The sequence below is a fragment of the Pseudoselenomonas ruminantium genome (assembly GCF_900142515.1).
Classification (GTDB): Bacteria; Bacillota; Negativicutes; order Selenomonadales; family Selenomonadaceae; genus Selenomonas_A; species Selenomonas_A ruminantium_D.
In genome coordinates, this window is sequence record NZ_FRBC01000009.1 from 57,672 (window position 1) to 98,295 (window position 40,624).

A 40,624-nucleotide genomic window follows, 5' to 3' on the forward strand; every position below is an offset into this window, starting at 1 on the left:
GTCTGGTGATGGCCACAGGTTACACGGCCTTTGGCGCGGTGCTCTATGACAGCCTGACGGCCGGACTGGCCTCGGCACCGGGACTGCTGGCAGAAGGGGCTGTGAATATCCTGGCTTTCTACGCCGCTGTCAAGCCGCTGCAGAAGTTCGTCAGATAAGCTGTTCAAGGAATGCCCGGCAGCCCTTGCTCACATCCTGATAGGTCACTTCGAAATTGCCTGTATACCAGGGATCGGCGACTTCCCGATCCTCGCCGGCAAAGCTTAACAGCAAATGGCATTTGTGCTGGGGATCATGGCCGGTCAGGCGCATCAGGTCGCGCATATTTTCCTCGTCCATGGCGACGAGATAGTCATAGGCATCATAATCAGCCCGCTGGATCTGGCGGGCTTTTCGCTTGGTGAAGGGGATGTTATGGGCGGTGAGGGCGGCTTTAGTGCCCGGATGGGTGTCGCTGCCGATCTCATCAGTGCGGCAGGCTTTGGAATCCACAAGGATTTCCGCCTCCTTGCCCGCCTGGCGTACCAGTTCCTTCATCACAAACTCAGCCATTGTCGAACGGCAGATATTGCCGTGGCACAGGAAAAGAATCTTTTTCATCAGGATTCTCCTTTCAGATGGAAATGTTCTGACCTTATCATAACATGGAAAGCGTCATGGGGAAAAGCTTTCATTGATTCTGTTGAAATTTGCAGGTGAAAAGTTCTCACTTGTGGTATCATATACATAAGAGTATGTGTGCAAAGGGGGATTTTTTATGGAGCCGCAACAGTTGGGCTTTCAAGTGGATCTGTCGCGGTGTGTGGGCTGCCGGGCTTGTGAGAGGGCTTGCCGGCACAAGCATCCGGATATGCCGCGAGCCTTCCGTCACGTGGACAGGTGGTCGGGAGACCGGCGGGAACAGGGGTTCTTGACCATGTCCTGCAATCACTGTGCTTCGCCGGAGTGCATGCGGGTGTGTCCGGCTGGCTGTTATGAAAAGCGCCGCGATGGCATTGTCATGCACAACAGTGCCAGATGCATCGGCTGCGGACGTTGTGTGGGAGCCTGTCCTTTCCATGCACCGCGCATTCTCCCGCATACGGGGAAGGCGGCCAAATGTGATATGTGTCAGGAACGTCTGGCGGAGGGCAGGCAGCCTCAGTGCGTAGAGGCCTGTCCTGTGGAGGCGTTGCGTATCTGCAATCTGGAAGAGGCGGAGATCGGCTGGAAGGATTATCCGCTGGTGCGTTATACGCAGCCGTCACTGAAATTTATCCGGGCGCGGCAGCCCCTTTGTTTTTGGCGGGAGGATAGAGATGGAGAAAGATAAGGAAGATCTGTGGCAAGCAGAGGACATCACGGGCAAGCTTATGGTCGTGCACCGTTACACAGGCATGGAAATGGTATTGCTTGACCGCCTGGGGGATTTGCGCGGGACAACGCCTGATTTCCGTGAAGAAAGCCTTTCTCTGCTGCGCCGCAAGCGGCAGGCGTTGCAGCAGGAGGATTGGACGCCTTTTGCCGGCCTGACCGTCATACCTTTGGTGCAGAACAAGCAGCTTTGGGGATGGCTGGCAGCAGACTGTCCGCAGGCGGAAATGGCGGAAAATGTGTACTGCCTGTTTTTGGAACTGAGCTTGCAGCTTACCTTCCTGCTTTGGCATGAAGGCGAGATGAACGCCATGGTGCGCAGGCATCGGGAGCAGTTCCTGTATGATATTCTCTATCATAATTTTGCGTCCTCGGATGAGGTCATCGAGATGGGGAAAAACTGGAATATGCGGCTGGACCGGCCGCATCATGTGGTGGTCGTGGAGTTTGACCGGCCGTTGCAGGGGGACAGACAGGAAATCCTGCTGGCAGAGCTGGACAAGGAATGGATGAGCGTGCTCTCTGCCCGCTTCGTGCAACCCATCCTGATGCTCCTGCGGATGCAGCTGGTCATCCTCTTTGAAGATTCGCATAAACCGCCCCGCAGCCAGGGAGATCTGGCCCAGATCATGGCGGATGCCATGGCGAAGGTCAGACAGGACTTTCCCACGATCCCGCCGTTTTCTGTGGGCATCGGCAGGTTGCATTACTCGGTGGCGGAAATCTGCCGCAGTTTTCAGGAGGCGCGGCAGGCCTTGAGCCTGGGACGTTTCCGCCAGCCGGAAAACGGTATTACCTGCTACGAGGACCTGGGGGTATTGAAACTCCTTTCGCATATCCGGACGGAGGAACTGGACGATTTTGCCCAGGAGATATTAGGCCCGCTTATGGAATATGACAGCCAGAATGATACGGAACTGCTGCATACCTTGGAAATTTATTTTCAGGAAAATGAGTCCTTGCCGCAGGCGGCGGAAAAACTTTTTATCCATGCCAATACCCTGCGCAACCGGCTGAAGAAAATCGAGAAGGTACTAGGCGTGAAAATGAGCCGGGCCGATGTATTGTGCCGGGTCAGCATAGCCTGCCAGGCGTTGCGGATCGTCCGGCATACGCTCTGAGAGAACGGGGCATGTCCACGGCTGATGGGATATACTCACATAAATAAAAAAAGTCGCGCAACTCGCAAAATAATGCTTGATTTTTCCCTGCGCTTAGCCGATAATGTAAATAGGAACCTTGTCTGTATTTTTGGTTCATAGATAAAGGAGGAAGATGAACATGGATGTCAACATGATTTCTTCTTTGTCGCAACAGACCGCAGCGGTGAAGGCTAACTATACGAAGACCACCACCACCACGACAAATGATGCGACAAAGGAAACCACAACCACGACCAGCGAGGCTTTTTCGGTGGATATTTCCGCTGAAGCAAAGAAAGCTTCAACGGCTATGGACAAGCTTACCAGTGAGCAGGTTGACGCTTTGCAGGATGGCATCAACAAGAGCTATCAGCTGATGATCAAGACACTCACGGAGCAGAACGCCAAATTGCAAGGTTATCTCGATGAAGGCATCGGCAAGCTGAATTTTGACGGTATCCTGTTCGGCACGGATAAGTTTGCCCTGCCGCCTGTAGGCACGACTCCGGAAGAGGCCGCAGAGGCCATTGGCGAGGGCGGTGCGTATTCGGTTGATAGTGTGGCCAGCCGCATCATGGACATGGCGACAGCTATTGCCGGCAATGATCCGGAGAAACTGAAGATGATGCAGGACGCTGTGGAAGAAGGGTTCAAGCAGGCTGGTATCACTTGGAAGGACGCGATGGGGCAGGACGAGATGCCACAGATCACCAAGGATACGCATGCTGAGATCACCAATCGCTTTGATAAGCTCTATGAGCAGATGGGCGTGAAGCAGTCGGCGAAAATGGAAGAATGATTACAGGCTTAGCGGTCGCTATGTGGAAATGGCGGCCGCTTTTTTAGTTTTTGGACAGGATGTATCAGCGTGGGTTGCTTGATGTGAGACAGAGGCATTTAAGCGATTCTTTGCTGGCACATCTGGATTCCCTGATTTCAAGAAAAAAGCGCGTCATGATGTTAAACTGTATTTTCCTCGTAACAATAAGGGTGATTGGAAAATATGGCGGTAACCGTCAGCGATGGCAGAGTTTTCAAGAATATCAATAAGGGGTTGAAGGTCAAACGATTGGAGAAGCGACTTCGGAGAGAGCAGAGGCACCTTAGTCGTAAATATGAGTTCAGGAAAAAGAAAGGTGGTAAAACTGCTACTGCCTCTGCAAACATAGATAAGCAAAAGTTAAAGGTGCATCGGGAAGTTGAAAGATTCTATCCAAGCGCTAAAACTTGCTAGGTTTGCGGGCATATACACTTTTGTTTATGTTTTTAGTAGCAGAATGGAAACGAATGCCCCAGACAAATCCCCGCAAGGGTGTGTTGAAACGACTGGCTGAATTGGAGAAGCTTTGTGAAGGGTTGACGGTTCAGGTGGAGGAACTGACGGCAGAACGTAATCGGTATCGGGAAAACTACGAAGATACGCTGGTGGAAAATATCCGTTTGCAAGAAAAGCTGACGGAAATCCGGGAACGGCTGCGGCAATATGAGCCTTTGGAGGTGAAGGAGACCGTGCCGATGGAGGTGGCTTCAGCTGACACGCTGGTGGCCGTGGAGGAGAGCCTGGCCGTTGACTGTTTCGCTGACCTGCCGCTGAAGGTGGCGGTGATTGGCGGCACGGATGCCTGGCAGGCGAAGGTCATGGAGCGCCATCCGGGGTTCAAGGTCATTGGCAGCAGCAAGAATTTTGACCGGGATAAGCTCAGCGGCACGGATATCCTGGTCATCAACACCAATGCTGTATCCCATGCCTGCACGCAAAAGGCGAAAGGCGAAGTGGACAGAGGAACCGAGGTGCTCACCATCTCGACCAACAATCTGGATATCCTGGACAAGAAGATCATGGCGATACTGGCGTGATGGCCGCCATACAGCCAAGCCCCTTTCGCACTGCGCAGGCGAAGGGGGCTTTGTATCTGCCTTTATGGATTTTGCCTGCTGAATATGATAAGATTAAGTGACACAGAGGAGGGAAAATCCATGAAAAGAATCCTGATGTTCCTGAAATTGTTCCGTTATGACCTGCTGGTGATGCTGGTGGCCTTGAAGCACCGGGATACGCCGAAGAATGTGAAGGGGCTGTTGCTGGCGGCAATCTTATATCTGGTAAGTCCTATCGATCTGCTTCCGGATGCCATTCCTTTGGCTGGCATCATTGATGATGCGGTGATCGTACCCACGGCCATCATGGGGCTGACGAATATGCTGCCTGGTCATGTGCGTCATTATGCTGAGGACCAGGCGGGGAAGATGCTGCGCTATATGCCGGCCATTCTGGCGGCGACTACCCTGTTTGTCGTCTGCTGGCTGGGACTTATCGTGTACGGACTTTATAAGTTGATTTTTTGAGGTGTAAGTGAAATTGCGTTTATATATTGCCGAGAAGCCCAGCATGGGCAGGGAAATTGCCAAGTGCCTGAAGGGGCCGGTGCGCCGCTGTGATGGGTATCTGGAAACCGGGGAAGGCGTGGTGACCTGGCTCTTTGGCCATATCCTGCGGCAGGCGGAGCCGGATGAGTATGATCCGAAGTACAAAAGATGGCGGGCGGAGGATCTGCCGATCATCCCGCAGCAGTGGAAGCTTTTCGTGGATAAATCCTGCGAAAAGCAGTTTGCCATCGTCAAGGGGCTGATCGACCGCTGTGATGAAATCGTGCATGGCGGTGACCCTGACCGTGAGGGGCAGTTGTTGGTCGATGAGGTGCTGGATTATCTGGGCAATAAGAAGCCGGTCAAGCGCATCCTGCTCAATGCCTTGGATGAAGCCAGCATCAAGAAGGCCAATGCCAATCTGCGGGAGAACAGCGAGTTCTTCAATCTCAAGCAGTCGGCACTGGCTCGGGCGCGGGCGGACTGGCTTATCGGCATGAATCTGTCACGGGCCTATACGCTGGCGGCCCGCCGGGCCGGCCATGACAAGCTGGTGCTGCCCATCGGCCGGGTGAAGACGCCGACGCTGTCGCTCGTGGTGCGGCGGGAGCGGGAAATCGAGAATTTCAAGCCCGTGGATTACTATACCATCAAGGCGGAATTTGCCCATGCAAACGGCATTTTTGCCGCGCAGTGGAAGCCCAAGGATACCATGGCGGGACTGGATAGCGAGAACCGCCTGATCGACAAGAAGATTGCCGAGGCCAAGCTGGCTGAGTTCCAGCAGGAGCCGCGGGAAGGTGTCATCTCTGCCTATCAGAAGACAAAGAAGCAGGAGCCGCAGCCCCTGCCCTTTTCCCTGTCCTCCTTGCAGGTGCTGGCAGGCAAGATGTTTGGCTATGCTCCGCAGGTGGTTCTCGATACGGCCCAGAAGCTCTACGAGAAGAAGCTTACGACGTATCCCCGTTCGGACTGTGAATATCTGCCGACCAACCAGTTCGGCGATGCCACGAAAATCATCACGAATCTGGCGCAGGCCGGGGATGAACGCCTGGCGGGCTGGACAAGCGGCGTGGATACGAAAAGCAAGAGCCGGGCTTGGAACGACAAGAAGATTTCGGCCCATCATGCCATTATCCCGACCACGGTCAAAGCCGATATGCTGATGATGACCACGGAGGAACGCAATCTCTATTTCCTGATCGCCCGCGGCTATATGGCCCAGTTCTATCCGGTGCATCTCTATGACCAGACCAAGGTGGAGGTCACCTATAAGGATGAACTCTTCACGGCCAGCGGCCGCACGGAACGGGATTTGGGCTGGAAGGTCATGTATCAGGCGGCGAAGAAAAAAGCCGCCGCTGATGATAATGACAGTGACAATGAGAATGAGGAAAGTGACGGCACTCTGCCGGTCATGAAGAAAAAGGACAGCGTCACCTATGAGAAGGGCGCGATGACCCAGCGGGCTACCAAGCCGCCGGTGCGGTTCACGGAGTCCACGCTGCTGGCAGGTATGAAGGAAATCCACAAATATGTGAAGAATCCTGAAGCCAAGAAACAGTTGAAGGATGTCTATGGTATCGGCACAGAAGCGACCCGCGCGACGATCATCGAAGATCTGGTCAAGCGCAAGTTCATGCAGAAGCAGGGCAAGAAAAAGTATCTCGTGCCCACGCCAGCGGCCTATCTGCTCGTTGATGCCCTGCCCGATGAAATGACCTATCCCGATTCCACGGCCATTTGGGAGGATAAGCTCCATTCCATGTCGGAAGGCGATGGCACGCTCGACGAATTCCTGCGCGGTCAGATCGAGTTTACGAAGAAGCTCTGCAGCAAGGCGGGCAACGCGCAGATGGAAGTCACGGGGGAAAATGTCTGCCCCCGCTGTCATAGCGGTGTGCTGACGCAGCGCAAGGGTAAGAATGGCCTGTTCTGGGGGTGTTCCAACTATCCGAAATGCCGCATGACCTGCAATGACAAGGACGGCAAACCGGATTTCGAGGATGCCAAGGCACGTTTGGCAAGGAGTCCCCGTACCAATGCGCCTGCGGCAGTGTCGGCCAGCCAGCTGGCACGGCAAGGCGGGGCAGCTGGATACAGGCCCAGACAGGCTGCCACGGTGGCGTATGCGCAAAGTGACAACGGCCCCAGTGCGCAGGATATGGCGGATTTGAATTCTCTGTTTGCGGCGGCTGACTATGAGGCGCAGATGGCGGCGGATATGGCCAGTTATCAAGCTTCGCAATCAGGCCGCGGCTGGCAGGACTGGGGGGATAAGCCCAAATACTCGGCCAGCCCGCTGGAAAAAGCGGCAAAAGAAAAGACACAGGCGGATGATAAATACCTGTGTCCTAAGTGCCGGGAAGGGCATCTGCGTTTGATACGCGGCAAGAACGGCGCCTTTTGGGGTTGCACCAATTATCCCCGCTGTACGGCGACATTCGATGACAGCAAAGGGGCACCATTATTAAGTTGATGCTTATGGGCAGACGGGGGGCATAGTCTTATATTGCCCTCCGGCTTTATGCCTCGAACAGATACGTTAAAAGTTTATTTCGCATTCGAACAAGCGGTTCCAAGGATGGGAGATATGGAGTTTGTCTAAGGAGAGGCCTGCGGGCAGGGTAATGTTCTGCCGGGCAAATTCCTGCATCCATTCGGTGCCTTGTTGGGCGGCGAAGTCTCTGGCTCCGTCGAGGTTGCCGGTCTGCTGGTTGTAGCCTGGATGGCTCCATACAGCACCGCCGAGCTTCTGGCGGACGTTGGCCTGATAACCCCATTCTTCGAGGTAGCGGGTGAGCATGAGTTCATCCCGCGCCTGTTTGTCCATCCATTTGGTGAGCAGGCCCGTGCCAATCAGGAAACCGGTCGTGTTGGTGGCGGTGTTCCAGCCGCCATAGGCCTGCAGTTTGAACTGCAGGCCTTTTTTGTGCAGTTCGTTCATCAGGGCATTGTCGGCTCCATTGCCGTAGGCGATATCGGCAACCGCTACAGGATAGCCTTTGTCGACAAAGCCCTGGACCAGGTTCACAAAAGGCTTGGTGCCTTTGCGGGGCTTGGTGGTATTGGCAGGGGAATTGGCTTCATAAGTCCTGCCGTCGGGATTGGTGTTGATGGTCAGCACCAGCTCGGCGCGCTGCGGGTCAGGCACGCGCATGCCGCCAGCGGCGATGATGGTATTATCCACATCGGTGCCGATTTCCTCGTTGCAATAACTCGGGATGGTCTTGGGGCCCTTGCCGGTATTATAAGCCGTGTAGATGAAGGGGATGTCCCAGCGATCGTCACAGATGGCCCGGCACATCATGACCATGCCGAGTTCGTCGGCGCCGGAGGTTATCTGGAATCTGGTCTTGTCCAGTTTTTGTCCGTATTCCCGGAGATGGCGGGTTTCGTAGTGCGTCTGGGAATAGAGCGCACTGTCATCGCCGCCGAGGAAAAGAAAGGAGAAAATCCCCTGTCCGGTTAGATCGATCAGTGCCTGGTTGGCCTGATAATTGAGCTCGTGGCGATGGGTCCAGTCTTCCATGGCAGCAGGGACGATCTCTTGTTCCAAGCGTATCAGTTCCCGCTTTTCCTTTTTGGAGGCCTTTCCCATTTCCGCTTTATCGCGAAGCATGCTGTAGTCGCGAAGCTTCACGGCGTTCTGCTGGTAGAGTGCTGGTTCCATGCCGTTGCCGGAGTGCGTGGCAGTCAGCAGGGTGCGCAGGATGGTGCCAAAACCATAGACAGGCAGGCGGGGATGGTCTGCATGGAAGGTACGGAACCGATTTACCCGTTCGCTGATGGTTTCCTGAGTCAGCTCATGATTGCGGGAAGCGACCAGACTGCCATAGAGCATGGCATCTGTGGAGACAACCGCTGCTTTGGCCCCGCGGGCATTTTCATCCAGCCATTGCCAAAGCCCGTCCGGATTACCGGGTTGTTCCCTGGTGCCCAGCAATTCCTCTGGCGGGACGACAACCTTATAGCCCAGTTTTTCCGCAACCTGACGGGTTTCCTTGTCCGTGATGGGGCGGTTGTCCAGCGGCACGAACAGGATTTTCTTTTCCTGAGCGGGCGGAGCGGCTTTCAAAGGCGACAATTGGGGAATGAATGCCAGCGTTATGGTGAGTGCGATCAGCATAAAAAACTTTTTCATTACGAAGTACCTCCTTTTCTCTATATCATACCATTTTTCCCTGCTGTGTAGTAGGATGGTTTTCCTGCTTTTTTCCAACGACAGGATACTTTTCTTCAAAGCGGCTGGTTGTCTGTTTTTGGTACGAAGTTTTATGCGTAAGTCCATCTTTTGTGGTATAATTCTTTCATAATATATGCGATATTGTTTTGGCCTTTGCGTTGGCAGGGCTTGACAGGCAGGAAGAAAGGTAAAGGAAATGAATAGATTCATCGAATTAGGCATCCATGAGGCATTGGCATCTGTCCTCGAAAAACAGGGGATTTCCAGCCCCATGCAGGTGCAGGAGGCGGTTATCCCCAAGGTGGCAGGCGGCGGCAATCTGGTCGCACAGGCACCTACGGGCACGGGCAAAACGCTGGCGTATCTGCTGCCGGCACTGCAGAAGATCGACGCAGCTTCCCGTGATGTGCAGGTCGTCATCTTGGCGCCGACTTATGAGCTGGCCATGCAGATCACGAATGTGGCCCGTGACCTGGCTCAAGGTGCAGAACTGGGCATCAAGGTGCAGGGGCTTATCGGCGGGGCCAATATCACCCGGCAGATGGATAAGCTCAAGGACAAACCGCAGCTGATTGTGGGGTCGGCAGGCCGTATCCTGGAACTGGCGCAGAAGAACAAACTCAAGCTGCACCAGGTGAAATTGCTGGTGCTGGATGAATTTGACCGGCTCTTTGATGACCAGAATATGACCAATACGGCTGCTGTCGTGCGTCTGCTGCCGGAAAACCGTCAGGTTGTCATGGTTTCGGCCACGGCCCCGAAAAAGGCATTGGAGCGGGCGGACTTCCTGCAGCATCCGGAAATCATCAAGGTGGAGGCAGATCCCCTTGCGCAGAGCCAGCGGGAAAATCTCTATCGCATGACCCCTTTCCGCAGCAAGGTGGAAACCGTGCGCCATCTGGCACGGCGGCTGGCGGTGAAGCGCGGCCTGGTGTTCATCAACAAGGTCTTTGATGCCGAGCGGATCCTGGCACAGCTGCGCTATGAGGGCTTCATGGTGGGCACGCTTCTGGGCCATAACAACAAACAGGCACGCCAGAAGGCCATCGCTGATTTCAAGGCAGGCCGCATCAAGCTGCTTTTATCCACGGATTTGGCAGCCCGGGGGCTCGATATCCCCGATGTGGATTATGTCTTCAATCTGGACCTGCCGGAAAGTGCGGAGGTCTATCTGCATCGCGCAGGCCGTACAGCCAGGGCCGGAGCCAAGGGCACGGTCATCACGCTGGCTGACAATAAGGAAGCCTATAAGCTCGAACAGCTCGAAAAGAAGCTGGGCATTGACTTCAAACCGTTGCAGGGTGGAGCAAAGCCTGCACCGGCCAAGAAGAATGCCTCGAAGAAGGGGAATAATGCTGTGCCGAAAAAGCCTGCTGTGAAAGCTAAGAAACATACGAATCGGCAGGGAAAAAGACGGGGAACAGCGAAGTAAACAAGATAAAAAGAGGGAATAACCTCATCTGTCAGTCCTTTAGGCGGGCACTTTCCCCAGAGGGGAAAGTTAAAAAGAAGAATTAAATGGAGGGAATATAATTTGGACATTGTACCGATACTATTGCAGTTAGTACTGGTCGCGTTTTTGATTTTCATGAATGGTTTTTTTGTGGCAGCGGAGTTTGCCTGTGTGAAGATCCGCTCGTCACGGTTGGAAACGCTGATTGCGGAGGGCAGCCGGCGGGCGGTGTATGCCAAGCGGCTCACGGACCATCTGGATGCCTCCCTGTCGGTGACACAGCTGGGAATCACATTGGCCTCGCTGGGGCTTGGCTGGGTGGGGGAACCCGCTGTGGCCCAGCTCATCCTGCCGTTGACGCGTTTGGCGGGGATGGATGATATGGTGGGGCATACCCTGTCTCTGGTGGTGGCTTTTTCTATCATCACGGCGGGGCATATTGTGCTGGGGGAACTTACGCCGAAGACCATGGCCATCCAGAATGTGGAAAAGATCATGTTGTCGGTGGCTCTGCCCATGCTGATCTTCCATAAGATCATGTATCCGTTCGTCTGGGTGCTCAACCATGTGGCCAATTGGGTAACGGCGCATATGGGCTTTGAGGCGGCCAGCGAAAGCGAGTCGGCCCATACGGAAGAAGAAATCCGCCTGCTCATGGAAGAAAGCCATCGTCAGGGACTGATTGATGATACGGAAGCGGATTTTGTGGACAATGTCTTTGACTTCACGGAACTCAACGTCCGGGAAATCATGACGCCGCGTACGGATATGGTGGTCATTTATCTGGAGGACAGCTGGCAGGAGAACATGGATGTGATTCTCTCTGAGCAGATGACGCGTTATCCCATTTGCAAGGAAGACAAGGATCATATCATCGGCTTCCTGCATGTGAAGGACCTGATGAAGACCATGGCCACCGGCAAGCGGCCTAACTTCCGCAAGCTGGCGCGCAAGGCCTTGGTGGTGCCCGAGAGCATGGACGTCAATGTGTTGCTGAAGACCATGCAGGGCAGCCATAGCCAGATGGCTATCGTGGTGGATGAATATGGCGGCACGGCCGGCATGGTGACCATCGAAGACATCATGGAAGAGATTGTCGGTGATATTCAGGACGAGTTCGACGAGGAGCGGCCTACGGCAGAAGACAGGGGATATGATGTTTACTCCGTGGATGCCAAGATGCTGTTGGAAGAGCTCGAAGATATATTGGAAATCTCCATTGAGGATGAGGATGTGGACAGCGTAGGCGGCTGGCTTTATGACCAGATCGGTAGTGAGCCGAAGGTCGGCCAGATGGCTGCTGCTGCTGGCAATTTCTTTTATGTGGAGGAAGTAGAAGGCGCACGGATTACCCGTGTGTTGATAAAATTAGCTCATGAACTCACAGAGGAGCATGAGGAAATCGTTTAGTTCTTTTGGGAAAAGGGAGTGGGGATGTTGAAAATTTTTCGTACATTATTAGGAATGTTGCTGATTGCAGTCACCATGCTGGCCTTTACGGGCTGCGGTGGCGGCAGTACGGCCTCGGGCACGGTGTTTTACCTGAGTCATCAGGATGGCGACGGATTTACGGATATGATCCGCAAGTCCTTCGGCGACAAGGCCAAGGCAGCCGGTATCCCTGTGGAATACCGGGATGCCAAGGGCGATGTCAATATGCAGATCGACCAGATGAAGGAGGCCATCGCGGCCAAACCCAGCGCGATTGTGTTGCTGGCGGTGGATGGCACGGCGTTGGTGCCCATGGTGGAAAAGGCCAATGAGGCCGGGATTCCCATCATCATCACCAATCGTGGCCTGAACGGCGGTAAATACCTGTCCTGTATGGTCGATGAAAAACAGGCGGGCATCATGCAGGGGGAATATATGGCCAAACACCTGCCGCCAAATGCCAAAGTGGTTTATCTCGAAGGCGAGAAGGGGTTTGAAGGCAGTGTGCTGCGCTGGCAGGGATTCAAGGAAGCCTGCCTGGACAAGCGTTCGGACGTGCAGCTCCTGGCCAGCACCTCAGCCAATTGGCGCACTTCAGATGCCCTCAGGAACGTAGCGCTCTGGACAAAACTCTTCCCGCAGATTGACGGCGTGATCGCGGCCAATGACAGCATGGCTGTTGGTGCTGTGCAGGCACTCAAAGATGTAGGCCGTCTGGATGGCTGCCTGATATCCGGCGTTGATGCGGTGGATGAGGCCTTGAAACTCATCGATGCCGGTGAAATGAGCCAGACCGTCCAGCAGGATGCGAATGCCTTGGCAGATGGCACCTTCAAGTTGGTGGATTCCTGCCTGAAGGGGAAAATCCCCACGGAAAACATCGTTGTGGAATTCAAGTCCATTACCAAGGATAATATCGCGCAGTTCCGCAAATGAGGAAGGGGGATGCTGTCATGGAGAATTTAAGCGTAAGAATCAAGATCCTGCTGCTGGCGGCAATTATGCTGGTCATCACCTGCGTAGTGGCGGCTGTGGGAATCTTTTCCAATCAGAAATCCAAGCAGGCTTTGGATGATATGTACAATTACAATCTTATGGCCACACAGTACCTCAATGATGCCAACAACCATCTACGCGGCATTGATGTGGATGTAGCCTATATGCTCCAACAGGATTTCTCGGCCGATAGCCGCAAGGTCATGCTGGCAGATATCAAGGGACGCCTGCAGTCCATCAAGGGGGATATCGATAAAGTCAAGGAAATCGACCGCAGCCCCCGGGCGCAGGAAATCATTGCCAGCCTGGAGAAAAATCTCGCAACGGCAGAAAGCAAGGTCAAGGAATGTGAGACCTTAGGAAACACCAATGAAGACAAGGTGAAAACCTTTGAGAACCTTTCCGCTACCAGCATCATCGCTAACGATATGGCGGTACTGACGCCCGACAATGTGTCGCAGGGCAAGGTGCTCTTCGATGAAAACAACGCCAACTATGAGCTGACCATCAAGATTTTCCTGAGCATCATTTTAGTCGGTTTGTTGGTAGGGACGGCGGTGGCATTTTTCATTGCCCGTAATATCGCTTCGCCGCTGGCAACGTCCATTGAACATCTGAACGCCGTGGCTGACGGGGATCTGATGCAGGAAATCCCCCAAAACCTGTCTGCCCGTCAGGATGAGGTCGGGCTGGTCATGCAGGCTCTGGCCAAGATGCAGAAATCGTTGCGTACCGTGCTCAGGAATGTCCATGATGAGGCGGAAAACAGCGCCAATATGGTGACGGAAGTGCAGGGGCTGGTGGATTCGCTCAATGAGAGCACACAGGATATGTCGGCTGTTACGGAGCAGATGGCTGCGGGGATGGAAGAAACGGCCGCCTCTACCGCCAGCCTGCAGAACCTGGCAGACCATCTGCGGGACAAGATCCATGCCACAGCCAAGGGAGCTGCTGACAGTGAGGGCTATACCGTAGAGATCGCCACACGGGCCAGCAGCCTGAAGACCAGCATGGAAGAATCCAGTCAGGAAGCCAAGCATATCTATAACGACACGAAAGTGTCCCTGGAAAAATCCATTGCGTCGGCCAAAGTGGTGGATAACATCAGCCAGCTCACGCAGGATATCAGCGAAATCGCCGCCCAGACAAACCTGCTGGCGCTGAATGCCGCGATTGAGGCAGCCCGGGCTGGTGAATATGGCCGCGGGTTTGCGGTGGTAGCCGATGAAGTGCGCAAGCTGGCAGAACAATCCCATGATACGGCGGAAAAGATCAAAGAACTGACCGGGCAGGTAACCGGCTCGGTGCAGGACCTGTCCGCCGGAGCCTTCGACCTCCTGAAATTCATGGATGAAAAGGTCGTGAAGGATTACGATCTGTTGAATGAAACCGCCATCCACTATCAGGAGGATGCGGATTACGTCAATGATTTTGCCCAGAAGAGCAATGTATCTGCCCAGGAACTGATCCGTTCGGTGAATGTCATGAATCAATCCATGGAAGAGATTGCCAAGGCCACCCATGAAGGGGCCGTGGGCAATACGACCGTAGCCGAGAAAGTCACGGTCGTCGCAGAAAAGGCCAATGAAATCCTGGAGAAGATGAACATTTCCATGGAAGGGGCTGAAAACCTCAAAAAGCAAGTGGCGAAATTCAAGGTTTGAATGTTTTCTCAGAACGACCAATCCGCGTAATGGCGGATTGGTCGTTTTTTTTAAAATTTGATATGAAACCGTTGCCATATTGGAGGAGATGTGTTATAGTATTAATTGTTCAAAGGGGACATGGTTCCTTGACATCGAGGAAACGTGGACACTCGCTGGAACCGGTTTCTTTTTGAATCAGGGGTTAATTTATATTGTTTTAGGGGGATTTATCAATGAACAAGAAACTCGTTTCCGCTATGACTACGGCACTTGTTGTGGGTGCAGCAAGTACGACTTTTGCAGCTTCCAATCCGTTCAGCGATGTTCCGGCTGGCCATTGGGCTTATGATGCTGTGAATGAACTGGTGGAAAAAGGTGTTCTGAATGGTTACGGTGACGGAACTTTCCGTGGGGATCGGAATATCACCCGTTACGAAATGGCTAAGGCTGTAGCTAAAGCCATGGCTCAGAATCCGACTGGCGAGGATAAGGTCATTGTCGACAAGCTGAGAGCTGAGTTTGCGGACGAACTCAACAATCTGGGCGTACGCGTCAGTGATTTGGAACGCAATGCCGATAAAGTGCAGTGGCATGGTACGGCTGAGTATACCTTCCAGCATTATATGACGGAAGGTGCCAATGACCATGAAAATGGCAAAGACAGCCGCAACAACCTGCTCATCCGTCTCGAACCAAATGCGGAAGTCAATGAACATTGGCATGTAAAGGCTCGTCTGGATGCCAATACGTTCCTGGATGATGACAGCGCTGCTGCTGCTGAAGACAATGGCAATGTGAACCTGAAGCGTGTTTTTGCAGAAGGCAATTATGGCGACTGGACGTTGAAATTCGGTAAGTTTGCTACCCCCGATGATGATACGATCGCGGATACCGCATACTCCGGTGCAGAAGTAGCTTACAAGCCGGCAGGGGATGGTATCAGTGCAGTAGTCGGCGCCGGCCGTCTGAACAGCCCGGCACTCCTGAACCGTGACGTCAACAATGTCGCAACTGCCAATGCTGCCAACTATCAGTACGTCGGTGCTGGCCTGCAGAAGAGCAAGTTCTGGGGTGCACTGCGTTGGCATCATCTGAACGGCAACCGCTTTGAAGGTGCAGGCTATGGCAAGTATGCCAAGAGCGCAACGAAAGAAGCTAACGTCATCCTGGCCAAGGGCGGCTACAAGTTCGACAATAACTGGGCAGTCAAAGGCTTCTATGCACAGAACCATGATGCGGACTATTTCAACAAAGCCGGCAGTGCTGAAATCGACTACAAGGGCGCACAGGCTGAAAATGCCGGTTCCTGGGGGGCATGGGTGGCCTACCGTCACCTGGGCCGCAATGCCTTCATCTCCAGCCCGTGGGATGTAATCAACATCGACAACATGGGGGAAAAGGGCTTTGAAGTTGGCGGCAACTGCGCGGTATTCAAGAATACCATCCTCACGCTCCGCTATGGTAAGGGCAAGGATCTCCAGACTTCCAAGAAGGTTCAGAACCTGTTTGCCCGTGTGAACTTCTTGTTCTAAAATTTGTTCGATCCATAACACACAAATACACGACCGCCCGCCATTTCGTAAGGAAATGGCGGGCGGTATTATTTTGCCTGGAGGGGGATTCATATGTTCCAATCCAATATTCTGGCGACTCTGTCCCTGAGGTACAGGGCTATTTTTTTTGCACCGGCAATCGTGGGATGGGTGTTGTCACCCTGATAATCTGTGGAGGACAAGAGCGGTCTGGGTTCGTTGAGCGGAATGTAGTATAGCTGCCTGTCTCCTGCTGAACGCAGCCGCCTGACCGTGCCCTTTATCCAGCGGCGGGCCGAGGGGGAAATGGTACTGGGGACAGGCTCCGTGCAGATGATAGGGATGCCCGGATTATGGCTGCGTATGGTTTTCAGCAGGCGGGCGTACCCCGCGCAGAATTCATCATGGGTGGGGGGCGGCTGATTATAACTGAAATCATTGGTGCCTATGGCAACAATCACCGCATCTACAGGAAAATGGCTTTGCTCCCAGCGAAGGTTATCCGAAGCGGCCTGGCTGTAGCAGAATGTCCAGGGATAGCGGTCGCTGGTATGCACGCCATCATATGGCGGTTTTTCGCTGTAATTATGGACCACGCCTTCGCCAGACTTGGCCAGTACGCTGAAATCAGCCTGGAGCATGCGCGCCAGCTGGGGGGCATAGGACATGGTGCCATCTTCCACTTCGTAGAAATTGTCTCCGGTATAGCGGCCGCTGTTCATGGCTCCGGCGGTGATGGAGTCCCCGACAAATTCCAGCCGGCGCTTTTGGGCAGGCTGGGGCGGGGCAAGTGCTGCGCCATCATCCAGTTCAAAGCCGGCGAATTCGCTGATGCCGGCTCGTCCCTCGGTAGAACGTATCAGCAGCACTTCGTGGATGCCAGCCGGCAGATCGTGCGCCAGCAGGGTATGCCCTGCTGGCTTTATGGTGGTCAGCGGCTGACCATCTATGCTGAAGCGCCAGTATATATTTTCACCGCTTAGCTCGGCGGCCAGGCTGGTGCCGCTGAAACGGGCTTTGATATAGGTAGCGCCATAGCCTGAACGGTATATGCCATCATGGCAGTCCCAGCGGCCAAAGTATTGGATTTCCGGTGCCATGGCGGTGAATTTCACCGAACTGAATGCAGGTGTTGACAAGCTGCTCAGGAAGAACAGCAAAGCCAGAAACACCTTGCCGCCATATGGGGGTCTGTTCATCATAGCATCATCCTAGTCGCGGCGGATAAAATCGGCAATGGAGCGGCGGACGGGCTTTTCCGGAGCGGATGCGGCCTGGGTTTGGCCGATGGCTTCTGCCAGTCCGGGGATATGTTTGGCCGGTTCGGCGTGGCGCATGGGAGCAGCTCCTGCCGGGTCGAGGCCGGCAAAGGGGGAGCCTGTGCTCCGTACGGCAGTTGGTGCCGGCGTTATGGGAACATCGGCGGCAGAAGGCATTGGTGGCGTGGTCGTGCCGCCAGCTGCTGTCGTCGCGGACAGGGATGGCGTAATGGGCACATCACGGCTGGTGAGCCTTACCTCCAGCGTATCACCATTTTTTACCGGGTCGGTGAAGTCTACAGGCACACCGTTCACCAGGATGGTGAAATTCACCCGGCTGGTGGCGGCAGGCGGCTGGAAGTTCACAGCCAGCAAGGCATCGCTGACGGTGGTGGCGATGCGTTCAGAGGTATGGTAGGTGACCTCGCAGCCATCATCGATGATGGTACCGGGACTAGCCGTCCGGCCATTGACCATCAGTTCCACATTGGCGGAAGGAATGGCAAATTCTTTGTTCTCATAATAGATCATCACGCTGGTATCTGAGTTGCGGATATTCAGGATATCGCCCAGTTTTGGATCTTCGTCAGCGATATATTCCACATGGTCACCTTCGTGGATGGGCATGGAAATGCTGGCAGGCGCGTCGTTCAGGAGAATCTCAGGCGTGCAGCTGTAAGTGGTTTCCCGCCCGTTCAGCATGTAATGGATCTTGCGTCCCGTAGGAGGATAGCCAGCGGCCAGGAGCGCTTCGCCCAGGCTCTTGAATTCCCGGCTTTCAATCACGTCACCGTCGGCCAACAGCTGCTCGGCATCGGCCTCTTTGCCGTTAACGGTGACTTTCTGACGGATGTGTTTTTCCCGGCCATTGATATAGATGGTGTATTCCTGGCCGGCGGTTACGAGGTCGCCCAGCCGTACGGTCGGTGTGGTGCCATTTTCACCGGGGATGACGGTTATGCGGGACCCATCACGGATGACGGTATCGAGATCGGCTTCTTCATCGCCCAGCATGATCTTGGCGAAAGTGCCCAAGGTGCCGGGGAAGAATTTTTTCTCTGTGCCAATATTGACCATAAGTCCCAGACCCGGATGCCCATTGTATTTGCGCATATTGATACCGGCGTTCAGCAGGGCATCGGATACGGTGAGTTCCCGGAAGTTGAACAGGCTGTATTCCTCGTCGTTGACATAAACGGACAGGAAATGCAGGGTGTTCAGGGAGGCAATCTTTAAGATACCCAGCGGCGTGACCGCATCGGGATAGTGCAGCTCTTCGGGAATGTCCACGATGCCGTTGACGGTATCGGGCTTGCGGACAGCCACGCGGTTTTCCGGCATGCCAAGGGCATCGGCCACGAAATGCGCCAGTCCCGGCGTAAGCGACCCGCCACCTACCAGCATAACGGCCTGCGGCGTATCGCCATTGAGCTCGAAAATCTGCTTGGCAATGGCATTGGCCAGGTTTTCGATATTGGGCGCGACCGGGTCGAGGATGTCGGCGGCAGAAAGATTGTATTCCACGCCCAGGATATCGGTAAAGTGCACATCCTCGCCAACAGAAGCCTGCCGTTTGATGCGCTCTGCGATATTGAAATCCAGCAGGAAACGCTGGCTGATGGCTTCGGTCACTTCATCACCGGCTAATGGCACCATGCCATAGGCAATCACAGATCCGTTCTTGGTGATCGCCACGTCGGAGGTGCCTGCGCCGATATCCACAAGCACCAGATTCAGGTGGCGCATGGTCGGTGGAATCAGCACGTTGATGGCGGCAATCGGCTCCAGGGTCAGGGCGCGCATCTCCAGGTTCGTAGCATGCAGCGCCGATTGCATGGAGTCGATGACCTGCCGGGGCAGGAAGGTGGCGATGACCACGGCTTTTGCTTTTTTGCCCCGCTGGCCAATCAGCATCTTGAGCTGGATATCATCCAGCACATAACGGATGGTGCTATAGCCTACGCAGTAATAGCGGGTGGGATCGTCCACCGTGTGGCTTTCGGCCAGTGCGGCCTGAGCGGCCTGCACACCGGCAAAGTCGAGGTTGCGCTGCTGCTCGGCGGTGATCAGGCCGTTGACTTCCATTTCGGCTTCGGCAGTCATGGTGTAGAGGGCACGGCCTGCGGCAGCCACGGCGGCGGTCTTGATGGGGCCGGTCTTTTCAATCAGGGCGTTCTTGACTTTCTCTATCACGGCGGCTACCTGCGGAACGTCGTGGATCTGACCGTCCAGCATGGCCCGTGTTTTGTGTTCCAGGCGATCGGTGGCGATGACATGGAGATTTTCATCATCGCCTTCTTCGGCGACAATGCCGATGACACTGCGCGTGCCGATGTCCAGGGCAAAAATCCGCTCATGCTCCTTGACAGCTTTGGGAGGCGGTGTTTTAATAACATTGATAGCCTCGACAATTTCTGGGCGCAGTTCCTCTACAGGCGGCTCCGGCGCAGTGGTTTTCCTGGCGGAGCGGGCTGTGGCCTTTGGGGGAGCCGCAACTTTTTCGGTGTTTTGTATATCAGTGGTGTTTTTCTTCATCGTTGGCATAAAAAAACTCCTCACTTTGTAGATTTTTAAAGGTTATTTCTATATATTTCGCGAAATATACAGTATAATCCTGTTTTTGGCCGAAATTCTTACAACATGATACAGAAATGAGTGTGATACTATGACAGGAAATCGTGAAGTTATTACTGGCAGTGATTTTAAACGTATGGTCTCGGGGGCTTACAGTGAGTTCTTGCTGGAGTACGAGGAAATAAATCGCATGGAAGGTGCGGGAAGTATGCCCGGCACCCATGTATTGCGGACGATGGGAGCAGCGATCATGCCCCTGAAGGATACCAAGGATGACAGCATTGGCGGTCTGGCCCGGCGGGTGGCATCCGGTGCGCTTTTTGGTGCGCGGGGCAGTGCTGGTGTCGTGCTGGCGCAGATGTTCCGCGGTTTGGGCAAAGGGCTTCTGGGCAAGCACAATGCTACGTCCACAGAATTCGGCAAGGCCTTCCAGTATGGCATCCTTTATGCACAACGGGTTATCCCCGAGCAGCCGGAACGGCCGATCATTACCCTGGCCAAGGAAGTCGCTAAGGGAGCCTATCATGCAGTGCGGGCCAATAAGCCCATCTCTGAGATCTTGGAGACGGCTATTGCCTGCGGGGAGAAGGCTTTGGCAAAAATCGGTGAAGAAGATGCGGGTGCACGGATCATGTTTGCGTTCCTGCAGGGCTGCCTGAAGGGACTGGATGGCAATTTCGTCTCGCCGGCGGTCAGCCTCTCACTGGGCCTGGAGGCACAGCAGGCAGGGCTGCCAGATCCCCGCAATGACGTCGTCCGTCCGTATTGCGTGCGTTTTTCCGTGAAGAATGTGCAGGTGGATATGAAGGAACTGGAGGCACATTTAAGGGAATTCTCTTCTTTTGCGCTGGTGGAGCGGGCGGCTACTGGTGTGGACGTGCATCTGCATACTGACCATCCGGGCAAGGTCATCGAACAGGCCATTGGCTGGGGACCGCTCAAGGGAATCCATGTCACCAATATGAGCGAACCGCATAGCCTGTCCGCCCATGATGCCGTGATGAAGGTTGCACTCCTGGCTGTAGCGGAAAACAAGGTACAGGCCAAGGAATTGCAGGAGCAGGGCGTGCAGATCCTCGTCACGGGCAGTGAGGCAGAAAGCCCCTCGGTGGCAGAGCTCATCAATGCTGCGCACAGCGATCTGGCTTATGCTTATGTAATGGTGGCCTGGAACCGGGACTTCTGGCAGGCCTTCCGCCAGGTGAAACGACTGCTGGGTGAGCGTATTGAACTGGTGCTCTGCGAAACGAAACAGCAGCAGGCGGCGGCTATCAAGGCCTTTGACGGCAGCCTCACGGCGGTGGAAAATGCTATTGTCATGCGGGAAGCTGTGGAAGAGGCACAATAACATGATACAGTAAGAGGCCCGGCGGGCGGTGATGTGTTTGCAAAAACACTACGGCCTGCCGGGCTTGCTTTTGTCTGTGCAAAACTAACGAATCCTCTCGGATAGTTCAGCCGACACTTTTGATCTGATAACGCATCGGGTGCAGCTCATAGAAATAGCGGTTGCCGACTGCGGAAGTATTTTTCTTTACGGACCAATAGACAACCTGATTCTTGGCGTCCGGTTTGAACACGATGATATAGTCGCGCAGCTCATTCGGTGGTACGAAATTTGTCTTGCCGTGGACACTCCGCGCTGAAATGACATGCCCATTGGCCTTATTGACAAAGATCATATGCCCCTTGGCTGCTTTCCCATGGCTGTCTTTGAACGTAAGGATGAAAGCAGGCATCTTAGCGTAGATAAGCTTCGAATTGTTCGGGCCCTGCACATGGAGATGGACCGCATTGGAACCATTGGTATTGCCGCTGGATGAGGTGGACGCAAAACACACCGAGCTCATCATCAGGAGCAAGAATGCGACACATAAGGAAAAATACTTTCTCATACAACTTACCTCCTTGCCTACAAATCGAAATGATCCTGTGTAATGATATATCGATGAAAATGAGCCACAACTTAAATGTATACAGGAGATTTCCGTGCCGATTCCAACCTTTCACCACCATTTCCCGTGTGATAGCACCTTTTATATGCTTTCATCATAGCGCAATAAATGCAAATCGTTAATTTCGCAGCGTCTGTTTCAGCCTTCCTGCCACCATTTCCGGGGTGATGGCTTTCATGCAGGCGTTGGTTTTATATTTGCATTTTGTTTTGAGGCAGCGGCGGCATTCGTGGGGGCTGATGATGAATTCGTGGCCTGCAGTCAGGGGGCCGTAGACATCGGGCTGGGTGGGACCCCAAAGGGAGAGGGTCCTGCAGCCCACAGCATCGGCGATATGCAGGGGGCCGGTATCGCAGGATAGGAGCAAATCCGCACTTTTCAGCAGGGCGGCCAGCTCCATGAGGCTGGTTTCGCCGGCAATGGAAAGGCTGGGACGGTTCATCTGCTTTTGGGCGGTTGTGATGAATCCTGCTTCGCCAGAACTGCCGCAGAAAACAATCTGCACATCTTCCGGCAGGTTGCGCAGGGCCAGACCGAAGTTTTCCGGTTCCCAGTTCTTGTCCGGCCAGGTGGTGCGCACTGTGACCATCAGGATGGGACGCTGGGGGTCAATGTCATGTTCCTGCCAGAATCCGGCCGCAAAACCGTCCAGCTCGGCGGGCAGGTTCAGCGTCAGGCCAGGGGTGAAGTCCTCCAGATGGAAGCCCAGGGGCAGCAGGGCGCTCAGGTAGCGGCGCACCTTGTGGGGGCTTTCGATATTAGGGGCCATCTCGCTCATGAAGAAGGGATTGCCCTCGTGGCGTTCATGGATGCCGATGCGCCGTCTGGCTCCCGAAAGTCTGGCCAGGATGCCCGTGAGGAACAGACCCTGAATATCCAGCACCAGATCAAAGTGCCGTGCCTGCAAGAGAGCACGGGCTTTTTTCAGTTCCCGATAAGCGGCGGGCAGGTCGAAACTGGCAAAGGCTTTGTCCAAAGGCCGTCTGTCCCAGACGAGCAGTTCGTCGATATAGGGATTTTCCTGCAGCAGGATATCGGCGGGAGGGCTGGCCAGCCAGGTAATGTGGCAGTCCGGCTGTATTTTTTTGAGCTCCCGGGCCACCGGGGTGGCATGGAGCACATCACCAATGGCTGACAGGCGCAGGATAAGGATTTTCTTGCCGTTTTTATTTTCCATAAAGGTTGGTTTTGCCTTTCGTTCATAGTAGAATAAATAAGATAAGCTTAATATTAGCACAGGAATAGCAGATTGTCCAAGAGAAAGGGTACGGGCGATGTTAAAAGATATCATGATTCAGTCGGTAGCCAGCAGTGATACGGTGTACCGGCGGGGGGTAAAATATTACAAAGAATATGCCGTGGAAGATCTGGAGTCTCTGGATGATGCTGGCCGGGAATGGACGGCAACGGTTTACGGCTCTACGGACTACCATGTCTATGTGAAGCTGGATAAAAAGCGGGAAGATGTGGCGGATTACAACTGTGACTGTCCGGCAGCCGAGCAGTACCTGGGGGCCTGCAAGCATGTGGTGGCGGTGCTCAAGGAAATCCAGGAAAAACAGGAAAATGAACATCCGCAGTCAGCCCGGGAAATCCTGCAGAATGTCATCAAGAATATGGGGCTGGACACAGCCGGCAATCTGCAGAAAAAAATGAAGCAGGAACAGCAGACCCGGGCGGCGCAGCGCATGTTTGCTGCGTTCCAGCAGGCGGATGAGGAGGAGCAGGACGGCCGCCCTGTGGGACAGACGGAATATGCGCATCTGGTGCCCCGGCTGGTCACGGAATCCTATTATGGCAATCATAACAACTGGCTGGAATTCCGCTTTGGCCTGGATAAGTTATATGTGGTGAAGAATGTCAGCAATTTTCTGGAGGCCATGGAAAAGGGCGCTGAATGGCAGTTGGGAACGAAAAGCACCATCAATCTAGGGGCGGTGCATTGGGGGGACGAAATATCGGCCAGACTCTATGCTATGCTGCAGAAGTACAATCGCCTGGAGCAGGGATTATTTGCTGCCGGTGCGAGCAACAGCCGTTACTACTATATGAACACGCATTCGTATCTCTTTGAACAGAAGCAATTCCGCTTGTCACCGGAGGCTTTGGCAGAGTTCCTGGAGTTGATGGGAGAGTCTTCCTTTGAAGTGCGGATCGATGACGGGGAGTGGGAAACGGTCAGGACAAGAAAGGGCAATCCCCAGTTGGCATTGGCGCTGACTGAAAACCATGGCGGCGGCGAATTGAGGGTAATGAAGGCGGATATCGCGGTCTTGAGCACGGATTGCCGCATTACTTATCAGGATGGCGTGATCTACCAGAGCGACAGGAAATATGCCCGGGGACTGAAGCCGCTGGTGGATGCCTTTGACGGTACCACATCCATCCGAATCAGCAGTCATGATATGGCGGCCTTTTTCGGTCAGGTGCTGCCCCGCATGGAATTGGCGGCGAAGGTGGATATTGCGCCGGAATTCCTGGAACAGTATGTAGTGCACCCGCTGGCGGCAGAACTCTATATCGATTACGAGGGGGACGGCATTGCCGTGCGTCCCCGCTTTGCCTATGGAGATGCGGTGTTCAATCCGCTGGTGGAACGGGAACCGCCTTTGCGGGGCGGGCGGAAATTGGTGCGGGACGAGCGCAGCGAGCAGGAACTCATCACCCGGCTCACCCATTATGGTTTTCAGCCCAAGCGAGATCAGCTGGTGCAGAAGGATGAGGAAAAGAGCTATGAGTTCCTGACGGAGGAACTGCCTTTCCTGCCAGACTGGGTGGAAGTGTTCTATTCCGATGCCTTTGCCAATCGCCCGGTGCGGCCCATGCCCAAGGTCACGGCGGGCGTCAGTGTCAATGATATGGATCTGTTGGAGGTCACATTCAATGCCAAGGATCTGGATTTCAACGAATTGATGGATATCCTGGATTCTTACCGGCAGAAACGCAAGTATCACCGTTTGAAGGACAAGAGTTTCATCACTTTAGGCGAGCAGCAGATGCAGGCCATTGCCGACTTTGTGGACAATACGGGCATTGGCAAAAGCAAGGCTGAGGGCATGAAGGTGGAACTGCCCATGAATCAGGCGTTGTATCTGGATGAATTGGCCCGGGCCGATGAGAACCTGCGGCTGGAGCGCAGCCGCCAGTTCCGGGCCATCGTGCGGGATATCCGTCACCCTGAGGATGGCGAGACCGAAGTGCCTGCGAGCCTGAAAAATATTTTGCGTGATTATCAGGTGACTGGCTTCAACTGGCTGTCCAATCTGGCCAGTTATCATCTGGGCGGCATCCTGGCCGACGATATGGGGCTGGGCAAGACCTTGCAGGTCATCGCCTTCCTGCTGTCCAAACAGGACTATCAGCAGCCGCCATCTTTGGTGGTGGCACCGACTTCGTTGATGTATAACTGGCTGGACGAAATCGAACGTTTTGCGCCGGAACTCAAGGCCTGCGCTGTGGCTGGCACCAAGGCCGAGCGGGAAAAGATCCTGGCGGAAGCCGATGCCAGTTATGATGTGCTCATCACGACGTACAATATGATGAAGCGGGATATCGATATGTATGAGAAACGCAAGTTCCGCTACGCATTCCTGGACGAGGCACAGCATATCAAGAACCCCGCAACCCAGAATGCCCGGGCTGTGAAGCGGCTCAAGACCAGCGGTTACTTTGCCTTGACGGGTACGCCGATCGAAAATACCCTGACGGAACTCTGGTCGATCTTTGATTTTTTGATGCCGGGGTATCTGCTGAGCCACAAGAAATTCAAGGAGCATTACGAAACGCCCATTGTACGGGAGCAGGATTCGCGCAGCCTCACGGATCTGAAGCGGCATGTGATGCCCTTCATCCTGCGGCGCATGAAGAAGGATGTGCTGACCGAGCTGCCCGACAAGGTGGAGCGCAAGATGGTAAGCTCCATGACGCCCAAGCAGGAGAAAGTCTATCAGGGCTGGTTCCTCAAAAGTCAGAAGGAATTTGCCCAGCAGTTGGCCTCCGGTGAGGACAGCCGCATCAAGATACTGGCCATCCTCACCCGCCTGCGGCAGATTGCCTGTGACCCGGCCATGTTCCTCGAAGGCTATACTGGCGGTTCTGGCAAGCTGGACCAGCTGGAGGAAATCGTGGGCGAGGCCGTGGATGGCGGTCACCGTATCCTGATTTTCTCACAGTTCACCACCATGCTGGGGCATATCGGCGAGCGGCTGAAACAGCAGGGCATCGGCTATTATTATCTGGACGGCTCTACGCCATCCCTGGAGCGCATCCGTCTGGTCAAGGCCTTCAATGAGGGGGCCACGCCAGTGTTCCTGATTTCCCTGAAGGCGGGGGGCACAGGACTGAACCTCACGGGGGCGGATATGGTCATTCATTTCGACCCCTGGTGGAACCCCGCTGTGGAGGATCAGGCCACAGACCGCGCTTATCGTCTGGGCCAGAAGAACAATGTGCAGGTTATCCGCATGCTGGCCAAGGGCACGGTGGAGGAAAAGATCTACGAGCTCCAGCAGAAGAAAAAATCCCTGATCGATCAGATGATCCAGCCCGGAGAAAATTTCCTGTCCAAGCTGACGGATGAAGAGATAAGAGAGTTGTTTCAGAAATAAGGTTGCTTCGTGGCGTTTGCGGCGGAGCTATCGTCAGCCCGGAAGGGCTGCCGTTGGCGCAGGTGTTGACTTTTGTGGTCATCGGTGTGGGCGTTGCTGTGCTCATGGGATTTTTCGTGGCGGCAGCTTGTGCCTATATGGCCGGTTTGGTTGGTACGTCTTCGAGCCCGATTTCCGGTATCGGTATTCTGGGCGTTATTGTGGATTCGCTGGTCATGTATGCCCTGTGCAACAGTTTTGGCATTTTTTCCTTGCCGGGCGGCGAAAAATTTGCTACGGCTACGGCGATTTTCACCACGTCCATCATCATGGCGATTGCCTGCATTTCCAACGATAATATGCAGGACTTGAAGACCGGTTACATGGTCGGAGCTACGCCGTGGCGTCAGCAGGTTGCGCTGCTGATTGGCTGTGTGGTCGGTGCGCTCGTCATCGCGCCGGTACTGAATCTTCTTTATGAAGCTTATGGCTTCCCCGGTGCCCTGCCTCGTCCGGACATGGATCCGAGTCAGGCATTGGCAGCACCGCAAGCGGCGCTTATGACCACGATTGCCACGGGGATATTCTCCAGCCAGTTAGCTTGGGAATATATCTTCATGGGCATGGGGTTGGGCGTGGTGCTCGTGCTGGTTGATCAGCTGCTCAAGCGCTCCACGAAAAATCTGTGCCTGCCGCCCCTGGCTGTAGGCATGGGCATCTACCTGCCGCCTTCTGTGCAGACCCCGCTGGTTATCGGCGCTGTCCTGGGCTATTTCCTCAATAAGAAATTGCGCAAAAATGGCGGCGAACAGGGGGAAGCGGATGGAAAGCGCCGGGGTACGCTCTTTGCCTCTGGCCTGATTGTGGGTGAATCCATCATTGGTGTGCTGCTGGCTGGTGTGATTGTCCTTTCCGTCAGCAGTGGCGGCAGTGACAGCCCGCTGGCCCTCGTGAACAAGGATTTTGCTGATACGGCCGAATGGCTGGGCCTCATCGTGTTCGTAGCAACGCTGGGCATTTTCAGCAAGGTTGTGCTGGGGAAAAACAAGAAATAATTTATGATACGCAAATAAGATCAGTGGAGTAATCTGCTGGTCTTTTTTTGTTATTAAGTATTCTGCTGTTTTACCGATAGTATGAATAGAGATATTTTTGGCGAGGAGGGAGAAGAAATGGCAATGATTGCCCGTGTGGCAGAGGATAAGCGGAATCTATTGCAGACGGAAACCGTCTGGCAGAGGATGCAGAAGGATAACTCTTTGAAAAAAGAAAAGGAAGACACCGTCATCGGCAAGGCGGCGGAGGTTTATATCAGCAAAGAAGGGCGCAAGCTCAGTGAGGATGCACTTGACCCTTTGAAAAGCCTGTCACAGACGGATTTCATGACAGATGCGGAAAAGCAGCTGTCCAAATTATGGCAGGAGGATAAAGACAAGGCCGAGTATAAGAAGCAGGCAGCGGAGATTGAAGAACGTCTGGCCAAAGATTCCGGACTGACGGATAAAGAGCGGGCGGATTTACAGGCGCAGGCAGATGAACTCCGGGAAAAAGGCAAGACTTTGGATGATAAGCTTTATGAGCTTTATGATAAAAAACATGGCATCGAAAAAGAGATTGAAGAAAACGGCGGTAAATACACAGGGGGAGATATCACTGGCCTGCAAAGGCAGATTGAACGGCTTAATCTGGAGATTCATAATGCTGGTGTGGACATAACGCGTAAGGGGGCGCTGGAAGATTACCTGACCCAGCAGGCATTGAAGGAACGGGCAGATCTATCTGTCGCTGCCAATAAGGCAAAGATCCGCAATGGAGAATTGGAGTTGCGGGATAGTGAAGCTTCGGTGACGAACCGCACTGCCGAACAGATACAGGCGCAGGCCGATGAAAATGGCAAACGCCAGCCGGCAGCGGCAGATGTGGTGCAGGAAGCTGTGGAAGAGGGCAAGGTCCGGGCGGAGAAAGCTGAAGATGAAACTGAAAAACTTGCTGACCGTGGCCGGGATGATGCTCTGAAAATGCAAAGCCATATGGCACAGGTGGCGGATAGCGCGGCCAATGCCGAAATAGATGAGGATATCATCAATCATATGAAGGAGTTCAAGAAGATATCTATAGATGATGCGTTGGAACGCTGAGCATCTTCAGCAAAATTGGATCAGGTCAAAAATGAATAGGTGTTGTAAAGCAGCTCTTTGCAGATTGGTATGATGAATAAACTGTAAAGAGCTGTTTTTGTATGATAGTTAATTGTCTTTAATAGTAAAAAAATAAAAAAAATAAAAAACAGGATTTTGACTTTATGAAATCGAATAGTATATATTGTGTCCCTTGTGGAGGTGATGGAGATGAAGCAGGAACAAGGTATTGTGTTGGAAACAGAGGGAAGCACGGCCAAGGTCCGAGTGGGACGTCATGAGGAATGCGGCTCCTGCGGGGCCTGCGGCGGTGCCCAGCGGGTGGTGGTGGAAGCTGCCAATCCCGTGGAAGCCAAGGTCGGGGACAAGGTGCTCTTCGAATTCCGGGAGGAGAATGTACTGACCGGAGCCTTCGTGGTTTTTATCCTGCCGCTGATTTTCGGCGCAGTAGGGGCGGTAATCGGCCACTTTACAGCACCGCTTTTGGATGAGAGCGGCAGCCTTCCCTATGTGTTGGGAGCGCTGATCTTCTTCTTGATTGCCTTGGTCATAGTGAAGCGATTTGACCGAAAGGCGGCGAAAAATCAGGCATTAAAACCGGTGATTGTCGAGATTTTGGACAAGCATCAGTCTTGATACATATGATGTTTTTTAGGAGAGCTATAAGAGGTGATTGTATGTTCGGAAGTTTTCTGGGCGGTATTCATCCCAAGGACGGCAAGGAACTGGCTAAGGACAAGCCGATTGAGGATATGCCCGTACCTGCGGAGCTCGTGGTTCCGTTGGGGCAGCATATCGGTGCCCCCTGTGCGCCCACGGTCAAGGTGGGCGACGAGGTCAAGCGGGGCCAGCTGATTGGCACAAGTCCTGCCTTTATGCACGCCGATATCCATGCGCCGGTTTCTGGCAAGGTGGTAAAGATTGAGCCAAGGCCGCATTCGGGCATGGGCAGCTGCCTGAGCGTGGTCATTGCCAGTGACGGCAATGATGAATGGGCAGAGGGTCTGCCTTTGGAGCGCAATTGGCAGGCTATGGAGAATGAGGAGATTCTCGCAGCTATCCAATCTGCCGGCATTGTCGGTATGGGCGGCGCGACTTTCCCGGCCCATATCAAGCTGAAGCCGGCTAAGCCCGTGGATATCCTGATTTTGAACGGTGCGGAATGCGAACCCTATCTGACGGCTGACTATCGGCTGATGCTGGAGGAAGGCGAGAAAATCATCACGGGCACGCAGATCCTGCAAAAACTTTTGGGGGTCAAGCGCACGGTCGTCGGCATTGAGGACAATAAACCAGAAGCCATCAAGGCCATGCAGGCGGTGGCCAAGGGCACGGGTATCGAAGTGGCAGCCCTCAAGACCAAGTACCCACAGGGCGCAGAGAAAATGCTCATCAAGGTCATTTCCGGCCGGGAAGTGCCCATGGGCGGTTTGCCCATGGATGTGGGCGCTGTGGTGCAGAATGTGGGCACTGTGGCGGCGATTGCCGATGCCGTGGAACACGGTTTGCCGCTGACCGAACGCATTACCACCGTGACCGGTGATGCCATTGCCGAGCCGAAGAATCTGCGTATCCGCATCGGTACGCCTTATCAGGCGGCTATCGACTACTGTGGCGGCTTCAAGGAACAGCCTAAGAAGCTCATTGCCGGTGGCCCGATGATGGGCATGGCTCAGGCTACGGCGGCAGTGCCCGTGATGAAAGGTTCTTCCGGCATATTGGCGCTGACGGCCAAGCAGGTTGACCATGGCCCCGAGATGAACTGCATCCGCTGCGGCAAATGCGTCAAGGCCTGTCCGATGGGACTGGTGCCCAGCATGTTGTCGATTTTGTCGGAGCGTCAGGCTTATGATGCCTGCCGGGATGATTATGGCCTGATGAATTGCGTAGAATGCGGCTGCTGCACCTTCGTATGCCCGGCCAAGCGCAATATCGTGCAATATATCAAGAATGCCAAGGGTGTGATCCGGGCAGAACAGATGAAAGCCAAAGCGGCAGCTGAGGCGAAGAAGAAAGCTCAGGAAGCTGCGGAAGCGAAAAAGGAGGCGGTCAAATGAGTGAGGAAGCAATGAAGAAGGAACCGGAACTCTTTACGGTATCCGTATCGCCTCATATCCGTGACGATGAAACCATCAGCCATATCATGTGGCAGGTCAATGCGGCACTTTTGCCGGCCGCAATCTTTGCCATCTGGTGGTTCGGTATCCCTGCACTTATCAATATGCTTGTCGGTGTGGTCTTTGCCGTTTTAGGGGAATATATCTGGCAGAAAGGCATGCATCAGCCCATTACGGCCTTTGATGGCAGTGCCTGCATTACAGGCTTGCTTTTGGCTATGTCCATGTCACCGCTGCTGCCGCCGTATATGGTGGCCATCGGTTCTCTGCTGGCCATCATTGTGGCCAAGCAGTCCATGGGAGGCTTAGGCTTCAATATCTTCAATCCGGCCCATATCGGCCGGGCGGCGCTCATGGTTTCCTGGCCGGTGGCCATGACCACCTGGACGAAAATGACGGATGCTGCTGGCGGCGTGGATGCCATGACCAGCGCAACCCCGCTCAATATCCTCAAGATGCAGGGCTATGATGCTCTGGTGACCACTTTTGGCAGTCAGTCGGATTTGTACTGGAACTTATTCATCGGTACCCGCAATGGTTCGCTGGGTGAAACCAGCACCTTGCTGCTCTTGTTGGGCGGTCTGTATCTGATTTGGAAAGGCTATGTGAACTGGCAGGTGCCTGTGACCATGATTGCGACGGTTGCCGTGCTGACCTGGATTTTTGGCCCGGCAGGGCTGTTTACCGGTGATCCCATGTTCCATGTGATGGCGGGCGGCCTGATGCTCGGGGCCTTCTTCATGGCCACGGATATGGTGACCATTCCCATGACCATCAAGGGACAGCTGATTTTTGCGGTGGGGGCTGGTGCCTTAACGGTGTTGATTCGTCTGGTGGGGGGCTATCCTGAAGGAGTATGCTATTCTCTGCTGTTGATGAATGCGGTGACGCCGCTGATTGACCGGTTCTGCAAACCGCGGATCTTTGGGGCAGGAGGTGCGAAATAATGAGCAGCAATGAACATTCCACGTTCAAGATCGCCTTTAACTTAGCGGCGGCCTGCTTTATCTCCGGCATCGTCATCGGTTCCGTGTATTTTGTGACGGCTCCTGTGGCGGCGCAGAAAGCCGAGGAAATGAAGCAGGAGTCCATGAAGTCTCTGGTGCCGGAAGCGGAACATTTTACGGAAGTGGCAGGTCATGAGGGCTGGTTTGCGGCGGAAAAAGGCGGCAAGGCCATTGCGTATATCGTACCCGGCGAAAGCAAGGGCTATGGCGGCAAGATCAAGATGCTCGTAGCCGTGACCGCCGATGCCAGGGTGATTGACTTTTCCATCTTAGAGCATAACGAAACCCCGGGCCTCGGGGATAATGCCCAGAAGCCTGCGTTCCGGCAGATGTTTGCCGGCAAGGGCGCAGACAAGCTGGAAGTCACGAAAGATCCCAATAACAAGGAAAATATTCAGGCCATGACGGGCGCGACGATTTCCTCGCGCGCGGTGACCAAAGGCGTACGGGAGGCCGTAGAGGCTGTAGCCGCTTACAAGGCTGAGGGAGGTGCTAAGTGATGAAGGAACATTGGCAAATATTCAGCAAGGGCCTGATTGCCGAAAATCCGATTTTCATTCTGGCCTTGTCTTTGTGTCCCGCGCTGGCCGTAACCACGACGGTCATCAACGGCCTGACCATGGGGCTTACGGTGACTTTCGTCATCACCACCAATAATGTGGTGGTATCCATCGTGCGTAAATGGGTGAATCCCAAGGTGCGCGTGCCGGTGTATATCACATCCATTGCCACTATCGTAACGGTAGCGCAATTGGTGTTGCAGGCCTATTTCCCGGTGCTCTACAAGGCCATGGGCATCTATCTGGCGCTGGTGGTGGTGTTCGCCATCATCCTGGCCAGAGCTGAGGTTTTCGCTTCCAAGAATGGCGTATTCAAATCCTTCCTCGACGGTTTCGGCATGGGCTGCGGCTTTACGCTGGCCATGCTGACCATTGCCGTTATCCGCGAGCTGATTGGTGCAGGTACCATCTTAGGAGTGCCGGTCTTTGGCGAGGGATACAATCCCATGCTCATGATGATCCTGCCGCCGGGGGCCTTCATCCTGATTGGTTATCTCGTGGCAGCCTGCAAGACCTGGAATGCCAAGCAGGAAGAAAAGGCCCGTATTGCGGAATTAAAAGCAGGAAAGGAGGCCTGATTCATGGGAGAGTATTTAACATTATTTATCGGCGCTGTGGTGGTCAATAACTTCGTGCTGACGAAATTTTTGGGCCTCTGTATCTTCTTCGGTATCTCCAAGAACCTCAGTGCCTCGGTAGGTATGGGTATGGCGGTGACTTCCGTCATGACCCTGAGCTCCATTCTGGCGTGGATCGTGTATTTCTTCGTGCTGGAACCATTGGGGCTGACATTCCTGACCACTATCGTCTTTGTCGTGCTCACGGCAAGCTTCGTGCAGCTCCTGGAACTGGTCATCAAGAAGCAGGCACCGGCCCTCTACAATATGTGGGGCATTTACCTGCTGCTCATTGCCACCAACTGTATCGTGCTGGCTGTGCCTCTGCTGAACGTGGAGAACAATTACAGTCTCTTGAAGAGTATTGTCTTTGCTATCGGTTCCGGTTTAGGCTTTGCCGTGGCCATCATCCTCATGGCCTCCCTGCGGGAAAAACTGGTCTACGCCAATGTGCCCAAACCTTTACAGGGCATTGGCATTGCTTTTATCCTAGCAGGCATGTTGTCGTTAGCCTTCTTGGGCTTCGCAGGAATGTTGTAAAAGAAAGGGTCCGTGAAAATATTCCTACATATATAGATTACAGTTTGTCGATGCGAGCCGGAATGCAATTGCTTACAAAGCAGTGGGGCGGCGGTGGGAATACTTTTTCGCCGCTCCACTAAATGACCCGCCAGCATAAGTACGCAACTTCCAGTAACTTGGCGCCGGGCAGGCCGGCGGCGCGTCTGTCAACGAAGTTTCCAGCACATGCTGTTTGCGGGCCAGTCCTCACTTCGTTCGGACAGTCGTTCCGTCGGCGAAAAAGCATCCCCACCGCCACCCAAAGTTACGTATCTCAAAACCGCTATGCCCTTGCTGAAAGCTGCAAACACATCGATGTGCTTGTTACGGGAGAAACGGTTCGTGCCAATGCCCAAAATCGTGCCTTGGGGCGAACGGGGGAGTGCTTTTTCTGTGGGAGCGACTGTCTGAGCGATAGCGAAGACCGGCCCGACACAAGTAGCAGCTAAAGAGCACGCTGAAAGACGCGCCGCTGGCCTGCCCGGCGCATCCAGCTAAGTAACTCTGACCTTGCAGGGAGGGTCGTTTAGCGGAAACAGAAAAAGCACTCCCCCGTGAACCCCTGACGGCGTATGAACGGGTTGCCTTTGGCACGAACTTATCAACAAACTGTAATTTATAAACGCCCGCAATGAATGGATGGGCTTTAGGAGATATTTACATTTCCTTCAAGAGGTAACGGATGAGGTGGAGATAAATGGAAAAAGCAATACTGATTATCGTCGTGCTGGTCGGTGTCGGGCTGTTCTTCGGCATCGTGCTGGCATTGGCGGATAAGAAATTCTATATGGCGGTGAATCCGCTGATCAATGAAGTCGAAGAAATCCTGCCCAAAGGCCAGTGCGGTGCTTGCGGCTTTGCGGGCTGTGCCAAGTATGCCGAAGCCGTGGTGGAAGATCCCACGGTGGCACCGAATCTCTGTGTGCCGGGCAAGGCGGCTGTGGCGGCAAAAGTCGCCGAGCTTACAGGCAAGAAAGCCGAGGCCACGGAACCCAAGTACGCTGCGCTGAAATGCCGGGGCACGAAAACTGCTGCGGCTATGGCGGCTCATTACGAGGGGGTGCCGGACTGTGCGGCGGCCAAGCTGATTCAGGGCGGCCCCAAGGGCTGCAAATTCGGCTGTATCGGTTTTGGCAATTGCGTCAAAGCCTGCCCCTTCGGCGCCATGAGCATGGGCCCGGACGGGCTGCCCGTGGTGGACAAGGACATTTGCACCGGCTGTGGCAAATGCGTAAGCACCTGCCCGCAAGCAATCCTGACCCTCAAGGGCTTCAATGACCCGGTGGAAGTCCTCTGCAGCTCCCACGACAAAGGCCCGGCAGCCAAGAAACTCTGTGCCAATGCCTGCATCGGCTGTGGCCTGTGCATGCGGAACTGCAGCCAAGGAGCTATCAAGATTGATAACTTCGTGGCCGTAGTGGACAGCAGCAAATGTGCAAATTGTCCAGAAGCAACATGTCTGGCCAAATGCCCCACGGGAGCGATACGGTCGCTGCTTGTTGCTGATGCAGCCATGAAAACGGCATAAAATCGGGAGGTAAGACTGCGAAGCAGTAGAAGGGGGAGTTCCTGATTGCTGCTTCGCAGTTTCTGTTGTCAGGTGATTGAACAAAACAAGGCTGGCTCGTGGATGGAGCCAGCCTTGTTTTGTTTTCCGCATTTGTTGGCACTGGCAGGCGGCTGCCATAGCTGTCCATTGCAGTGGACAGGAAAATATGACCGTTGCAGTGGACAAACGAGTGGAAGCACGGGAAATCTGGTCTGTTATAATACAAAATGTAAGCGAAAGAGCGAAAGGGTGGTGCGTTATGGAAGAACAGGCAAGTGTTCTCGATGTGATTGACGCGGGGACGGTGCTGACGCATTTGCAGGCCCATGACAAGGCTGAGGTTTTGAGCATGATGGCAGATAGTCTGGAAGAAGCTGGTTACTTGCAGGATAAGGAAATTTATCTGCAGGATGTATATCAGCGGGAGTCCGAAGGAGTCACCGGGATTGGCGGCTACATCGCCATTCCCCACGGTAAGAGTGCCGGGGTACGCAAGATTGGCGTATCCATTGCGGTGCTGGATGAGGAAATCCCCTGGGAGTCTTTGGATGGACAAGGTGTAAAGGGAATCATCCTCTTTGCTGTAGGCAATGATGACCGGGGTGCCCGGTCTCATTTGAAATTGCTGTCGCTCTTTGCCCGGAAACTGGGCCGGGAGGAAGTAGTTCACGATCTGTTGGCGGCTGATAGTGCTGCTGATGTACGCAAAGCTTTTATGAATTGATGATACATGGGAAAAGAAAGGGGATTCATCATGAACATTGTTGGAATTTCTGCATGCACGGTGGGCATTGCTCATACTTACATTGCTCAGGAGAAGATTGAGGCGGCAGCGAAAAAGGCTGGGGATACGGTGAAAATCGAAACCCAGGGCACCATCGGGGTGGAAAATGCCCTGACCGCTGAGGAGATTGCCAGCGCTGATATCGTCCTGTTGGCAGTGGATGTGAAGGTTTCCGGAGAGGAACGATTTGCCGGGAAGAAAATCGTGCGGGTGCCGACGCAGATGGCCATCAAGTCACCGAATAAGCTGATAGCCAAGCTGCATGAACTGGCAGCTTCCTGATAATGAAATTAGATGATTTGGGGATAAGGGGGATTTTATCATGTCTATGAAAGAAGTTTGGCAGGCGGCAAATCCCAAGGGGCATTTGCTGACGGCAATTTCGTATCTGATTCCGATTGTCTGTGGTGCCGGTTTCATTATCGCCATTGGCATGGCCATGGGCGGGACTTACCAGGATTCATTGGTGGCCGGACAGTTTGATCTGTGGCAGGCTATGGCTACCATGGGCGGCAAGGCACTGGGCCTTCTGCCGGTGGTCATCGCTACAGGCATTGCTGGTTCTATTGCGGGCAAGCCGGGTATTGCTCCGGGCTTTGTGGCAGGTCTGTCAGCCAACGCCATCAGCGCTGGTTTCATCGGTGGTATCTTAGGCGGTTATCTGGCTGGTTATGCGGCTTTGGGCATCATCAAGAATGTGAAGGTGCCGGCTTGGGCAAGGGGGCTTATGCCTACGCTGATCGTTCCCTTCCTGGCATCGCTGTTCAGCGGTCTCGTGATGGTTTATATCATCGGCACGCCGGTCGGAGCCTTTACGGAGATGCTGACGAATTTCCTGCGCAGCATGGGAACTTCTTCCAATCTCATCATGGGTGCGGTTTTAGGGGCATTGTGCATTGTGGATTTTGGCGGCCCCATCAACAAGACCTGCTTTGCTTTCGTGCTGACGCTGCAGGCGCAGGGCATCAATGAGCCCATCACGGCCTTGCAGCTGGTCAATACGGCTACGCCTATCGGTTTTGGCCTGGCTTATTTCATCGCCAAACTGTTCCGGAAGAACATCTACAATAATGCTGAGATTGAGACTTTGAAATCCGCTGTGCCCATGGGTGTCGTGAATATCGTGGAAGGTGCCATTCCCATCGTCATGAACGATATCGTGCGGGGCATTACGGCAGCTGCTATCGGTGGTGCCTGCGGCGGTGCGGTGACCATGGTCTACGGTGCAGATGCTACGGTTCCTTTCGGCGGCTTCCTGATGCTGCCCACCATGTCTCATCCGATGGCTGGCTTTATGGCTCTGCTGGTCAACATTGTGGTAACGGGTACGGTTTATGCCCTGATTAAGGCAGAGGTACCGGTAGAGGCTCCGGTGGAAGATGAGGCCGAGGAAGAAGATCTGGCACTGGACGAAATCAAGATTGGCTGAGAGGTGTATCATGCAGGAACATATCAATATTTCTCCCTCGCTGATGACCATGGACCTGGATCAGTTTAAGGAGCAGATTACTTTTTTGAACGAACACGCAGATTCTTTTCACATTGACATTATGGACGGGCATTTCGTGCCCAATCTGAGCCTGTCGCCCTGGTTTATTGAGCAGACGCGGAAATTAAGCGACCTGCCCATGTCGGCCCACCTCATGGTGGAGGACCCGGCATTCTGGACTCAGCAGCTCATTGACATCCGGTGCGAGATCATCTGCCTGCCAGCAGAGCGCATCAATGGCATTGCCTATCGTCTCATTGACCAGATTCATGAGGCGGGGCTGCAGGCAGGCGTGGTGCTGAATCCGGAGACGCCCATCCGGCAGATCCTGCCCTATATCGATCTGCTGGACAAGGTCACGGTCATGACGGTGGACCCGGGCTTTGCCGGGCAGCGGTTCTTGTCCGGTATGCTGGACAAGATCCGGGAATTGCGGGAGCTGCGGGAAAAGAACGGCTACCATTACACCATCGAAATGGACGGTTCGACCAACAAGGAGCATTGGAAGGCCATCCATGATGCGGGGCCGGATGTATATATCATCGGCAGAAGCGGGCTCTTCAGCCTGACGGATGATATTGAAAGTTCCTGGCAGCAGATGACAGAAGAATTTGAGGAAGCCACGGGCGTGGTGTTCGCATAAAATAATCAGCCGCCCCCTTCAGGGGACGGCTGATTATTTTCTAGTTGAATAGGTATTGCCGCAGATTTTCCGGAGTGGGGTGGGCCGCGAGTTTGTCGGTGAGTTCTTCGTCTGCGAGTTTGTGCATGAGGTCATGAAGCTGGTGGATGGAGCTGGCGGCGGGAATCATGGGCAGCAGGATCATGATGACGATATGGACGGGATTGCCCTCCTGGTCCCAGGGAACCGGCTCCTGAATGATGGTGGCGGCGAGATAGGGCGCGGATATTTCGGGAATCTGGGCATGGGCCAGGGCGATGCCGGGGGCAATGCAGGTATCGCCAAGTTTTTCCCGCTGACAGAGGGCGGTGATAATGGCCGGGGCCTGTTGTTGTAGTTCCTGGGGCGCGTTTTGGATCAGGGATCTGAACAAGGCCTTTTTGTCTGGCACGTTTTCCAGGGTGAAAACAGGCTGGGGCATTTCTGTGCCAGGGGCCTTGTTTTTGTGGTTCTGGATGATTTGCCGCAGATTTTCCTTGTCCCGTTCGATAAAGAGGGTGTTGACCAATAAGGTGGGCAGCGGGAACTTTTCCTGCAGTTTCACTGTAGTCAGGATGAAATCGATGTTCTTTTCCGCCAGATAGGCCGGTGTGACGGTTTTCAGGGAAGCTGTGCCCACGATGTCCAATTCCGGAAAGAAGCGGCTGACCTTGGTGCGCAGGAGTTCTGACGTGCCAAGGCCCGTGGTGCAGATGATCAGGACCCGCAGGCGGCGAGGATTGCTTTCCATGTAGCGGGCAAAGTACAAGGTGATGAAGCCTGCCTCATCATCATTGATGGACGGCAGGGCAAAGGTCTGGGCAGCCTGGGTGGAGATGACCCGGATGGCATGGTAGATGTCGGCGTATTCCTGCTGGATATCGTCCAGAAGGGGATTGCTGACGATGAGGCCGTGGCGGAGCCGGTGCAGCATGGGGGCGATATGGCTGATGAGGTCCTGGCCTACCTGCTGGATGGTGGCATTTACCTCCAGCCTGCGGGCAAATTCCTGCACGTAAAATTCTGTGATCTGCCGGGCTTCATCCGGCAGGGGCAGGGCGGGGGTATCCGATTCGATGCGGGAGCCGGTCAGATAGCTGGCGATGTTGAGCGCTTCTGCATCCGGCAGCTGCTGGCAGAGATAGCCCTCGATATTAGCCTTGACCTTCCGGGCCAGTTCCCAATAGGGAGAATGTTCGGCAGCAGCCTGCGGCTGGGGCAAGGGCTGGTCGAAGTCCCGGCGGCTGGCCCGGCAGATCAGGATGTAGAGATGGGTCAGGAGATTGACGTTATAAGGTGCCGGAATGATGCTGTCGATTTCCTGTTCGATGAGTTCCAGCTGCCGCCGGGCAAATTGCAGATGCTGGGGCGATAGGTCGCTGCTGGCGGTAAGATTCTCAAAATCCAGCAGGTTCAGTTTGGTCAGCAGATGGATCAGTCCCTGCCGGATCTGATGCTCTGCTCCGGTTACGGCCAGACGGTTGTCCTTTTTCTGCAGGGTAAGGCCGTACTGAGCCAGCATCCGGCCAATCAGCTCCTCGTCCGCATAGATGGCGGAGGTGCTCAGGTAATAGGGAGCGAATAGATCCATCTCCCGCAGGGACAGGGGAGCATGGAACAGAAGTTTCTTGATGATGTGCAGGCGCCGCTCCACTGGAGAAAAATTGTAGTGAATGTCTGGGGCGGCCTCGGCCGTGTGCTGATGGTAGCGGCTTTCCAGATAGGCGGCATAATTCAGGCGGATGCCTTTGCCTTTTGCCGCTTCGATGAGTTCCTGACCGGCTTCCTGATTGATCTTGCCAATCAGCCGGTAGATGGTTTTTGTGGAGATATCCAACTCCCGGGCCAGGCTGGCTACGGTGATGAAGCCCGTCTGCTGGCGCAGCTTGTGGATGAGAAAATCCTCCCGTTTTCCCGTTTGCATACAGTCACCTCATTTTCGCGTTGCAATGAATCATTTTATTATAACACGGCTGCAGGGCGGCTGATACTGTGGTTTGTCCATTGCAGTGGACATTGGCGGGGATTTCTGCTCTTGGTAACCGGCTCACTTATCCGGACTGGGTATTTTGGTATAGTAAAATAGTATATTAAAAACATTAAATCAAAGTATATATTTTGTATAATACATGGTATAATATAACCAAGGAAGGAGGATTGTACCATGTTAGCAAAAGATGTGCTGCGTATTCTCGGAATAACACGGCCAACACTTACCAAATATGTAAAGACGGGCATCATACGAGTCAACGTCCTGCCAAACAAACGGTACGATTATAATGAAGAAGATGTATACGGCTTCCTGAATAAGGACATGAAGCGTAAGACGTTTATATACGCCCGTGTGTCAACAGCTAAGCAGAAACCAGACCTTGAAAATCAGATTTCTCTTTTGAAACAGTTCTGCTTTTCCAATGGCTACACCATATCCGGCATATACTCTGACATAGCCAGCGGAATCAGTTTTGAAAAACGCAAGGACTTCTTTGCTTTGCTGGATGAAGTGTTGGAAGGCCATGTGGAGCGGGTGGTCGTTACCTATAAGGACAGACTGTCCCGTGTTGGTTTTGAACTATTTTACCACCTGTTCCAGAAATACAACTGTGAAATCATTGTGATGAGCGAAGTTGGTTCTGCCAAACTGGATACGCAGGAAGTTTT

General features: G+C 54.0%; 35 protein-coding genes and 1 pseudogene (1 of these 36 running past the window's edge). 28 read left to right on the forward strand and 8 right to left on the reverse strand.

Annotation, left to right across the window (positions count from 1 at the left end; genetic code table 11):
* Positions 1 to 158, forward strand: partial view of an ECF transporter S component gene (locus tag BUB68_RS06200; protein ID WP_073089146.1) — the 3' portion only. It extends 361 nt beyond the left edge of the window; 158 of the gene's 519 nt are visible here — the last part of the coding sequence; its start codon lies beyond the left edge, outside the window; it ends in the stop codon at positions 156 to 158.
* Here BUB68_RS06200 and BUB68_RS06205 read toward each other — a convergent pair.
* Complete coding sequence (locus BUB68_RS06205; protein WP_073089148.1) at positions 151 to 600, reverse strand: low molecular weight protein-tyrosine-phosphatase; 450 nt, start codon at positions 598 to 600, stop codon at positions 151 to 153. The genes BUB68_RS06200 and BUB68_RS06205 overlap by 8 nt on opposite strands.
* 157 nt (positions 601 to 757) lie before the next feature.
* Between BUB68_RS06205 and BUB68_RS06210 the strand changes: the two genes are divergently transcribed.
* The 6 genes from BUB68_RS06210 (at position 758) to BUB68_RS06240 (ending at position 7,341) form a co-directional block, all read left to right on the forward strand.
* Positions 758 to 1,312 carry a 4Fe-4S dicluster domain-containing protein gene (locus BUB68_RS06210; RefSeq protein ID WP_073089150.1) on the forward strand — a complete coding sequence of 185 codons (555 nt, stop codon included), beginning with the start codon at positions 758 to 760 and terminating at the stop codon, positions 1,310 to 1,312.
* The gene (locus BUB68_RS06215; RefSeq protein ID WP_073089152.1) at positions 1,299 to 2,474 is read left to right on the forward strand and encodes a PucR family transcriptional regulator; all 1,176 of its coding nucleotides are present in this window, start codon (positions 1,299 to 1,301) and stop codon (positions 2,472 to 2,474) included. Before BUB68_RS06210 ends, BUB68_RS06215 begins: the two co-directional genes overlap by 14 nt.
* Before the next feature lie 160 nt (positions 2,475 to 2,634).
* Positions 2,635 to 3,294, forward strand: a complete 660-nt coding sequence (locus BUB68_RS06220; protein WP_073089154.1) for a hypothetical protein — start codon at positions 2,635 to 2,637, stop codon at positions 3,292 to 3,294.
* 488 nt (positions 3,295 to 3,782) lie between these two features.
* Positions 3,783 to 4,352 carry a hypothetical protein gene (locus BUB68_RS06230; protein ID WP_073089159.1) on the forward strand — a complete coding sequence of 190 codons (570 nt, stop codon included), beginning with the start codon at positions 3,783 to 3,785 and terminating at the stop codon, positions 4,350 to 4,352.
* Between the two features lie 120 nt (positions 4,353 to 4,472).
* On the forward strand, positions 4,473 to 4,841 hold the full coding sequence (locus BUB68_RS06235; protein WP_073089161.1) for a YkvA family protein: 369 nt from the start codon (positions 4,473 to 4,475) through the stop codon (positions 4,839 to 4,841).
* A 13-nt stretch (positions 4,842 to 4,854) separates the two neighbouring features.
* Entirely contained in the window at positions 4,855 to 7,341 is a 2,487-nt protein-coding gene (locus tag BUB68_RS06240; protein ID WP_073089164.1) for a DNA topoisomerase III, read from the forward strand.
* Positions 7,342 to 7,407: 66 nt separating this feature from the next.
* On the opposite strand, the gene BUB68_RS06245 is transcribed toward BUB68_RS06240, so the two are convergent.
* A complete protein-coding gene (locus BUB68_RS06245) occupies positions 7,408 to 9,006 on the reverse strand; it encodes a DUF4127 family protein (protein WP_178139475.1) in 1,599 nt (532 codons plus the stop codon).
* A 238-nt stretch (positions 9,007 to 9,244) separates the two neighbouring features.
* Here BUB68_RS06245 and BUB68_RS06250 point away from each other — a divergent pair, with 238 nt between their 5' ends.
* The 5 genes from BUB68_RS06250 (at position 9,245) to BUB68_RS06270 (ending at position 16,106) form a co-directional block, all read left to right on the forward strand.
* Positions 9,245 to 10,480, forward strand: a complete 1,236-nt coding sequence (locus BUB68_RS06250; RefSeq protein WP_073089166.1) for a DEAD/DEAH box helicase — start codon at positions 9,245 to 9,247, stop codon at positions 10,478 to 10,480.
* A gap of 102 nt (positions 10,481 to 10,582) precedes the next feature.
* Positions 10,583 to 11,911 carry a hemolysin family protein gene (locus tag BUB68_RS06255; RefSeq protein WP_073089168.1) on the forward strand — a complete coding sequence of 443 codons (1,329 nt, stop codon included), beginning with the start codon at positions 10,583 to 10,585 and terminating at the stop codon, positions 11,909 to 11,911.
* A 24-nt stretch (positions 11,912 to 11,935) separates the two neighbouring features.
* Positions 11,936 to 12,868 (forward strand): sugar ABC transporter substrate-binding protein, encoded by a 933-nt coding sequence (locus tag BUB68_RS06260; protein ID WP_073089170.1) that lies wholly within the window; start codon positions 11,936 to 11,938, stop codon positions 12,866 to 12,868.
* A 17-nt stretch (positions 12,869 to 12,885) separates the two neighbouring features.
* On the forward strand, positions 12,886 to 14,592 hold the full coding sequence (locus BUB68_RS06265; protein WP_081371886.1) for a methyl-accepting chemotaxis protein: 1,707 nt from the start codon (positions 12,886 to 12,888) through the stop codon (positions 14,590 to 14,592).
* 215 nt (positions 14,593 to 14,807) lie between these two features.
* On the forward strand, positions 14,808 to 16,106 hold the full coding sequence (locus BUB68_RS06270) for an S-layer homology domain-containing protein (RefSeq protein ID WP_073089174.1): 1,299 nt from the start codon (positions 14,808 to 14,810) through the stop codon (positions 16,104 to 16,106).
* 89 nt (positions 16,107 to 16,195) lie between these two features.
* Here the strand turns inward: BUB68_RS06270 and BUB68_RS06275 are convergent, their stop codons facing one another.
* Positions 16,196 to 17,308, reverse strand: a complete 1,113-nt coding sequence (locus BUB68_RS06275; RefSeq protein ID WP_081371887.1) for an SGNH/GDSL hydrolase family protein — start codon at positions 17,306 to 17,308, stop codon at positions 16,196 to 16,198.
* Between the two features lie 9 nt (positions 17,309 to 17,317).
* Positions 17,318 to 19,909, reverse strand: a complete 2,592-nt coding sequence (locus BUB68_RS06280) for a cell division protein FtsA (protein ID WP_073089178.1) — start codon at positions 19,907 to 19,909, stop codon at positions 17,318 to 17,320.
* 121 nt (positions 19,910 to 20,030) lie between these two features.
* Between BUB68_RS06280 and BUB68_RS06285 the strand changes: the two genes are divergently transcribed.
* Positions 20,031 to 21,287, forward strand: a complete 1,257-nt coding sequence (locus BUB68_RS06285; protein WP_073089181.1) for a DAK2 domain-containing protein — start codon at positions 20,031 to 20,033, stop codon at positions 21,285 to 21,287.
* A 106-nt stretch (positions 21,288 to 21,393) separates the two neighbouring features.
* Here the strand turns inward: BUB68_RS06285 and BUB68_RS06290 are convergent, their stop codons facing one another.
* Both BUB68_RS06290 and BUB68_RS06295 read right to left on the reverse strand, forming a co-directional pair.
* Positions 21,394 to 21,834 carry a hypothetical protein gene (locus BUB68_RS06290; protein WP_073089183.1) on the reverse strand — a complete coding sequence of 147 codons (441 nt, stop codon included), beginning with the start codon at positions 21,832 to 21,834 and terminating at the stop codon, positions 21,394 to 21,396.
* A 178-nt stretch (positions 21,835 to 22,012) separates the two neighbouring features.
* Complete coding sequence (locus BUB68_RS06295; protein ID WP_073089185.1) at positions 22,013 to 23,071, reverse strand: glycosyltransferase family 9 protein; 1,059 nt, start codon at positions 23,069 to 23,071, stop codon at positions 22,013 to 22,015.
* A gap of 97 nt (positions 23,072 to 23,168) precedes the next feature.
* Between BUB68_RS06295 and BUB68_RS06300 the strand changes: the two genes are divergently transcribed.
* The 9 genes and pseudogenes from BUB68_RS06300 (at position 23,169) to BUB68_RS06340 (ending at position 33,459) form a co-directional block, all read left to right on the forward strand.
* On the forward strand, positions 23,169 to 26,501 hold the full coding sequence (locus tag BUB68_RS06300) for a DEAD/DEAH box helicase (RefSeq protein WP_073089187.1): 3,333 nt from the start codon (positions 23,169 to 23,171) through the stop codon (positions 26,499 to 26,501).
* A gap of 26 nt (positions 26,502 to 26,527) precedes the next feature.
* Positions 26,528 to 27,535: pseudogene (locus BUB68_RS06305) on the forward strand (OPT family oligopeptide transporter); the annotation flags it as partial.
* Between the two features lie 117 nt (positions 27,536 to 27,652).
* Positions 27,653 to 28,618 (forward strand): coiled-coil domain-containing protein, encoded by a 966-nt coding sequence (locus BUB68_RS06310; protein ID WP_073089189.1) that lies wholly within the window; start codon positions 27,653 to 27,655, stop codon positions 28,616 to 28,618.
* A 210-nt stretch (positions 28,619 to 28,828) separates the two neighbouring features.
* Complete coding sequence (locus BUB68_RS06315) at positions 28,829 to 29,254, forward strand: SoxR reducing system RseC family protein (RefSeq protein ID WP_073089191.1); 426 nt, start codon at positions 28,829 to 28,831, stop codon at positions 29,252 to 29,254.
* Between the two features lie 41 nt (positions 29,255 to 29,295).
* Complete coding sequence (rsxC, locus tag BUB68_RS06320) at positions 29,296 to 30,675, forward strand: electron transport complex subunit RsxC (protein WP_073089193.1); 1,380 nt, start codon at positions 29,296 to 29,298, stop codon at positions 30,673 to 30,675.
* A complete protein-coding gene (locus BUB68_RS06325) occupies positions 30,672 to 31,682 on the forward strand; it encodes an RnfABCDGE type electron transport complex subunit D (RefSeq protein WP_073089195.1) in 1,011 nt (336 codons plus the stop codon). Before rsxC ends, BUB68_RS06325 begins: the two co-directional genes overlap by 4 nt.
* Complete coding sequence (locus BUB68_RS06330; protein WP_073089198.1) at positions 31,682 to 32,242, forward strand: RnfABCDGE type electron transport complex subunit G; 561 nt, start codon at positions 31,682 to 31,684, stop codon at positions 32,240 to 32,242. The genes BUB68_RS06325 and BUB68_RS06330 overlap by 1 nt, the downstream gene beginning before the upstream one ends.
* On the forward strand, positions 32,242 to 32,880 hold the full coding sequence (gene rsxE / locus BUB68_RS06335) for an electron transport complex subunit RsxE (RefSeq protein WP_014423535.1): 639 nt from the start codon (positions 32,242 to 32,244) through the stop codon (positions 32,878 to 32,880). The genes BUB68_RS06330 and rsxE overlap by 1 nt, the downstream gene beginning before the upstream one ends.
* Positions 32,881 to 32,883: 3 nt before the next feature.
* A complete protein-coding gene (locus BUB68_RS06340; protein WP_073089200.1) occupies positions 32,884 to 33,459 on the forward strand; it encodes an electron transport complex protein RnfA in 576 nt (191 codons plus the stop codon).
* A 188-nt stretch (positions 33,460 to 33,647) separates the two neighbouring features.
* On the opposite strand, the gene BUB68_RS15215 is transcribed toward BUB68_RS06340, so the two are convergent.
* Positions 33,648 to 33,836, reverse strand: a complete 189-nt coding sequence (locus BUB68_RS15215; protein WP_178139476.1) for a hypothetical protein — start codon at positions 33,834 to 33,836, stop codon at positions 33,648 to 33,650.
* 341 nt (positions 33,837 to 34,177) lie between these two features.
* On the opposite strand from BUB68_RS15215, the gene rnfB reads away from it, so the two are divergent.
* From rnfB to alsE, 5 genes are all read left to right on the forward strand, one after another.
* Positions 34,178 to 35,008 (forward strand): RnfABCDGE type electron transport complex subunit B, encoded by an 831-nt coding sequence (rnfB, locus tag BUB68_RS06345; protein ID WP_073089203.1) that lies wholly within the window; start codon positions 34,178 to 34,180, stop codon positions 35,006 to 35,008.
* Between the two features lie 280 nt (positions 35,009 to 35,288).
* Positions 35,289 to 35,753, forward strand: a complete 465-nt coding sequence (locus tag BUB68_RS06350; protein ID WP_073089205.1) for a fructose PTS transporter subunit IIA — start codon at positions 35,289 to 35,291, stop codon at positions 35,751 to 35,753.
* A gap of 30 nt (positions 35,754 to 35,783) precedes the next feature.
* A complete protein-coding gene (locus tag BUB68_RS06355; RefSeq protein ID WP_073089207.1) occupies positions 35,784 to 36,095 on the forward strand; it encodes a PTS fructose transporter subunit IIB in 312 nt (103 codons plus the stop codon).
* 40 nt (positions 36,096 to 36,135) lie between these two features.
* On the forward strand, positions 36,136 to 37,242 hold the full coding sequence (locus tag BUB68_RS06360; RefSeq protein WP_073089210.1) for a PTS fructose transporter subunit IIC: 1,107 nt from the start codon (positions 36,136 to 36,138) through the stop codon (positions 37,240 to 37,242).
* A 10-nt stretch (positions 37,243 to 37,252) separates the two neighbouring features.
* Positions 37,253 to 37,945 (forward strand): D-allulose 6-phosphate 3-epimerase, encoded by a 693-nt coding sequence (alsE, locus tag BUB68_RS06365; RefSeq protein WP_073089212.1) that lies wholly within the window; start codon positions 37,253 to 37,255, stop codon positions 37,943 to 37,945.
* A gap of 40 nt (positions 37,946 to 37,985) precedes the next feature.
* Here alsE and BUB68_RS06370 read toward each other — a convergent pair whose 3' ends face one another.
* Positions 37,986 to 39,887, reverse strand: a complete 1,902-nt coding sequence (locus BUB68_RS06370) for a BglG family transcription antiterminator (protein ID WP_073089214.1) — start codon at positions 39,885 to 39,887, stop codon at positions 37,986 to 37,988.
* Positions 39,888 to 40,127: 240 nt separating this feature from the next.
* Between BUB68_RS06370 and BUB68_RS06375 the strand changes: the two genes are divergently transcribed.
* The coding region (locus BUB68_RS06375; RefSeq protein WP_073089217.1) for an IS607 family transposase at positions 40,128 to 40,624 on the forward strand (497 nt) is incomplete at its 3' end.

Bases quoted from the DNA above. Each gene is read 5' to 3' on its own strand.
- BUB68_RS06295 (WP_073089185.1), bottom strand. From the start codon at position 23,071: ATGGAAAATAAAAACGGCAAGAAAATCCTTATCCTGCGCCTGTCAGCC.
- BUB68_RS06245 (WP_178139475.1), bottom strand. From the start codon at position 9,006: ATGAAAAAGTTTTTTATGCTGATCGCACTCACCATAACGCTGGCATTC.
- BUB68_RS06235 (WP_073089161.1), top strand. From the start codon at position 4,473: ATGAAAAGAATCCTGATGTTCCTGAAATTGTTCCGTTATGACCTGCTG.
- BUB68_RS06340 (WP_073089200.1), top strand. From the start codon at position 32,884: ATGGGAGAGTATTTAACATTATTTATCGGCGCTGTGGTGGTCAATAAC.
- BUB68_RS06315 (WP_073089191.1), top strand. From the start codon at position 28,829: ATGAAGCAGGAACAAGGTATTGTGTTGGAAACAGAGGGAAGCACGGCC.
- BUB68_RS06325 (WP_073089195.1), top strand. From the start codon at position 30,672: ATGAGTGAGGAAGCAATGAAGAAGGAACCGGAACTCTTTACGGTATCC.
- BUB68_RS06280 (WP_073089178.1), bottom strand. From the start codon at position 19,909: ATGCCAACGATGAAGAAAAACACCACTGATATACAAAACACCGAAAAA.
- BUB68_RS06205 (WP_073089148.1), bottom strand. From the start codon at position 600: ATGAAAAAGATTCTTTTCCTGTGCCACGGCAATATCTGCCGTTCGACA.
- alsE (WP_073089212.1), top strand. From the start codon at position 37,253: ATGCAGGAACATATCAATATTTCTCCCTCGCTGATGACCATGGACCTG.
- BUB68_RS06210 (WP_073089150.1), top strand. From the start codon at position 758: ATGGAGCCGCAACAGTTGGGCTTTCAAGTGGATCTGTCGCGGTGTGTG.
- BUB68_RS06370 (WP_073089214.1), bottom strand. From the start codon at position 39,887: ATGCAAACGGGAAAACGGGAGGATTTTCTCATCCACAAGCTGCGCCAG.
- BUB68_RS06215 (WP_073089152.1), top strand. From the start codon at position 1,299: ATGGAGAAAGATAAGGAAGATCTGTGGCAAGCAGAGGACATCACGGGC.
- BUB68_RS06290 (WP_073089183.1), bottom strand. From the start codon at position 21,834: ATGAGAAAGTATTTTTCCTTATGTGTCGCATTCTTGCTCCTGATGATG.
- BUB68_RS06250 (WP_073089166.1), top strand. From the start codon at position 9,245: ATGAATAGATTCATCGAATTAGGCATCCATGAGGCATTGGCATCTGTC.
- rsxC (WP_073089193.1), top strand. From the start codon at position 29,296: ATGTTCGGAAGTTTTCTGGGCGGTATTCATCCCAAGGACGGCAAGGAA.
- BUB68_RS06275 (WP_081371887.1), bottom strand. From the start codon at position 17,308: ATGATGAACAGACCCCCATATGGCGGCAAGGTGTTTCTGGCTTTGCTG.
- BUB68_RS06360 (WP_073089210.1), top strand. From the start codon at position 36,136: ATGTCTATGAAAGAAGTTTGGCAGGCGGCAAATCCCAAGGGGCATTTG.
- rsxE (WP_014423535.1), top strand. From the start codon at position 32,242: ATGAAGGAACATTGGCAAATATTCAGCAAGGGCCTGATTGCCGAAAAT.
- BUB68_RS06230 (WP_073089159.1), top strand. From the start codon at position 3,783: ATGCCCCAGACAAATCCCCGCAAGGGTGTGTTGAAACGACTGGCTGAA.
- BUB68_RS06260 (WP_073089170.1), top strand. From the start codon at position 11,936: ATGTTGAAAATTTTTCGTACATTATTAGGAATGTTGCTGATTGCAGTC.
- BUB68_RS06220 (WP_073089154.1), top strand. From the start codon at position 2,635: ATGGATGTCAACATGATTTCTTCTTTGTCGCAACAGACCGCAGCGGTG.
- BUB68_RS06265 (WP_081371886.1), top strand. From the start codon at position 12,886: ATGGAGAATTTAAGCGTAAGAATCAAGATCCTGCTGCTGGCGGCAATT.
- rnfB (WP_073089203.1), top strand. From the start codon at position 34,178: ATGGAAAAAGCAATACTGATTATCGTCGTGCTGGTCGGTGTCGGGCTG.
- BUB68_RS06310 (WP_073089189.1), top strand. From the start codon at position 27,653: ATGGCAATGATTGCCCGTGTGGCAGAGGATAAGCGGAATCTATTGCAG.
- BUB68_RS06285 (WP_073089181.1), top strand. From the start codon at position 20,031: ATGACAGGAAATCGTGAAGTTATTACTGGCAGTGATTTTAAACGTATG.
- BUB68_RS06355 (WP_073089207.1), top strand. From the start codon at position 35,784: ATGAACATTGTTGGAATTTCTGCATGCACGGTGGGCATTGCTCATACT.
- BUB68_RS06350 (WP_073089205.1), top strand. From the start codon at position 35,289: ATGGAAGAACAGGCAAGTGTTCTCGATGTGATTGACGCGGGGACGGTG.
- BUB68_RS06300 (WP_073089187.1), top strand. From the start codon at position 23,169: ATGTTAAAAGATATCATGATTCAGTCGGTAGCCAGCAGTGATACGGTG.
- BUB68_RS06270 (WP_073089174.1), top strand. From the start codon at position 14,808: ATGAACAAGAAACTCGTTTCCGCTATGACTACGGCACTTGTTGTGGGT.
- BUB68_RS06330 (WP_073089198.1), top strand. From the start codon at position 31,682: ATGAGCAGCAATGAACATTCCACGTTCAAGATCGCCTTTAACTTAGCG.